The 57,671-nt window shown below is 72.1% G+C and carries 45 protein-coding genes, 10 tRNA genes and 1 pseudogene (2 of these 56 only partly in view); 32 read left to right on the top strand and 24 right to left on the bottom strand.

The window, feature by feature from the left end; all coding sequences use genetic code 11:
• Window positions 1-567: the 3' portion of a phosphoribosylaminoimidazolesuccinocarboxamide synthase gene (locus R4Z63_RS14835; RefSeq protein WP_384445675.1), read on the top strand. 339 nt of this gene lie to the left of the window's left edge; the window shows 567 of its 906 coding nt (coding positions 340-906); the start codon falls outside the window, past its left edge; it ends in the stop codon at window positions 565-567.
• Window positions 568-613: 46 nt separating this feature from the next.
• On the opposite strand, the gene R4Z63_RS14830 is transcribed toward R4Z63_RS14835, so the two are convergent.
• From R4Z63_RS14830 to R4Z63_RS14795, 8 genes are all read right to left on the bottom strand, one after another.
• Window positions 614-686 (bottom strand) — tRNA-Gly (locus R4Z63_RS14830).
• A gap of 22 nt (window positions 687-708) precedes the next feature.
• On the bottom strand, window positions 709-1,320 hold the full coding sequence (locus R4Z63_RS14825) for a response regulator transcription factor (RefSeq protein ID WP_037920116.1): 612 nt from the start codon (window positions 1,318-1,320) through the stop codon (window positions 709-711).
• On the bottom strand, window positions 1,317-2,555 hold the full coding sequence (locus R4Z63_RS14820) for a sensor histidine kinase (protein ID WP_384445673.1): 1,239 nt from the start codon (window positions 2,553-2,555) through the stop codon (window positions 1,317-1,319). The genes R4Z63_RS14825 and R4Z63_RS14820 overlap by 4 nt, the downstream gene beginning before the upstream one ends.
• Before the next feature lie 22 nt (window positions 2,556-2,577).
• Window positions 2,578-3,342 (bottom strand): ABC transporter permease, encoded by a 765-nt coding sequence (locus R4Z63_RS14815; RefSeq protein ID WP_384445671.1) that lies wholly within the window; start codon window positions 3,340-3,342, stop codon window positions 2,578-2,580.
• A complete protein-coding gene (locus tag R4Z63_RS14810) occupies window positions 3,339-4,316 on the bottom strand; it encodes an ABC transporter ATP-binding protein (protein ID WP_384445668.1) in 978 nt (325 codons plus the stop codon). Before R4Z63_RS14810 ends, R4Z63_RS14815 begins: the two co-directional genes overlap by 4 nt.
• 150 nt (window positions 4,317-4,466) lie before the next feature.
• Window positions 4,467-4,539, bottom strand: a tRNA-Gly gene (locus R4Z63_RS14805).
• A gap of 72 nt (window positions 4,540-4,611) precedes the next feature.
• Window positions 4,612-4,683: transfer RNA gene (locus R4Z63_RS14800), tRNA-Gly, on the bottom strand.
• Between the two features lie 89 nt (window positions 4,684-4,772).
• Complete coding sequence (locus tag R4Z63_RS14795) at window positions 4,773-5,090, bottom strand: histone-like nucleoid-structuring protein Lsr2 (RefSeq protein WP_037920109.1); 318 nt, start codon at window positions 5,088-5,090, stop codon at window positions 4,773-4,775.
• Between the two features lie 326 nt (window positions 5,091-5,416).
• On the opposite strand from R4Z63_RS14795, the gene purS reads away from it, so the two are divergent.
• The 8 genes from purS to purM all read left to right on the top strand — a co-directional run bounded on the left by purS (window position 5,417) and on the right by purM (window position 14,780).
• On the top strand, window positions 5,417-5,662 hold the full coding sequence (gene purS / locus R4Z63_RS14790; protein ID WP_037920107.1) for a phosphoribosylformylglycinamidine synthase subunit PurS: 246 nt from the start codon (window positions 5,417-5,419) through the stop codon (window positions 5,660-5,662).
• Between the two features lie 2 nt (window positions 5,663-5,664).
• Window positions 5,665-6,345, top strand: a complete 681-nt coding sequence (gene purQ, locus R4Z63_RS14785; protein ID WP_037920105.1) for a phosphoribosylformylglycinamidine synthase subunit PurQ — start codon at window positions 5,665-5,667, stop codon at window positions 6,343-6,345.
• Window positions 6,342-8,591, top strand: a complete 2,250-nt coding sequence (gene purL, locus R4Z63_RS14780) for a phosphoribosylformylglycinamidine synthase subunit PurL (protein WP_384445665.1) — start codon at window positions 6,342-6,344, stop codon at window positions 8,589-8,591. Before purQ ends, purL begins: the two co-directional genes overlap by 4 nt.
• A gap of 135 nt (window positions 8,592-8,726) precedes the next feature.
• Window positions 8,727-10,001 carry a hypothetical protein gene (locus tag R4Z63_RS14775; protein WP_384445663.1) on the top strand — a complete coding sequence of 425 codons (1,275 nt, stop codon included), beginning with the start codon at window positions 8,727-8,729 and terminating at the stop codon, window positions 9,999-10,001.
• A 17-nt stretch (window positions 10,002-10,018) separates the two neighbouring features.
• The gene (locus R4Z63_RS14770) at window positions 10,019-10,801 is read left to right on the top strand and encodes a maleylpyruvate isomerase family mycothiol-dependent enzyme (protein WP_384445661.1); all 783 of its coding nucleotides are present in this window, start codon (window positions 10,019-10,021) and stop codon (window positions 10,799-10,801) included.
• 53 nt (window positions 10,802-10,854) lie between these two features.
• The gene (locus R4Z63_RS14765; protein ID WP_037920101.1) at window positions 10,855-11,664 is read left to right on the top strand and encodes an META domain-containing protein; all 810 of its coding nucleotides are present in this window, start codon (window positions 10,855-10,857) and stop codon (window positions 11,662-11,664) included.
• A 434-nt stretch (window positions 11,665-12,098) separates the two neighbouring features.
• The gene (purF, locus tag R4Z63_RS14760; protein WP_037920099.1) at window positions 12,099-13,616 is read left to right on the top strand and encodes an amidophosphoribosyltransferase; all 1,518 of its coding nucleotides are present in this window, start codon (window positions 12,099-12,101) and stop codon (window positions 13,614-13,616) included.
• 93 nt (window positions 13,617-13,709) lie between these two features.
• On the top strand, window positions 13,710-14,780 hold the full coding sequence (gene purM, locus R4Z63_RS14755; protein ID WP_384445658.1) for a phosphoribosylformylglycinamidine cyclo-ligase: 1,071 nt from the start codon (window positions 13,710-13,712) through the stop codon (window positions 14,778-14,780).
• Window positions 14,781-14,859: 79 nt separating this feature from the next.
• Here the strand turns inward: purM and R4Z63_RS14750 are convergent, their stop codons facing one another.
• Together R4Z63_RS14750 and R4Z63_RS14745 are read right to left on the bottom strand one after the other, a co-directional pair.
• Window positions 14,860-15,123 carry a DUF3073 domain-containing protein gene (locus tag R4Z63_RS14750; RefSeq protein ID WP_030957046.1) on the bottom strand — a complete coding sequence of 88 codons (264 nt, stop codon included), beginning with the start codon at window positions 15,121-15,123 and terminating at the stop codon, window positions 14,860-14,862.
• A gap of 280 nt (window positions 15,124-15,403) precedes the next feature.
• Entirely contained in the window at window positions 15,404-16,522 is a 1,119-nt protein-coding gene (locus R4Z63_RS14745) for a Leu/Phe/Val dehydrogenase (protein WP_078556234.1), read from the bottom strand.
• 191 nt (window positions 16,523-16,713) lie between these two features.
• Here R4Z63_RS14745 and R4Z63_RS14740 point away from each other — a divergent pair, with 191 nt between their 5' ends.
• Entirely contained in the window at window positions 16,714-17,568 is an 855-nt protein-coding gene (locus tag R4Z63_RS14740) for a DUF8083 family protein (protein WP_236647588.1), read from the top strand.
• A 568-nt stretch (window positions 17,569-18,136) separates the two neighbouring features.
• Window positions 18,137-18,343: a developmental transcriptional regulator BldC gene (bldC, locus tag R4Z63_RS14735; RefSeq protein WP_003949541.1), complete on the top strand. Its 207-nt coding sequence runs from the start codon at window positions 18,137-18,139 to the stop codon at window positions 18,341-18,343.
• A 679-nt stretch (window positions 18,344-19,022) separates the two neighbouring features.
• Here the strand turns inward: bldC and R4Z63_RS14730 are convergent.
• A tRNA-Asp gene (locus R4Z63_RS14730) sits at window positions 19,023-19,096 on the bottom strand.
• Between the two features lie 68 nt (window positions 19,097-19,164).
• Window positions 19,165-23,103 carry an ATP-dependent RNA helicase HrpA gene (hrpA, locus tag R4Z63_RS14725; RefSeq protein WP_384445656.1) on the bottom strand — a complete coding sequence of 1,313 codons (3,939 nt, stop codon included), beginning with the start codon at window positions 23,101-23,103 and terminating at the stop codon, window positions 19,165-19,167.
• 111 nt (window positions 23,104-23,214) lie between these two features.
• On the opposite strand from hrpA, the gene R4Z63_RS14720 reads away from it, so the two are divergent.
• The 3 genes from R4Z63_RS14720 to R4Z63_RS14710 are packed head-to-tail and all read left to right on the top strand — an operon-like array spanning window position 23,215 to window position 25,250.
• The gene (locus R4Z63_RS14720) at window positions 23,215-23,631 is read left to right on the top strand and encodes a hypothetical protein (protein WP_037920095.1); all 417 of its coding nucleotides are present in this window, start codon (window positions 23,215-23,217) and stop codon (window positions 23,629-23,631) included.
• A gap of 54 nt (window positions 23,632-23,685) precedes the next feature.
• Window positions 23,686-24,417, top strand: coding sequence for a DsbA family protein (locus R4Z63_RS14715; protein ID WP_384445653.1), 732 nt, complete (start codon window positions 23,686-23,688; stop codon window positions 24,415-24,417).
• Entirely contained in the window at window positions 24,414-25,250 is an 837-nt protein-coding gene (locus R4Z63_RS14710) for a cytochrome c biogenesis CcdA family protein (protein WP_037920092.1), read from the top strand. The genes R4Z63_RS14715 and R4Z63_RS14710 overlap by 4 nt, the downstream gene beginning before the upstream one ends.
• A gap of 38 nt (window positions 25,251-25,288) precedes the next feature.
• Here R4Z63_RS14710 and R4Z63_RS14705 read toward each other — a convergent pair.
• From R4Z63_RS14705 to R4Z63_RS14695, 3 genes are all read right to left on the bottom strand, one after another.
• Window positions 25,289-25,365, bottom strand: a tRNA-Phe gene (locus tag R4Z63_RS14705).
• A gap of 22 nt (window positions 25,366-25,387) precedes the next feature.
• Window positions 25,388-25,461: transfer RNA gene (locus R4Z63_RS14700), tRNA-Asp, on the bottom strand.
• Window positions 25,462-25,500: 39 nt separating this feature from the next.
• A tRNA-Glu gene (locus tag R4Z63_RS14695) sits at window positions 25,501-25,573 on the bottom strand.
• Window positions 25,574-25,677: 104 nt separating this feature from the next.
• On the opposite strand from R4Z63_RS14695, the gene R4Z63_RS14690 reads away from it, so the two are divergent.
• From R4Z63_RS14690 to R4Z63_RS14645, 10 genes are all read left to right on the top strand, one after another.
• Window positions 25,678-26,028 (top strand): metallopeptidase family protein, encoded by a 351-nt coding sequence (locus R4Z63_RS14690; RefSeq protein WP_037920091.1) that lies wholly within the window; start codon window positions 25,678-25,680, stop codon window positions 26,026-26,028.
• Window positions 26,025-26,564, top strand: a complete 540-nt coding sequence (locus R4Z63_RS14685; RefSeq protein ID WP_052030338.1) for a FluC/FEX family fluoride channel — start codon at window positions 26,025-26,027, stop codon at window positions 26,562-26,564. Before R4Z63_RS14690 ends, R4Z63_RS14685 begins: the two co-directional genes overlap by 4 nt.
• Window positions 26,561-26,935, top strand: coding sequence for a fluoride efflux transporter FluC (locus tag R4Z63_RS14680; RefSeq protein WP_037920090.1), 375 nt, complete (start codon window positions 26,561-26,563; stop codon window positions 26,933-26,935). Before R4Z63_RS14685 ends, R4Z63_RS14680 begins: the two co-directional genes overlap by 4 nt.
• 95 nt (window positions 26,936-27,030) lie before the next feature.
• Window positions 27,031-27,579, top strand: coding sequence for a hypothetical protein (locus tag R4Z63_RS14675; RefSeq protein WP_063890574.1), 549 nt, complete (start codon window positions 27,031-27,033; stop codon window positions 27,577-27,579).
• Window positions 27,580-27,887: 308 nt separating this feature from the next.
• Window positions 27,888-30,173 carry a DEAD/DEAH box helicase gene (locus R4Z63_RS14670; RefSeq protein WP_491522552.1) on the top strand — a complete coding sequence of 762 codons (2,286 nt, stop codon included), beginning with the start codon at window positions 27,888-27,890 and terminating at the stop codon, window positions 30,171-30,173.
• 208 nt (window positions 30,174-30,381) lie between these two features.
• Window positions 30,382-30,454, top strand: a tRNA-Lys gene (locus tag R4Z63_RS14665).
• A 540-nt stretch (window positions 30,455-30,994) separates the two neighbouring features.
• A tRNA-Ala gene (locus tag R4Z63_RS14660) sits at window positions 30,995-31,069 on the top strand.
• Between the two features lie 128 nt (window positions 31,070-31,197).
• Window positions 31,198-31,680, top strand: coding sequence for a hypothetical protein (locus R4Z63_RS14655; protein ID WP_384445648.1), 483 nt, complete (start codon window positions 31,198-31,200; stop codon window positions 31,678-31,680).
• A 45-nt stretch (window positions 31,681-31,725) separates the two neighbouring features.
• Entirely contained in the window at window positions 31,726-31,941 is a 216-nt protein-coding gene (locus R4Z63_RS14650; RefSeq protein WP_384445646.1) for a hypothetical protein, read from the top strand.
• A gap of 40 nt (window positions 31,942-31,981) precedes the next feature.
• Window positions 31,982-32,497, top strand: a complete 516-nt coding sequence (locus R4Z63_RS14645; RefSeq protein ID WP_037921283.1) for a GNAT family N-acetyltransferase — start codon at window positions 31,982-31,984, stop codon at window positions 32,495-32,497.
• 74 nt (window positions 32,498-32,571) lie between these two features.
• Here the strand turns inward: R4Z63_RS14645 and R4Z63_RS14640 are convergent, their stop codons facing one another.
• Entirely contained in the window at window positions 32,572-33,831 is a 1,260-nt protein-coding gene (locus tag R4Z63_RS14640; protein WP_384445644.1) for a hypothetical protein, read from the bottom strand.
• A gap of 301 nt (window positions 33,832-34,132) precedes the next feature.
• Here R4Z63_RS14640 and R4Z63_RS14635 point away from each other — a divergent pair.
• Both R4Z63_RS14635 and R4Z63_RS14630 read left to right on the top strand, forming a co-directional pair.
• Window positions 34,133-34,206 (top strand) — tRNA-Met (locus tag R4Z63_RS14635).
• A 458-nt stretch (window positions 34,207-34,664) separates the two neighbouring features.
• On the top strand, window positions 34,665-35,684 hold the full coding sequence (locus R4Z63_RS14630) for a M23 family metallopeptidase (RefSeq protein WP_037920083.1): 1,020 nt from the start codon (window positions 34,665-34,667) through the stop codon (window positions 35,682-35,684).
• On the opposite strand, the gene R4Z63_RS14625 is transcribed toward R4Z63_RS14630, so the two are convergent.
• The 4 genes from R4Z63_RS14625 to R4Z63_RS14610 form a co-directional block, all read right to left on the bottom strand.
• Complete coding sequence (locus tag R4Z63_RS14625; RefSeq protein WP_384445641.1) at window positions 35,593-36,930, bottom strand: PrsW family intramembrane metalloprotease; 1,338 nt, start codon at window positions 36,928-36,930, stop codon at window positions 35,593-35,595. The genes R4Z63_RS14630 and R4Z63_RS14625 overlap by 92 nt on opposite strands.
• A gap of 43 nt (window positions 36,931-36,973) precedes the next feature.
• Window positions 36,974-37,813 carry a tRNA (guanosine(46)-N7)-methyltransferase TrmB gene (gene trmB / locus R4Z63_RS14620; RefSeq protein WP_037920080.1) on the bottom strand — a complete coding sequence of 280 codons (840 nt, stop codon included), beginning with the start codon at window positions 37,811-37,813 and terminating at the stop codon, window positions 36,974-36,976.
• 101 nt (window positions 37,814-37,914) lie between these two features.
• Window positions 37,915-39,117 (bottom strand): L-2-hydroxyglutarate oxidase, encoded by a 1,203-nt coding sequence (gene lhgO / locus R4Z63_RS14615; RefSeq protein WP_384445639.1) that lies wholly within the window; start codon window positions 39,115-39,117, stop codon window positions 37,915-37,917.
• Between the two features lie 59 nt (window positions 39,118-39,176).
• Entirely contained in the window at window positions 39,177-40,877 is a 1,701-nt protein-coding gene (locus R4Z63_RS14610) for an NsdA family TPR-like regulatory protein (protein ID WP_384445637.1), read from the bottom strand.
• Window positions 40,878-41,518: 641 nt separating this feature from the next.
• On the opposite strand from R4Z63_RS14610, the pseudogene R4Z63_RS14605 reads away from it, so the two are divergent.
• Window positions 41,519-43,709: pseudogene (locus R4Z63_RS14605) on the top strand (asparagine synthase-related protein).
• Window positions 43,710-43,734: 25 nt separating this feature from the next.
• On the opposite strand, the gene R4Z63_RS14600 reads toward R4Z63_RS14605, so the two are convergent.
• Window positions 43,735-45,003: an MFS transporter gene (locus R4Z63_RS14600; RefSeq protein WP_384445635.1), complete on the bottom strand. Its 1,269-nt coding sequence runs from the start codon at window positions 45,001-45,003 to the stop codon at window positions 43,735-43,737.
• A 152-nt stretch (window positions 45,004-45,155) separates the two neighbouring features.
• Between R4Z63_RS14600 and R4Z63_RS14595 the strand changes: the two genes are divergently transcribed.
• The gene (locus R4Z63_RS14595) at window positions 45,156-45,662 is read left to right on the top strand and encodes a MarR family winged helix-turn-helix transcriptional regulator (RefSeq protein WP_037920073.1); all 507 of its coding nucleotides are present in this window, start codon (window positions 45,156-45,158) and stop codon (window positions 45,660-45,662) included.
• Window positions 45,663-45,769: 107 nt separating this feature from the next.
• Entirely contained in the window at window positions 45,770-49,234 is a 3,465-nt protein-coding gene (locus tag R4Z63_RS14590; RefSeq protein WP_384445633.1) for an AfsR/SARP family transcriptional regulator, read from the top strand.
• Between the two features lie 28 nt (window positions 49,235-49,262).
• Here R4Z63_RS14590 and R4Z63_RS14585 read toward each other — a convergent pair whose 3' ends face one another.
• Both R4Z63_RS14585 and R4Z63_RS14580 read right to left on the bottom strand, forming a co-directional pair.
• Window positions 49,263-51,272, bottom strand: a complete 2,010-nt coding sequence (locus R4Z63_RS14585) for a sigma-70 family RNA polymerase sigma factor (RefSeq protein WP_384445631.1) — start codon at window positions 51,270-51,272, stop codon at window positions 49,263-49,265.
• A 233-nt stretch (window positions 51,273-51,505) separates the two neighbouring features.
• Window positions 51,506-52,282 (bottom strand): TetR/AcrR family transcriptional regulator, encoded by a 777-nt coding sequence (locus R4Z63_RS14580; RefSeq protein WP_037920070.1) that lies wholly within the window; start codon window positions 52,280-52,282, stop codon window positions 51,506-51,508.
• Between the two features lie 333 nt (window positions 52,283-52,615).
• On the opposite strand from R4Z63_RS14580, the gene R4Z63_RS14575 reads away from it, so the two are divergent.
• Window positions 52,616-54,175 carry an NAD(P)/FAD-dependent oxidoreductase gene (locus R4Z63_RS14575; protein ID WP_491522551.1) on the top strand — a complete coding sequence of 520 codons (1,560 nt, stop codon included), beginning with the start codon at window positions 52,616-52,618 and terminating at the stop codon, window positions 54,173-54,175.
• A 5-nt stretch (window positions 54,176-54,180) separates the two neighbouring features.
• Window positions 54,181-56,001 carry an ATP-binding SpoIIE family protein phosphatase gene (locus tag R4Z63_RS14570; RefSeq protein WP_384445854.1) on the top strand — a complete coding sequence of 607 codons (1,821 nt, stop codon included), beginning with the start codon at window positions 54,181-54,183 and terminating at the stop codon, window positions 55,999-56,001.
• Window positions 56,002-56,064: 63 nt separating this feature from the next.
• Here R4Z63_RS14570 and R4Z63_RS14565 read toward each other — a convergent pair whose 3' ends face one another.
• Window positions 56,065-57,369 (bottom strand): MFS transporter, encoded by a 1,305-nt coding sequence (locus R4Z63_RS14565; protein ID WP_384445852.1) that lies wholly within the window; start codon window positions 57,367-57,369, stop codon window positions 56,065-56,067.
• A 124-nt stretch (window positions 57,370-57,493) separates the two neighbouring features.
• On the opposite strand from R4Z63_RS14565, the gene R4Z63_RS14560 reads away from it, so the two are divergent.
• A protein-coding gene (locus tag R4Z63_RS14560) for a MarR family winged helix-turn-helix transcriptional regulator (RefSeq protein ID WP_384445628.1) crosses the window boundary here: on the top strand, window positions 57,494-57,671 show its start. 359 nt of this gene lie beyond the right edge of the window; the window shows 178 of its 537 coding nt (coding positions 1-178); it begins with the start codon at window positions 57,494-57,496; its stop codon lies off the right edge, out of view.

The following is a 57,671-nucleotide window of genomic DNA, read 5'->3' as shown; positions in this document are numbered from 1 at the left end:
GGCTATCTCACCGGCTCGGGCCTCGCCGAGTACAACAAGACCCGCACCGTCTGCGGCCTCGGTCTTCCCGAAGGCCTCGTGGACGGCTCCGAGCTGCCCGGCCCGATCTTCACCCCGGCTGCCAAGGCCGAGGTGGGCGAGCACGACGAGAACGTCTCCTACGAGGAGGTCGCGCGCACCACCGGAGCCGAGACGGCCGCGCTGCTGCGCCAGACCACCCTCGCCGTGTACAGCCGCGCCCGGGACATCGCCCGTGAGCGCGGGATCATCCTGGCCGACACCAAGTTCGAGTTCGGCTTCGACCCGAAGGACCACGCGCTGGTCGCCGCGGACGAGGTGCTGACCCCGGACTCCTCCCGCTTCTGGCCCGCCGACCAGTGGGAGCCGGGGCGTTCCCAGCCCTCCTTCGACAAGCAGTACGTCCGTGACTGGCTGGCCTCCGCGGCCTCCGGCTGGGACCCGAAGGGCGAACTGCCGCCGCCGGCCCTCCCGACGCAGGTCGTCGCGCAGACCCGCGCGAAGTACATCGAAGCGTACGAGCGTCTGACCGGCCTGGACTGGTCGTAGGGAACGAAGAAGCCCCGGTCCGAGGACCGGGGCTTCTTCCTTACAGAGCGGACAACGCGACTCGAACGCGCGACATCCACCTTGGCAAGGTGGTGCTCTACCAACTGAGCTATGTCCGCAGGCGCCGTAAGGCGAGACCTACTATACCCAACCTCGCTCCCTCGCGAGACGCACTGCCGCATGACGGTTCTCGGCGCCCAGCTTCGTGGCCGCCGAGGACAGGTAGTTGCGGACCGTCCCCTGCGACAGCGAGGCCCGCTCCGCGATCTCCGCGATCGGCGCCCCGTCCCCCGCCAGCTCCAGCACCTCGGCCTCCCGCGCGGTCAGCGGGGAGTCCCCGGCGCTGATCGCGTCGGCCGCCAACTCGGGGTCCACGTAACGGCCTCCGGCGTGCACGGTCCGGATCAGCTCGGCCAGCCGCTGCGCCGAGACCGTCTTCGGGGCGAAGGCGCGCACCCCCGCCGCCAGCGCCCGCTTCAGGTGTCCCGGACGCCCGTGACTGGTCACGATCATCGTCTTGCAGTCGGGGAGTTCGGCCCGCAGGGATGTGGCGACACTCACACCGTCCGCCCCCGGCATCTGCAGGTCCAGCACCGCCACGTCCGGGCGGTGCGCCCGTGCCATCGCCAGCGCCTCGGGGCCGGACGCCGCCTCCGCGACGACCAGCAGGTCGTCCTCCAGAGCGAGGAGCGCCGCCAGCGCCCCGCGGATCAAGTGCTCGTCGTCGGCGAGCAGTACGCGTACCGGGCTCACGCCCGCACCTCCAGTCCGTCGAGCCGTGGGCCCGGTATCTCCGCACGCAGCCGGAACCGGCCGTCACCGACCAGCCCCGCCTCCAGGGTTCCTTCCAGCGCGGCGAGCCGCTCCCGCAGCCCGGCCAGTCCCGAGCCGGGCGGCCCGGCAGGAGCCTCCGGCGCGCCGTCGTTCTCCACCACGAGCGTCACGGGGCCGCTCGCCGGAGCCGCCAGCCGGATTCGGCAGCGCTGCGCGTCCCCGTGCCGCAGCACGTTCGTCGTGGCTTCGCGGACCACCCAGCCGAGTGCCGACTGGACCTCCGAGGGGAGCTCCCGGTCCGGCCGGAAGTCGACCCGGCACTCCATCCCGGCCGCGCTCAGCACCCCGCGCGCTCCCTCCAGCTCCACCGCGAGGTCCGCCTCCCGGTAGCCGCGCACCACGTCCCGGACCTCCCGCTGGGACTCCCGGGCGATCCGCTGGACCTCGATCATCTGCTCCACCGCCTCGGGGCGTTCGCGCCGGGCCAGCTGGACGGCCAGCTCGCTCTTGAGGGCGATCACGGCCAGGTTGCGGCCCATCACGTCGTGCAGGTCGCGGCCGAAGCGCAGCCGTTCCTCGGCCACCGCCAGCCGTGCCTGGACCTCGCGGGAGCGGTCCAGCTCGTAGACGGTCCTCAGCAGCCAGCCGGAGAACCCGCTGGTGGCTCCGAAGAACAGGCCTCCCAGCAGCACGCCGACGGCGTACCCGAGCGCCTTCCCCACCGGCATGCCGAGGCTCAGGGCGGCCAGCCCGGTGGCGACGGCCGCCGCCGCGGCGACGTACCACATCCGCCGTACCGACTTCAGGCACAGGACGAGCGATCCGGAGGTGAACCAGGCCAGTCCGGCCACCATGGTCGGTGCCACGGTCGCTTGGGACTCCCCGGTGGTCCGCACGGTGAGGACGGCCAGGACGCATCCCGCCGTCACCAGGGCGGTGGCCACTGCCAGTCGGGTGGGGCGCTCACGCCGCCCCACCACCCAGTGCAGTGCCCGGGAGGTGAGCACCCCGCACAGGACCGCGTGCGCGCACATCATCAGGAAGAGCGAGAGGGGCACCACGAAGGAGGTCCCGTCGGCGGCCGCGGCGGCCAGCGGGGTCAGCGCGAAGGACAGGATCTCCAAGAGCACGAAGACGTAGAACGACCCCCGGGTGTAGAGCTCGACCTTCCCCGCGGTGCTGCGGTTCTTCCACCACCCGGTCAGCTTCGACACGGTTCCCGTCCCCCGACTCGTCCTAGCGACGCGGTTCCCAGCGGAACCACCGCTGGACAGCAAACACGCTGATCACGATCCAGGCCAGCACGTTCAGTCCGGCGCCCAGCAGGTCCCCGCCCTCCGCTCCGCCGCTCCAGCCGGCCCGTACGAGGACCATCACGCCGCTCAGCGGCAACAGTTCGCACAGCGAGGCCGCCAGGTCGGGCAGCGAGTCCGTCGGGGCGAACAGCCCCGAGCCGAGCACGGTCGCCAGGAACAGCGGCAGCGTGGTGAGGCCGGCGGTCTCCACGGTGCGGGTGAAGGAGCTGGTCACCGCGGACAGCGCGGCCAGTAGCAGGAGGCCGGCGAAGACGGCCGCCACGAGCAGCAGCGGGTTCTGCGGCATGCGCACGTCCAGGGCGAACGCCCCGGCGACCGCGAGGACGGCGATCTGGCCGAGCGCCAGGCAGGCGGCGGGCAGCGCCGTCCCGGCCAGGATCTCCAGGTCCCGGGCCTCGCCGGTGCGCAGCCGCTTCAGGACGAGCTCCTCGCGCCGGGCGACGTAGGCGGAGACCAGGTTCATGTAGACGACGAGGAGCAGCACCATGCCGATCCCGCCGGTCAGGGTGGCCTCGCCGACGGCCGCGGCGCCTTCGACGCCGGTGAGGGAGGAGCGCAGGACGAACACCATCAGCAGGGGCATCAGGAGGGCCACGCCGAGTGCGGCCCGGTTGCGCACCAGCAGGGTGAGCTCGGAGCGGCCGAGCGCGGTGATCCGGCCGGCGTTCAGGGTGAGCGTGCTCATCGGGTCCCCGCCATGGTGTCGTCGTGACTGTCGTGACTGCCGTGGCCGGTGCGACCGGTGCGGTCGCCGGTGTTGCGGCGGTTCCGGGCGATCTCCAGGAAGGCCTCCTCCAGGGAGGCGGACCGGGCGTCGAGCCCGCCCAGTTCCACGCCGTTCTCCCGGGCCCAGCCGAGCAGTTCGGCCAGGGTCTCCTGGAGCGCCTCGGTACGGATCTCCACGCGCTGCCCGAAGGCGGCCGCCCGCAACGACAGCGGCAGCCGGGCGGCGGGCGTCCCGGCGGGCAGGGCGAAGCGGATCCGGGCCGGCCGGGTGGCGGTCACCTCGGCCGGGGTCCCGGACAGGACCAGCTCGCCCTCGTGGAGGATCGCGAGGCGGTCCGCGAGCTCCTCTGCCTCCTCCAGGTAGTGCGTGGTCAGCAGCACCGTGGTGCCCTGCTCCCGCAGTGCGCGCACCAGGGCCCAGGTCTCCCGGCGCCCTTCGGGGTCCATGCCGGTGGTGGGCTCGTCCAGGAAGAGCACCTCGGGTCGGCCGAGCAGGGCCAGCGCCAGGTCCAGGCGCCGCCGTTCCCCGCCGGACAACTGCTTCACGCGTACGCCGGAGCGCGCGGTCAGGCCGACCAGCTCCAGCACCTCGGCCGCCGGGCGGGCGCCGGTGGTGACCCCGCCCCACATCCGCACGGTCTCGACGACCGATAGGTCCGAGGGGAAGCCGCCCTCCTGGAGCATGACCCCGGTGCGCGGCCGGACCTCGGCCCGCCGGGTGAGGGGGTCGAGGCCGAAGACGCGGACCTGCCCGCCGCTCGGCGCGGCGAGTCCCTCCAGCACTTCGACGGTGGAGGTCTTGCCCGCGCCGTTGGTGCCGAGCAGGGCGAAGACCTCACCCCGCGCCACGGAGAAGGAGACGCCTCGTACGGCCTCGAATCCTCCGGCGTAGCCCCGGCGCAGGTCCCGGGCTTGGATCACGGTGTCAGTCATGGATCAAGCGTCGCGGCGTCCGGAGCGGCCCGGCAGTGCGCGTTGTCACGACCGGCGATGACATTTGTCAGGGCGTTCCGCGGCCGTCGGCGGCGAAAGGGGAAATACGAAGAAGGCCCCGATCGGAATGATCGGGGCCTTCCTTCACAGAGCGGACGACGCGACTCGAACGCGCGACATCCACCTTGGCAAGGTGGTGCTCTACCAACTGAGCTACGTCCGCAAGCAGTGCACTGCCGGGGCAGTACGTGCATCACTCTACCCGATCCACCTGAGTGGTCGGAAAGTCATGCAGAGCGGGTGACAGGAATCGCACACTGCGCCTTCCCTCTGGAAGAGGGATGTTCTGCTACTGAACTACACCCGCACGACCTCGGAGGGTCTGACCTGCGGTCCGGCCCCTTCGGCGTGATCCACACACTAGCGGACGGGTGGGGGGCCTTGGCAAATCGGCCCTCAGTGGGCCGCGTTGTAGGCCTCGTAGATCTTCTTCGGGATGCGGCCCCGCGGCGGCACGTCGTGCTGGTTGGACCGGGCCCAGGCGCGGACGACCGCCGGGTCGGGCGCGACCGAGGTGTGCTTGAAGGTCTTCCCCGAGCGCGACCGGCGGCGTCCGGCGGCCACGAAGGGCGCGAGGCTCTTCCGCAGTTTCTTTGCGTTGGCCGCATTCAGGTCGATCTCGTACGACTTACCGTCCAGGGCGAACATGACCGTTTCCGCCGCTTCTCCGCCGTCGATGTCGTCGGAGAGCGTCACTACTACGCGCTGCGCCACGGATATCGGTCCCTTCGTGCGACACCGCCACCTGCTGACGTGCGGCGATGTCGCCTGTTCGGATGTTCTGGAGCAATGCAACTTTCGACCGGAATCCCGGTTGATTCCTTTGTACCTCGATTCCCATTGCATTGTGAAGCTCAGTTAATTCTCTCCGCGTGTCCCGTCGCAATGCCGGGTACGTGGTTTTCCTGGGGATTTTGCGAAGCGTTGGTGAAGCCGAAACGGCGCGGTGATCAAGCCGCTTCCATATCTACCCGCGTAGAAATTTCGGCCGGGTACGCTGATGGAACCGCCTTGCACCAACCACCTCATCGGGAGTGCCAGTGGCACGCGTCGTAGTCGACGTCATGCTCAAGCCGGAGATCCTCGACCCCCAGGGCCAGGCGGTGCAGCGTGCACTGCCGCGCCTGGGCTTCGAGGGCATCGCCGACGTCCGTCAGGGGAAGCGCTTCGAACTGGAAGTGGAGGGACCGGTCGACCAGGCCGCCCTCGACCGCATCCACACGATGGCCGAAACGTTCCTCGCCAACACCGTCATCGAAGACTTCACCGTGAAGGTCGAGGCCTGACGGTGACCACTCGCATCGGAGTCGTCACGTTCCCCGGAACGCTCGACGACCGTGACTCGCTGCGCGCCGTCCGCCTCGCGGGGGCCGAGCCGGTCTCGCTCTGGCACCGCGACAAGGACCTGCACCAGGTCGACGCGGTCGTCCTCGCGGGCGGCTTCTCCTACGGGGACTACCTGCGCGCCGGGGCCATCTCCCGCTTCTCGCCGGTGATGGAGACCATCATCGAGCAGGCCAGGGCCGGCATGCCGGTCCTCGGCATCTGCAACGGCTTCCAGGTCCTCACCGAGGCCCACCTGCTGCCGGGGGCGATGCTCCGCAACAACCACCTGCACTTCATCTGCCGCGACCAGAAGCTGCGGGTGGAGAACGCGGAGACCGCGTGGACCGGCGACTACAGCGCCGGCCAGGAGATCTCCGTACCGCTCAAGAACATGGACGGCCGGTACGTCGCCGACGAGCGCACGCTCGACGAACTGGAGGCCGAAGGCCGAGTGGCCTTCCGGTACCTGGACGTGAACCCGAACGGGTCGCTCCGCGACATCGCCGGCATCACCAACGCCGAGGGCAACGTCGTCGGCCTGATGCCGCACCCCGAGCACGCGGTCGAACCGCTGATCGGGACCGGCCGCACCGACGGCCTCCCGTTCTTCACGTCGGTCCTGAAGAAGCTGGTCAGCGCATGAGCCTCGACACCGTCAAGAACGCCACCGAAACCCCGGACGCCTCCCAGCCGTGGAAGGAGCTCGGCCTCAAGGAGGACGAGTACGCCCGGATCCGGGAGATCCTCGGCCGCCGCCCGACCGGCGCCGAGCTCGCCATGTACTCGGTCATGTGGTCCGAGCACTGCTCGTACAAGAGCAGCAAGGTCCACCTGAAGCAGTTCGGCGAGAAGGTCCCCCAGAACGACGCGATGCTCGTCGGCATCGGCGAGAACGCCGGCGTCGTCGACGTCGGCCAGGGCTACGCGGTCACCTTCAAGGTCGAGTCGCACAACCACCCGAGCTACATCGAGCCCTACCAGGGCGCGGCCACGGGCATCGGCGGCATCGTCCGCGACATCCTCGCCATGGGCGCCCGCCCGGTCGCCGTCGTCGACCCGCTGCGCTTCGGCGCGGCCGACCACCCCGACACCAAGCGCGTCCTGCCGGGCGTCGTCGCGGGCATCGGCGGCTACGGCAACTGCCTGGGCCTGCCCAACATCGGCGGCGAGGTCGTCTTCGACGCCTGCTACCAGGGCAACCCGCTCGTCAACGCCGGCTGCATCGGCGTCATGAAGCACGAGGACATCCACCTCGCCCAGGCCTCCGGCCCCGGCAACAAGGTCATCCTCTACGGCGCCCGCACCGGCGGCGACGGCATCGGCGGCGTCTCGGTCCTCGCGTCCGAGACCTTCGACGACACCAAGCCCACCAAGCGCCCCGCCGTCCAGGTCGGCGACCCGTTCCAGGAGAAGCTCCTCATCGAGTGCACCCTGGAGATCTTCAAGGAGAAGCTGGTCGCGGGCATCCAGGACCTCGGCGGCGCCGGCCTGTCCTGCGCCACCTCCGAGCTGGCCTCGGCCGGCTCCGGCGGCATGCGCGTCGAGCTCGACACCGTCCCGCTGCGTGACGCGACGCTCTCGCCCGAGGAGATCCTCATGAGCGAGTCGCAGGAGCGCATGTGCGCGATCGTCGAGCCGCGGCACGTCGACCGCTTCCTGGAGATCTGCGAGAAGTGGGACGTCATCGCCACCGTGATCGGTGAGGTGACCGACGGCGAGCGCCTGGAGATCTTCTGGCACGGTGAGCAGATCGTGGACGTCCCCCCGGGTACCGTCGCCCACGAGGGCCCGGTCTACCACCGCCCCTACGCCCGCCCCGAGTGGCAGGACGCCCTCCAGGCGGACGACGCGGGCAAGCTGCCCCGCCCGCAGACCTCCGAGGAGCTGCGCGCGCAGGTCCTGGCCCTGGTCGCGTCCCCGAACCAGGCCTCGAAGTCCTGGGTCACCGACCAGTACGACCGCTTCGTGCAGGGCAACACCGTGCTGGCGCACCCCGAGGACGCGGGCATGGTCCGCATCGACGAGGAGTCCAACCTCGGCGTGGCCATGGCGACGGACGGCAACGGCCGCTACGCCAAGCTCGACCCGTACACGGGCGCGCAGCTGGCCCTGGCCGAGGCATACCGCAACGTCGCCGCGACCGGAGCCAAGCCGCTGGCGATCTCCGACTGCCTGAACTTCGGCTCCCCCGAGGACCCGGGCGTCATGTGGCAGTTCGCCGAGGCCACCCGCGGTCTCGCGGACGGTTGCCTGGAGCTGGGCACCCCGGTGACCGGCGGCAACGTCTCCCTCTACAACCAGACCGGCGACGTCGCGATCCACCCGACCCCGGTCGTGGCCGTCCTCGGCGTGATCGACGACGTCAACCGCCGTACGCCGATGGCGTTCGCGGAGGCGGGCCAGCTGCTCTACCTGCTCGGCGACACCGCCGCCGAGTTCGGTGGCTCGGCCTGGTCCCAGGTCGTCCACGACCACCTCGGAGGCCTGCCGCCGAAGGTGGACCTGGGCCGGGAGAAGCTGCTCGCCGAGATCCTCATCTCCGCCTCGCGCGACGGCATGATCGACGCCGCGCACGACCTGTCCGACGGGGGCGTCATCCAGGCGCTCGCCGAGTCCTGCCTCAAGGGCGGCAACGGCGCGCGCGTCGTGGTCCCCGAGGGCCTGGACGCCTTCACGTTCCTCTTCTCCGAGTCCGCGGGCCGCGCCATCGTGGCCGTCCCGCGTAGCGAGGAGCTCCGCTTCACCGACATGTGCGGTGCGCGCGGCCTGCCGGTCACCCGCATCGGCGTGGTGGACGGCGACGAGATCGAGGTCCAGGGCGAGTTCAGCCTGCCCCTGGCCGAGCTTCGCGAGGCCCACGAGGCGACGATCCCCGCCCTGCTGGCCTGATCACCGGCGGGAACACGGCCGGGGCCCCGCACAGAGGACCGTGCGGGGCCCCGACCCGTCACCACCGCGCGACTGTTGCGCTTCCGTGGCCCGGCGGCCCTTCTGGCCCGCCGGGCCGCTCCGCATACTGACCGCGTGAGCATCGTCAAACACCTGCCGGACGCCGCGATACCCACGGGCGGCGCCCCGGCCTGGCGGGTGGCGGACGCCCAGCGCTGGTTCGAAGCGCGCGTACCCGCCGCCTTCGCCCCGATCGCCGTCGGCCGGGTCCTCGCGCCGCTGGTGCTCCTCTCGGTCCTCCTCGTCGCCTGGAACCCCTCCGCCGTCCCGGAACCCGGCACCACCTGGGCCGGGTACGTGCCGGCGGTCCTCCTGCTGTGCCTGCCCGCCTGGTACCGGTTCCTGCCGGCCGCCACCCTCGTGTCCACCCCACTGATCGCCGCGGACACGCTGTGGAACGACCGCGTCCTCGATCCCGCCGACGCCGCGGCCCGGGCCGGCGGGGTGCTGGCGCTCGTCCTGTGCCTCTGGGCCTTCGTCGGGTCCGCGCTCAGGCTGCGCGCGCGGCGGCGTCAGCGGGAGCTCTTCCTCGCCGCCGTCGGGGACAGCCGGGTGCCGATCCCCGAGAACCTGCCGGAGGGCCACCGCGGCCGCGGCCGACGGCTGCTCGCCGCCGGGGCCGCGCTGTGCCTGGCCGCCGCCGCGCTGCTGGTGTGGGGTCTCGCGCAGGACCGCGGAGCCGGCCCGGAGCACCCGTACGACGCGACGGTCCAGCAGGTCCTGGCCGTACTGCTGCTCGCCCCGGGCGTCCCGCTGCTCGGCCGCGGCCTCACGGCGCGGCGCGCCGCCCGGCGGCTGCACGACGGGCCCCAGCCGGTGGTGCGCGTGGGCGTCCGGGAGCAGCCCGGCCGGCTCTCCTGGCTGGTCGCGGATGCCGACACCACGACCGCTCGGCCGCTGATCGCCTTCCGGGACCGCTTCGCGGACGGATACAGCAGCCACCTGCCGGAGACCCTCCTCGGAGCCGCGGAGAGCCGGCTGCGGGTCGAACACCACGACATCGACAGCTACGCCGAGCCCTACGAGGCGCTCCTGTACGGGGTGCCCTGCGAGGGGGCCGAGGTGATCCTGAGGTACGCCGTCTACCGCGGGGACGGCCGGATCACCGACGCCGTCAGGGCGGTGCCGCTGCTGCCCTTCCGCCGGCACCCCCTGCTCTCGCCCTGGCAGCCGGCGGGCACCTCGTACGCCCTCGGGCTGCGGGCGGAGGCGGAGAAGCGCAAGCAGCGCGCGGCGGACCGGTCGAGCGGCTCGGGGAGCTCCTGCGGTTCCTCCGGCGGCTGTGGCTCCAGCAGTTGCTCCAGCAGTTGCTCCAGCAGCTGCGGTGGCGGCTGCGGAGGCGGCGACTGATCGGGCAGACTCCCGGCATGGCACCCAGGACCCGCAGGTACGACCCCGTGAAGATCCGTGCGGCCGTGACCGCACAGTTCGCCCATGTCGCAAGAGCCGTGGGGGAGTTGGGCCCCGATCAGCTGGAGCGGCCCAGCGGGCTCGGGGACTGGAGCGTCGCCGAACTCGCCGCCCACGTCGCGTGGATCGCGGACTCGCTGGCCGCCGGCCTCGCACGGCCGCCCGCAGCCGTCCCCGAACTGACCGCGACCGAATGGCCCTTCGCCACCGCGTCCCTCGCCGGGAAGATTTCCGAGGCGGCCCGGGAGACGCTCACCGGCGCCCCCCTGCCCGAGCTGTTCGAGCGGGCGGCCGCAGCCATGGCGGAGGCGCTCGCGGCGAACCCCGGCGGGCGGGTGCTCCAGCTGTGGATCGGCGACATGACCCTGGCCGACTTCCTGGTCACCCGGACCGTGGAGCTGGTGGTCCACACCGACGACCTGAACCGGGCCGCGGGACTGGACATCCCGATCGAGCGGCAGGCGCTGGCCGCCTGCACGCGGCTCCTCGCCGACTCCCTCGCGCTGAAGGCGCCGGGCGGTTCGGTCGAGGTACGGATCCCGCCCTTCGCGGTGGTCCAGTGCGTCGAGGGCCCCCGCCACACCCGGGGCACCCCGCCGAACGTGGTGGAGACCGATCCGCTGACCTGGATCCGGCTCGCGACCGGCCGTACCGCATGGGCCGAGGCGCTCGGTACGGCTCAGGTGCGGGCCGGCGGCGAGCGGGCCGACCTGTCGGCGCTGCTGCCGCTGATGGGCTGATCGGGGGCGCGGCCGGGGTGGAACCTCCCGGAGACAGCGTTCGTCCCAAGGGCATGCGTACCTTCCGGCACGTCCCCATCCCCGCGGGGCTGGCCCTCGTACTCGCGCTCGCCGCGGCCGGCTGCGGCCGGGCCGAGGACCATGGCGCGGGCACGGTGCTCCCCGATCCCGTGGGCCGCTGGGCCGTCGAGTCCCTGACCACGGGCGGCCGCACCCTGCACGCACCCGAATCGGCCCGCCTCGACTTCGGCGCGGACCAGGTCAAGGGCAACTACGGCTGCAACGGCTTCACGGCCGCCGTCTCCTTCTCGGGCACCTCCGCGGTGACCGTGACCCCCGGCGCCACGACCACCATGGCCTGCGAGGACATGGAGTTCGAGACGGCCTTCGCCACGCTGTTCACCGGGCGCCTGACCATCGACCGGGGGCCCGACCGGCTCACCCTGAAGACCCCCGACGGGAGCACCATCGCCATGACCTCGGCGCCCGCGGACCCGGACGCACCGCTCACCGCGGTCGAATGGACCGTTCAGTCCCTGATCAGCGGCACATCGGTGTCCTCGCTGCCCGCCGGGGCGGCCGGTACGGCGCGGTTCACGATCGCCGCCGACCTGTCCGTGAGCGGGACCCTGGGCTGCAACCGGTTCAGCGCACGGGTCACCCGCGACGGCGACCGGCTCACCTTTGGGCCGCTCACCACCACGCGGATGGCGTGCGACGGCCCGGCGGGCGAGGTCGAGGCGCAGCTGACCGACCTGTTCGCGAGCGGTCCCCTCGCCACCCGGATCGAGGGCCGACGGCTGACCCTCACCGCCGCCGACGGCACGGGCCTGATCGCCGAGGCGCCCTCCGACGCCGAGTAGTCCGCCGGCCGGTGCGATGGCGCCAGGGGCGGCCGGTTCTCGTACGAAGACACAGGCTCCCCGGGTTCGGTCCGCCGGGCGGCTCCGCCCCGCTCCGGGCGGGCTGCCGGGCGGCGCGCGGTACGGCGGGGCGCGGCGGGGCGGGGGCGGAATCGGGCAACGTCGCGGCGGAGTTGCGGCGGAGTTGCGGCGCCGCGGAATGGCGGCGGGCGCCGCTCGCGCCGCGGACCGGGGTCCGGTCGCCGGCCCCGGCCGGGGGTGACGGCGCTTTCACCGAGGGGCGGCGCGGTCGAGCATCCGTGCGCATGTCTTCGTAGGTGTCGACAAGGTGATCTGAATACCGGGACGGAGGCGTCCGGTCACCCTCTGTGCTGTGACATTTCCCGGCCATCCCCAATTCGGACCAGTGGTCGATCTCGCCTACACTCGGGAGCGTGCCTCGTGGTGATGGACGACTCAACCACGACCTGCTCCCCGGCGAAAAGGGCCCCCAGGACGCTTGCGGCGTCTTCGGTGTCTGGGCTCCGGGTGAAGAGGTCGCCAAGCTCACCTACTTCGGACTGTATGCGCTGCAGCACCGTGGACAAGAGTCCGCGGGAATCGCTGTGAGCAACGGTTCCCAGATCCTCGTCTTCAAGGACATGGGCCTCGTTTCCCAGGTCTTCGACGAAACCTCCCTCGGTTCGCTCCAAGGTCATATCGCGGTCGGTCACGCCCGCTATTCGACCACCGGCGCGTCCGTGTGGGAGAACGCGCAGCCCACTTTCCGCGCGACCGCCCACGGCTCCCTGGCCCTGGGACACAACGGCAACCTGGTGAACACCGCCGAGCTCGCCGAGCTGGTCGCCGATCTCCCCCGTCAGGACGGCCGTGCCACCCAGGTGGCCGCCACCAACGACACCGACCTGGTCACGGCCCTGCTGGCCGGCCAGGTGGACGCGGACGGCAAGCCGCTGACCATCGAGGAGTCCGCCCGTGCGGTGCTCCCGAAGGTCAAGGGTGCCTTCTCGCTGGTGTTCATGGACGAGGGGACCCTCTACACCGCCCGTGACCCGCAGGGCATCCGCCCGCTGGTCCTCGGCCGCCTGGAGCGCGGCTGGGTGGTCGCGAGCGAGACCGCCGCCCTCGACATCGTGGGCGCCAGCTTTGTCCGCGAGGTCGAGCCGGGCGAACTCGTCGCCATCGACGAGAACGGTCTGCGCACCTCCCGATTCGCAGAAGCGAAGCCCAAGGGCTGTGTCTTCGAGTACGTCTACCTGGCGCGCCCGGACACCGACATCGCCGGCCGGAACGTCTACCTCTCGCGTGTCGAGATGGGCCGGCGCCTGGCCAAGGAAGCCCCGGTCGACGCCGACCTGGTGATAGCAACGCCGGAATCCGGCACGCCCGCCGCGGTCGGATACGCGGAGGCCAGCGGGATCCCCTACGGCTCGGGCCTGGTCAAGAACGCCTACGTGGGCCGGACCTTCATCCAGCCCTCGCAGACGATCCGCCAGCTCGGCATCCGCCTGAAGCTCAACCCCCTCAAGGAAGTCATCCGGGGCAAGCGTCTGGTGGTCGTGGACGACTCGATCGTCCGCGGCAACACCCAGCGCGCCCTGGTCAAGATGCTCCGCGAGGCCGGCGCGGCCGAGGTCCACATCCGGATCTCCTCGCCGCCGGTGAAGTGGCCGTGCTTCTTCGGCATCGACTTCGCCACCCGGGCCGAGCTCATCGCCAACGGCATGACGGTCGACGAGATCGCCACGTCGCTGGGCGCGGACTCCCTCTCGTACATCTCGATCGACTCGATGATCGAGGCGACGACGATCCAGAAGCCCAACCTCTGCCGTGCCTGCTTCGACGGCGAGTACCCGATGGAGCTCCCGGACCCGCAGCTCCTCGGCAAGCAGCTCCTGGAGACCGAGCTGGCCGGCGGCGCGGACGCCGCCGACGCGCTCCGTCGCCCGTAAGTCCCCGGCTCCACCTGCGCGGGGCCCCGTCTTTCAGGCTTTTCCCGGGGCCCCGCACCAACCGCAGTAACGACACGAAAGCTCTCTCCTGTCATGACAGAGAAGACCACCGGTGCCAGCTACGCAGCCGCGGGCGTCGACATCGAAGCGGGGGACCGCGCCGTCGAGCTGATGAAGGAGTGGGTGAAGAAGACGCAGCGCCCCGAGGTCCTCGGCGGCCTCGGCGGTTTCGCCGGCCTCTTCGACGCCTCCGCCCTCAAGCGGTACGAACGCCCCCTGCTCGCCTCGGCCACCGACGGGGTCGGCACCAAGGTGGACATCGCCCGCCAGATGGGCGTGTACGACACCATCGGCCACGACCTGGTCGCGATGGTCATGGACGACATCGTCGTCTGCGGTGCCGAGCCGCTCTTCATGACCGACTACATCTGCGTCGGCAAGGTGCACCCCGAGCGTGTCGCCGCCATCGTCAAGGGCATCGCCGAGGGCTGTGTCCTCGCCGGCTGCGCCCTGGTGGGCGGCGAGACCGCCGAGCACCCCGGCCTGCTGGGCCCGGACGACTTCGACGTGGCGGGCGCCGGCACCGGCGTCGTCGAGTACGACCGCCTCCTCGGTGCGGATCGCATCCGTACGGGGGACGCCGTCATCGCGATGGCTTCGTCCGGCCTTCACTCGAACGGGTACTCGCTGGTCCGGCACGTGCTCTTCGACCGCGCCGGGATGTCCCTCGACAGCCATGTGGAGGAGCTCGGCCGGACCCTCGGCGAGGAGCTGCTCGAACCCACCAAGATCTACTCGCTGGACTGCCTGGCGCTCACTCGGACCGCCGAGGTGCACGCGTATTCGCACATCACCGGCGGTGGCCTCGCGGCCAACCTGGCCCGGGTGATCCCGGACCACCTGCACGCCACGGTCGACCGTTCGACCTGGACCCCCGGCGCGGTCTTCGACCTGGTCGGCAAGGCCGGTCAGGTGGAGCAGCTGGAGCTGGAGAAGACCCTGAACATGGGCGTCGGCATGATGGCCGTGGTGCCCGCCGAGTCGGTGGACGTGGCGCTGACCGCACTGGCCGACCGGGGCGTCGACGCCTGGGTGGCGGGCGAGATCCTGGACCGCGGCGACCACGCCGAGGGTGCCACCCTCACCGGTTCCTACGCGAGCTGAGCAGCACTGAAACCCGGCCCGGGGCTACGCCCTGGACCGGGTTTCAGTTTTTGTCGTGTCGTGCAGACGCCTCGGGGCGTCAAGCGCCGCGACGCTGTGCCGACGGACCGGACTCGTCGTCCTCGTCGTCGTCATCGCTGTTGTAGAGGTCCGCGTACCGAGCGTACGGGTCGTCCTCGTCCAGCTCATCGTCGTCTACCTCGACCGGCTCGCTGACAGACAGCGGTTCCGCGGTCGATGCGCCCAGCTCGTTGGCCAGACGCGACAAGTCAGTCCCGCCGCTGCTGTACTTCAGCTGGCGGGCGACCTTGGTCTGCTTGGCCTTTGCCCGGCCGCGCCCCATGGCTCGACCCCCTCGGTGACGGGGCTCGACGGCCCCAGAGTCTGACACGCGTTCATGGTTCGGAGCGGGCTCTCCGTGGAGAGACCGTCCGTAGGGGTTTAACGGTACCTGCTTCCGCGGCCATACGGTACGCCGCCCGCATGACGCGCCCCGGTGCAGAACCAACGAGGCGCCCCGTCCTCGCTGGTCAGCTGCGATTTTAACCCTTTCCCGACGAGCGACCCGCCGAAGTGCAGTGAGTTCCGTCTCCCCGCACCCCGGCGAGCCCCCCGACGGGCCCCTAGGAGGCCGTCACCGGCAGGGTCCGGCGGCCGTCCGCCATGCGCTGCTCGGCGATCCGGTCGGCCGCGGCGGCCGGCGGGATACCGTCCGACTTCGCACGAGCGAAGATCTCCAGCGTGGTGTCGAAGATCTTCGTGGCCTGCACCTTGCACCGGTCGAAGTCGAAGCCGTGCAGCTCGTCCGCGACCTGGATGACACCGCCCGCGTTGACCACGTAGTCCGGGGCGTAGAGGATGCCGCGGTCCGCGAGGTCCTTCTCGATGCCCGGGTGGGCCAGCTGGTTGTTGGCTGCGCCGCACACGATCGCGGCGTTGAGGGCCGGGACCGTCTCGTCGTTCAGTGCGCCGCCGAGCGCGCACGGGGCGTAGATGTCGAGGCCCTCGACACGGATCAGTGCGTCCGTGTCGGCGACCGCGGTGACCTTGCCCGGGTGTTTGTCGAGGATGCGCTGCACCGACTCCTGGCGGACGTCGGTGATCACGACCTCGGCGCCGTCCTCGATCAGGTGCTCCACCAGGTAGTGGCCGACCTTGCCGACACCCGCGACGCCGACCTTGCGGCCGCGCAGGGTCGGGTCGCCCCACAGGTGCTGGGCGGAGGCGCGCATGCCCTGGAAGACGCCGTAGGCGGTGAGCACCGAGGAGTCGCCGGCGCCGCCGTTCTCGGGGGAGCGGCCGGTGGCCCAGCGGGTCTCACGGGCGACGACGTCCATGTCGGCGACGAACGTGCCGACGTCGCAGGCGGTGACGTAGCGGCCGCCGAGGGACTCCACGAATCGGCCGTAGGCCTCCAGGAGTTCCTCGGTCTTGATGACGTCGGGGTCACCGATGATCACGGCCTTGCCGCCGCCGAGGCCGAGACCGGCCATGGCGTTCTTGTAGGACATACCGCGCGAGAGGTTGAGGGCGTCGCGCACGGCCTCCTCGTCGGAGGCATAGGCGTGGAAACGCGTGCCACCCAGGGCGGGGCCCAGGGCGGTGGAGTGGATCGCGATGACGGCTTTCAGGCCGGTGGCTCGGTCCTGGCACAGCACGACTTGCTCGTGGCCGCCCTGCTCCGTGCGGAACAGGGTGTGCAGGACGCCGTCGGTCATTTCGGTCACGGTGGTGACTCCCATGGAAGAGATGCGGCGGGAAGACGCCCCCCTGCGGGTGGGGGAGGGCGTGCTGTGAGCAGAGTAAGACCTGTGGGCCGGATGGGGGTCTGCTGTCCGGGGATCGAAACACTCTCGGAGTACGGGAGCCGGTCCGGGCCCGGTGGGGGCGGGCCGGAGGTGAACCGGACCCCGGAAGCGGGGAGGACGAGAGGGTGACCGAATCGACCGATCCCCTGCTGCCCTCGGCGCGCTCGGCGCCGGCCGTCCCGTACGCCTCCTACCTGCGCGTCTACGAACCCCTGGCCGCCTTCGCGGAGCCGGAACGCACCCACTGGACGCGGTACGCCCGGCGTGCGACGGCTCCGACCGCCCAGGACGAACTGCGCGGCTCGCTGGCGGACTTGGTGCGGGTGCCCCTGGTGGGGGTGCCGGCGCACGAGAGTGCCGACGCCTTCACCGCGGAGGTCGACGGAGTGCTCCTGGTCTGCCCGTGGCGGACCCGGCTGCGCGGCTGGCTGGCACTGGAGGAACTGGTCGACCAGTTCCCGCGCCCGGTGCTGGACGCGGCGCTCCCGCCCGCGGTCCGCCGCCGGGCCGCCGAGGAGTACGAGCGCTGGCGCGAGCGGAACCCGGACGCCCGCCCGTGGATCCGTACCGGGGTGTGGCAGATCCCACTGCGCTGGTTCGTGCTGGTCGCGGACGAGGAGCGGGAGTACGTGCCGGGAGAGCGGTTGCGCTACCGGACTCCGATGGTGCAGGCGCGCCGGCGCCTCGCGCGGGCCCTGCGGACGCTGCGCGCCGCGGAGGGGTACGGGATGCTCGCCGAGGGGCTGGTCGAGGTGGGGAGCTGGCTGGAGGAGTTCCATCCCCGCTCGATGGTCGAGCTGGACTACGGAGGGCTGGTGCACGCCCTTCCGGCGGACCGGCTCGCCGCCGACCGCTCGGCGGGGGACCTCGCGGCGGGTATCGCCGCCCTGCGGGCGGGGGACGCCGAGGCCGCGGCGGAGAGGTACGGGGAGCTTGCGCAGCGTTGGCGGGCCGTCCGGGAGCGGCTTTTCGCGAATTAGGCCGAAAGCCGACGGTGTGGCTGGTTTCACCTTTCGGAGGTCCGTACGTACCGGAGCGTATCGGTCGTTCAGTTGAAACTGGCTGATCAGAGCCCTGATCGTGGCATTTGGGACGTAGTGCCAGGACCTACGTCCCGATACGGGCCATTGGCCCAAGCGTGACGGACCGCACTAACCACACCCTTGCGCCCTTCCCCTACCCTCGTGCCAAAATAGGACAAGGAGTCCGGGGAGGGTTCCTTCCGCCCAACTAAGGGCGGAATGCTCGGCATTGCACTCTACGGGGGGTCTGACGACTCCTGATCGCTCTGTGACTGATCGTCACAGTGGGGTGACTGTCCGTTATGGGGCGGTCCATCGGGCTTCCGCCGCTGATGAACACCTCGGAGGGCAATTCCGTCGGTTTGGCCGTCGAGGCTGGACGGATGGTGTAGTTGTAGTGCCGAGGACAAGCCGTTCGTCCTATAACCGACTCGGCCCGCGTATGTCCATTTCGGGCAACGCGGGCCAAGGTGCAGAATTTAGAGGAAAGAACCGAGATGGTTCGGTTCTCCCGAGGAGGCCGCTCATGACCGCTCGCACCCCTGATGCCGAGCCGCTGCTGACCCCGGCTGAGGTTGCCACGATGTTCCGCGTGGACCCTAAGACGGTCACCCGCTGGGCCAAGGCTGGCAAGCTCACGTCCATCCGCACCCTGGGTGGGCACCGCCGGTACCGCGAGGCCGAGGTCCGCGCACTGCTGGCGGGAATTCCGCAGCAGCGCAGCGAGGCCTGAGGTCGCGTAAACACCCCGCTTTGAACGGGTCGCCATCGGGTCCCCCAATCCGATCAAACCCATATTGCTTCATACGACCCGGCCTGCCCCAACAGGTTCTCGGGTCGTTCGATCGCGCTGGACTCCGCCGGGTCCAGCGCGATCTTTTTATGCCCAGGTCAGGGGAGTGTCGGAAGCTCGCCGGGGCGCCTGACAGGTAGGTGCCATTGCACATATTAAATCGAGCAGGCGTATGGATGCGATAAAAGTGTGAGTCCCAAAAACTCATGCGGTGACACCCGTCACAGATGATCACTCTTGTATATCCGGCAATGCACCCCGTAATGGGGAGGGCTCTCGCGGTGACCATCATGCGAACGGGGGATTCTCGCCCGGAGGGGCAATGCGGGAGGCGCGAGCGCCTGGCGGGGTTCACGGGCCGTCGTCACGGGCCGCGGTCCAGGGGCAGGAGTCCGGGAGGTCCGAAGGGGCCGAAGGGGCGGCGCCGAGCCCGCTACGGGAGCCGGGAGAGGCAGTGTCGGGCCGCGGAGGGCCCGGTCCGTGGCGGGTGAACCGGGGGCATCGCCGCGGGAGGCCCTGCGGCTGCCGGGCGGCCGCCCCCCAACCCGGCCCGGATGGAGGCGTCCGTCAACGCGTCAGGGCCCGCATCCCCGAAGGGATGCGGGCCCTGACTTCACTGCGATCCTGACGGGACTTGAACCCGCGACCTCCACCTTGACAGGGTGGCGAGCTAACCAACTGCTCCACAGGACCTGGAATCGCAGCCGCTCGGCGGCTGCGAATCAGACTGTACAGCAGCTCAGGGGGTGCGGTCGAACCGATCAGGGGGCGGCCGCGTCCACCGCCTTCACGATCCGCTTGTCGGAGATCGGGTACGCCGTGCCGAGCGCGTGCGCGAAGTAGCTGACACGCAGCTCCTCGATCATCCAGCGGATGTCCGTCACGGCGGCGGGGACCGGCCGTCCCTTCGGCAGCTGCTCCAACAGCCAGGCGTACTCGTCCTGCATCTCGTGGACCTTCTCCATGCGCGTGGTGTCGCGCTGGACGCCCGTGGGCATCTGCTGGAGCCGCCGGTCCGCCGCCACCAGGTAGCGCATCAGGTCCGGCAGCCTGCGCAGCCCGGTGAGCGTCACGAAGCCGGCCGGCACCAGGGCCGCCAGCTGCGTCCTGACGTCCTGGATGTTCGCGACCAGCGCGAGGCTGGAGGTGGCCTTCAGGCGCCGCTCACAGGCCTGCCAGGCGGCCAGGACCTGTTGCACCTGGTTCACCGCCCGCACGGTCGTGTCCACCAGGTCCGCGCGGACGGCCTCGTAGAGCTTGCGGAAGCCCGCCTCGTCCCAGGCCGGGCCGCCGTGGTCGGCGATGAGCCGGTCGGTCGCCGCCGTGGCGCAGTCGTCGAACAGCGCCTGGACGGAGCCGTGCGGGTTCCTGGAGAGGGCCAGCTTCTGCTGGTTGCCGAGGTGGTCCGAGGCGAACTTCGCCGGGTTCACCGGGATGTTCAGCAGGATGAGCCGGCGGGTGCCCAGCCACATCGCCTGCTGCTGCTCGGCCTCGGTGTCGAAGAGCCGTACGGAGACGCTCGTGCCCTCGTCCACCAGCGCCGGGTAGGCCTTCACCGGTTGGCCCGCCCGCCGGGTTTCGAAGACCTTGCTCAGGGTGCCGATGGTCCAGTCGGTCAGGCCGGTGCGTTCCACCGACTCCCCGCCCGCCCGTTCGGCGGTGGCCGCGGCGGCCTTGGAGAGGGCCTGGCGGGCCTTCGGCTTCAGCTTGAGCCGCAGCGCCTCCAGGTCCTTGTCCTCGGCGATCTTGCGACGCCGCTCGTCGACGATCCGGAAGGTGATCTTCAGGTGGTCGGGGATCCGCGTCAGGTCGAAGTCCTCGGCCGTGACCGGCACCCCGACCATCCGCTGGAGCTCGCGGGCGAGGGTCACCGGCAGCGGCTCCCGCAGCGGCACGGCCGTGTCCAGGAAACGGCCCGCGTAGTTCGGTGCGGGCACGTAGTGCCGGCGGATCGGCTTGGGCAGCGAGCGGATCAGTTCGGTGACGACCTCCTCGCGCAGGCCCGGGATCTGCCAGTCGAAGCCCTCGCCGGTGACCTGGTTCAGCACCTGGAGCGGGATGTGGACGGTCACGCCGTCCGCGTCCGCGCCCGGCTCGAACTGGTAGGTCACCCGGAACGTCAACCGACCCTGCTGCCAGGAGTCCGGATAGTCGGCCTTGGTGACCCCGGCCGCCTTCTCCGTGAGCAGCATCTCCCGCTCGAAGTCGAGCAGTTCCGGCTCGTCGCGCTTCTTGTGCTTCCACCACGAGTCGAAGTGCGCCCCCGACACCACGTGCTCGGGGATCCGCTGGTCGTAGAAGTCGAAGAGGGTCTCGTCGTCCACCACGATGTCGCGGCGCCGGGCCCGGTTCTCCAGCTCCTCCACCTCGGTGAGGAGCTTGCGGTTGTCGGCGTAGAACTTGTGGTGGGTCCGCCAGTCGCCCTCCACCAGCGCGTTGCGGATGAACAGCTCCCGCGAGACCTCGGGGTCGATCCGGCCGTAGTTGATCTTCCGTTGGGCGACGATCGGCACGCCGTAGAGCGTCACCTTCTCGTAGGCCATCACGGCCGCCTGGTCCTTCTCCCAGTGCGGCTCGCTGTAGGTGCGCTTGACGAGGTGCTGCGCCAGCGGCTCCACCCACTCGGGCTCGACCTTGGCGTTCACCCGGGCCCACAGCCGCGAGGTCTCCACCAGCTCGGCCGACATCACGAACTTCGGCTGCTTCTTGAACAGCGACGAGCCTGGGAAGATCGCGAACTTCGCGCTGCGGGCACCGAGGTACTCGTTCTTGTCGGTGTCCTTGAGCCCGATGTGGGAGAGCAGACCGGCCAGCAGCGAGACGTGCACGACCTGCTCGGGGGCGTCCGCCTCGTTGACGTGGATGCCCATGCTCTTGGCGACCGTGCGCAGCTGCGAGTAGATGTCCTGCCACTCGCGGATCCGCAGGAAGTTCAGGTACTCCTGCTTGCACATCCGGCGGAAGGAGGAGGAGCCGCGCTCCTTCTGCTGCTCCCGGACGTAGCGCCACATGTTCAGGAACGAGAGGAAGTCGCTGGTCTCGTCCTTGAAACGGGCGTGGTTCTGGTCGGCCTGGGTCTGCTTGTCCGAGGGCCGCTCGCGCGGGTCCTGGATGGACAGGGCCGCCGCGATGACCATGACCTCGCGGACGCAGTTGTTCTTGTCCGCCTCGATGACCATGCGGGCCAGCCGAGGGTCGACGGGCAGCTGGGACAGCTTGCGGCCCAGCTGCGTCAGACGCTGCCCCTTCTTCCCCTCCGGGGAGGACTTCCCGCCCGTCTCCAGGGCCCCGAGCTCCTGCAGGAGCTGCACGCCGTCGCGGATGTTGCGGTGGTCCGGCGGGTCGATGAAGGGGAACTTCTCGATCTCTCCGAGGCCGGCGGCGGTCATCTGGAGGATGACGGAGGCCAGGTTCGTCCGCAGGATCTCGGCATCGGTGAACTCGGGCCGGGCGCTGAAGTCGTCCTCGGAGTACAGCCGGATGCAGATGCCGTCGCTGGTACGGCCGCAGCGGCCCTTGCGCTGGTTGGCGCTGGCCTGCGAGATCCGCTCGATCGGCAGGCGCTGCACCTTGGTGCGGTGGCTGTAGCGGGAGATCCGGGCGTTGCCCGGGTCGATCACGTACTTGATGCCGGGGACGGTGAGCGAAGTCTCGGCGACGTTCGTGGCCAGGACGATCCGGCGGCCCGTGTGCTGCTGGAAGACACGGTGCTGCTCGGCGTGCGAGAGGCGGGCGTAGAGGGGGAGCACTTCCGTGAAGCGCAGCTTCTTCTTGATGAGGGCGTCCGCCGTGTCACGGATCTCGCGCTCGCCGGAGAGGAAGACCAGGATGTCGCCCGGCCCCTCGGCCTGGAGCTCGTCGACGGCGTCGCAGATCGCGGTGATCTGGTCGCGGTCGCTCTCCTCGCCGTCCTCCTCCAGGAGCGGGCGGTAGCGCACCTCCACCGGGAACGTCCGGCCGCTGACCTCGACGATCGGGGCGTCCCCGAAGTGCCGGGAGAAGCGCTCCGGGTCGATGGTCGCCGAGGTGATCACGACCTTGAGGTCGGGGCGCTTCGGCAGCAGCTGGGACAGGTAGCCCAGCAGGAAGTCGATGTTCAGGGACCGCTCGTGCGCCTCGTCGATGATGATCGTGTCGTAGGCGCGCAGCTCGCGGTCGGTCTGGATCTCGGCGAGCAGGATGCCGTCCGTCATCAGCTTCACGAAGGTCGCGTCCTGGTCCACCTGGTCGGTGAACCGGACCTTCCAGCCGACGGTCTGCCCGATCTCGGACTTCAGCTCCTCGGCGATGCGTTCCGCGACGGTGCGGGCGGCGATCCGGCGGGGCTGGGTGTGCCCGATCATCCCCCGGACGCCGCGGCCGAGCTCCATGCAGATCTTGGGGATCTGCGTGGTCTTGCCGGAACCGGTCTCGCCCGCGACGATCACGACCTGGTGGTCGCGTATCGCCTCGGCGATCTCGTCCTTCTTCTGGCTGACGGGCAGGTTCTCGGGATACGTGACCTCCGGCATCCGCGAGGCACGGCCGGCCAGTCGCTCGGCGGCCTTCGCGGCCTCCGCGGCGATCTCGTCGAGCACGGCCTGCTTGGCCTCGGGCTTGCGGATGCGGCGGGCGCCTTCGAGGCGGCGGCCGAGGCGGTGCGCGTCACGGAGGGAGATCTCACCGAGAAGCGTCTGCAGGGCGGCGAAGGAAGTAGACATACCTGATCGAGGATCTCACCTGGGCCCTCCGGGTGGCGAACGCATTTGTCGGGCGGACCCGTACCATTTCGGGACGAGTCCCTCGGCCGTACGAGTGAGAGGCAGCCCACCTTGTCCCGCCCCCGCCTGTTCGGCTGCGCCGTGCTCGCGGTCCTGGCGGTGCTGCTGGGCGGGGCGGCCCACGCTGCCGCCGGACCGCTCCCGGCGGATTCCGCGCAGACCGGCCGCGCCGCGGCCCCGGCGGTGTCCGGCGACCCGCGTGCGGAACCGGCGCCCGGCTTCCCGGACCGGCCCCACGCGGAAGAGGCCCTGCCCGGCGGCGGCCCCTCCTGCGCCCCCGCGTTCCCCGGGCACGGCGGTACCCCCGTCGCCCCCGCGCGCGCCGGCGGCGACCACGCACAGGTCCCGCCCGCCCGGCCGGTGCCGGCGGAGCACCGGCCCCACGCCTCGCCACGCGCCCAGGTCCTCGTACGCGGTCCGGACCGGCCGGCGCCCGGCCCGCTGGAGCTCTCCGTGATGCGGCTCTAGACGGATCGGCCCCACACCGGTCCGTCTCACCACCCGTATCACTGGAGCACCCGCATGCCCTCTTCCACATCCGCCGTGAAGCCCCTGCTGATCTCCGCGGGGGTCGCCCTCGCCGCCGTCACCCTCGGCCTCGTCTCCTGGCAGGCCACCACCCCCGGGGACCGGGACCGGGACCCGGGCACCGCAGGCTCCGCGCCCGCCGCCACCGCGCCGCGCACCGACACGTCCGCCGAGCTCCAGGCCCTGGCCCGCCGGGAGGACGGCGACAAGCTCGCCGTCGGCCGCGCGGACGCGCCCGTCGTGCTCATCGAGTACTCCGACTTCAAGTGCGGCTACTGCGGCAAGTTCGCCCGGGACACCGAGCCCGAGCTGGTGAAGAAGTACGTCGACAACGGCACGCTGCGCATCGAGTGGCGCAACTTCCCGATCTTCGGCGCGGAATCGGAGGCCGCGGCCAGGGCAGCCTGGGCCGCTGGGCAGCAGGACCGGTTCGCCGCCTTCCACGCGGCCGCGTACGCCCACGGTTCCAAGGAGAAGGGCTTCGCCGAGCCGCGGCTGCTGGAGCTGGCCCGCGAGGCCGGGGTCCCCGACCTCGACCGCTTCGCGGCCGACATGGCCGGTGAGCAGGCCGCAGCGGCCCTGAAGAAGGACCAGGAGGAGGGCTACCGCATCGGCGTCACCTCCACCCCGTCCTTCCTGGTCAACGGTCAGCCGATCGCCGGAGCGCAGCCGCTCGGCGCCTTCGCCGCCGCCATCGCGCAGGCCGAGGCGGCGGCGAAGCAGTGACCGACATCGGATACCTGGCCGCCCTGCTGGGCGGCCTCCTCGCGCTGCTCAGCCCGTGCAGCGCGCTGCTCCTGCCCGCCTTCTTCGCGTACTCGATCGACTCCGCCTCACGCCTGCTGGCACGCACCGGCATCTTCTACGCGGGCCTCGCGAGCACCCTCGTACCGCTGGGGGCGGCCGGCTCGTACGCCGGGAGGTTCTTCCACGGCCACCGCGACGAGCTGGTCCTGGCGGGCGGCTGGCTGATCATCGCGCTCGGGGCCGCGCAGATCCTGGGCCTCGGCTTCGCCCCGAAGCGGATCTCCGAGCTGTCCGGGCGGATCCGGCCGACCACTGCCCTGTCCGTGTACGCGCTCGGCGCGGTCTACGGGCTGGCCGGCTTCTGTGCCGGCCCGATTCTGGGCAGTGTCCTGACGGTCGCGGCGGTCAGCGGCAGCCCGGTCTACGGCGGCCTGCTGCTGGCGGTCTACGCGCTGGGGATGGCCGTGCCGCTCTTCGTGATGGCCCTGCTGTGGGAGCGCTTCGACCTGGGCCGGCGGCGCTGGCTGCGGGGCCGTACCTTCCGCGCGGGCGGCCGGGAGCTGCACACCACCTCGCTGCTGTCCGGGTTGTTCTTCATCACCCTGGGCGTGCTGTTCCTCGCCTACGACGGGGCGAGCGCGCTCCCGGGGCTGCTGGACGTGGACGACTCGTTCGCGGTGGAGCAGTGGGTGCGGACGCTGGCGGACGCCGTACCGGACTGGGCTCTGCTCGGGCCGGTCGCCGTCGGCGCGGCGGTCTTCGGCGTGGTGCAGTGGCGCCGCCGGGCGCGGGCGGAGGAGGCGCGGGAGTGACCACAGAAGGCCCCGTCCGTCGGACGGGGCCTTCTTGGTGGTGGCTGGGGCCGGGGTCGAACCGGCGACCTATCGCTTTTCAGGCGATCGCTCGTACCAACTGAGCTACCCAGCCACGAGACCGTTTCCGGCCTCAGCGATCCTGACGGGACTTGAACCCGCGACCTCCACCTTGACAGGGTGGCGAGCTAACCAACTGCTCCACAGGACCTTGCGGTGTGCGAGACAAAGTCTTGCACACGGTAATGCGTACCCCCAACGGGATTCGAACCCGTGCTACCGCCTTGAAAGGGCGGCGTCCTGGGCCACTAGACGATGAGGGCTTATGGCCCGCCTGGGCGCTTTCCAGCGCGTCGGGGACGTGAGAAGCATATGGGATCCGGGGAGCTATCGCCAAAACGGTTTCCCCCGGAGGGACAATGGCCCGGTGCTGGAGATGACGCGCGAGGAGTTCGAGGAGCTCGTCGCAGAGGCCCTGGACCGGATCCCGCCGGAGCTGACGCGGCTGATGGACAACGTGGCGGTCTTCGTCGAGGACGAGCCGCCGGCCGGCGATCCGGAGCTGCTGGGGCTCTACGAGGGGACGCCGCTGACGGATCGCGGCGAGTGGTACGCCGGGGTGCTCCCGGACCGGATCACGATCTACCGCAACCCCACGTTGCGGATGTGCGAGGACCGGGAGAGCGTGGTCGCGGAGACGGAGGTCACCGTGGTGCACGAGATCGCCCACCACTTCGGGATCGACGACGAACGACTGCACGCGCTGGGGTACGGGTGAGCCGAAGAGGACTCCGGCCCGCCCCCGTCCCCGCCCGCGGCGCCGAGGCGATCGACCCGGACGTCGACCTGCACGTGCCCGCGCAGCGGGCCGAGCCGCAGGGCCGGGTGCTCGCGGCGGTGGCCGCCGGCGCCGCGGTCGGGGCCTCGGCCCGGTACGGCATCTCGCTGCTCTGGCCCGCCGTGCCCGGAGCGTTCCCGTGGGCGACCCTGTGGATCAACGCCTCCGGGTGCGGGCTGATCGGCGTACTCATGGTGCTGATCAGCGAAGGCGGGCGGTCGGCGCCGCATCCGCTGCTGCGGCCCTTCGCCGGGGTCGGCGTGCTCGGCGGCTTCACCACCTTCTCGACGTACGCGATGGACTTCTCGCGTCTGCTGGACGAGGGGGCGGCGCGCTCCGCGCTGGCCTATGCCGGGCTCACGGTGGTCGCCGCGCTGGGCGCGGTCTGGGCCGGGGCCTCGGCGACCCGGCTCGCCGTCCGGGGCCGGGGCGCGGGCCGGGAGGCGGGTCCCGGGCCGGACCGGGTGGTCCGGTGAACTGGCTCTTCGTGGTGGCGGGCGCGGTCGTCGGGGCGCCGCTGCGCTATCTGACGGACCGTGCGGTGCAGCAGCGACACGATTCCGTCTTCCCGTGGGGGACCTTCGTCGTCAACGCGGCCGCCTGCCTGATGCTGGGGGTGCTGGCCGGTGCGGCGCTGGCCGGCGCGGCCTCCTCGGGGGTGGTGCTGCTGCTGGGGCCCGGGCTGTGCGGGGCGCTGAGCACGTACTCGACCTTCTCGTACGAGACGCTGCGGCTGGCCGAACGCGGGTGGGGCTTCCTGGCCGCGGCGAACGTCGCGATGTCGGTGCTGGTCGGGTTGGGCGCGGTGCACCTCGGTTCGCAGGTGGCGCGACAACTGTTCGCCTGAGGGCGTGTCCCTCATGGGGGAAAGGGAGTTGGGCACGTCGACCCGCTGCTGCGGGCCTCATGTCCCCAGGCTCCCCAGGCTCCGGAGGTCCCCCCGTGCGCCAGTTGTCCGCTTCCCTCAGGCTGGCCGTCACCGCTCTCGCGGTCGCGGCGACGGCCGGCTGCATGAGCGTCGGCGAGGACGTGGCCACTCCGGGGCCCTCCGCCGCGGCGGACCGGCGTACCGGGTCGGAGGCGGATGTCGGGGCTGCCTCCGGCCGGGGCTCCGGGATCCGCGGCAACGGGCACGGTGCGAAGGACGGCCTGGAGGGCCAGGCCGGCGGGCAGCAGGAGGACGGCAAGGCCTCCGGTGCGACCGGCGCCTCCCCGAGCCCGGACGCGCCGAGTGCGACGCCGGGAGCGCCCGCTCCGTCGGCGGGACCGGGCGCCGGCGCGGGCGGGCAGAGCCCCCAGCAGCCGTCGACGGGCGGTTCCAGCGGTTCGGGTTCCGGTGGTCCGAGCAGGTCGGGCGGTCCGGGCGGAGGTCACCAGTCGGCGAGCCCGACGCCGGAGCCGCCGCTTCCGACGCCGCCTGTGACGGAACCCACTCCGCTGCCGTCGACCCCGCAGCCGGAGCCCAGCACCCAGCCCGGGCCCCAGGCCTAGGGCGGAGGCCGAACCCGTCTGGATGTCCGGAGGCGCGACCGAGCCCTTCCGATGGGGCGTCTGTGCAGGTCGGGGACGATTCTGCCGGAGCGACTTGCCAGACCCGGGGGAGGGTGCGTATGGTTATAGATCGTTTGATCCCATTGCCCGGCGCCGAATCCGAAGAGCGCCGCGTGGCGCGTACTCTCCCTAGCCGTGGCTGACCGCATTGAGGCGGTCGATTTGCGATTCACGGAGTTTGGGCGCGTGCCGAGACTCCGGAAGGTTTCGCATTTCGCATGTCCATTTCCAGTTCTGACCGTTCCGTCATGCCCGAGAACGACTCCAACGAGCTCATCGACGCCGAGGCCCTCGTGGTCACCGAGGCGATCGAGGCCGCTGAGGCCGAGGGAATCATCGAGGCTCTCGAGGCCGACGTGAGCGGCGGGTCCTTCGAGGACTCCACCGACGACTTCGCCGCCGATGCAGACGCTGACGCCGAGCCCACGGTCACCTTCGGCGACCTGGGTCTGCCCGAGGGCATCGTGCGCAAGCTCGCCCAGAACGGTGTCACCACGCCCTTCCCGATCCAGGCCGCGACCATCCCGGACGCCCTGTCCGGCAAGGACATCCTCGGCCGCGGTCGCACCGGTTCCGGCAAGACCCTCTCCTTCGGTCTGCCGACCCTGGCCACCCTGGCCGGCGGCCACACCGAGAAGAAGAAGCCCCGCGCGATCATCCTGACGCCGACCCGTGAGCTCGCGATGCAGGTCGCGGACGCCCTCCAGCCCTACGGCGACGTCCTCGGCCTGAAGATGAAGGTCGTCTGCGGCGGTACCTCCATGAGCAACCAGATCTACGCCCTGGAGCGCGGTGTCGACATCCTCGTCGCCACCCCGGGCCGACTGCGCGACATCATCAACCGCGGCGCCTGCTCCCTGGAGAACGTCCAGGTCGCGGTCCTCGACGAGGCCGACCAGATGGCCGACCTGGGCTTCCTGCCCGAGGTCACCGAGCTGCTCGACCAGATCCCCGAGGGCGGCCAGCGCATGCTCTTCTCCGCCACCATGGAGAACGAGATCGGCACCCTGGTCAAGCGCTACCTGTCCAGCCCGGTCACGCACGAGGTCGACAGCGCCCAGGGCAACGTCACGACCATGACGCACCACGTGCTCGTCGTGAAGCCGAAGGACAAGGCGCCGGTCACGGCCGCGATCGCCGCCCGCAAGGGCCGCACCATCATCTTCGTCCGCACCCAGCTGGGCGCCGACCGCATCGCCGAGCAGCTCGTCGAGGCCGGCGTCAAGGCCGACGCACTGCACGGCGGCATGACGCAGGGCGCCCGTACCCGTGTTCTCGCGGACTTCAAGGACGGCTACGTCAACGCGCTCGTCGCCACCGACGTCGCCGCCCGAGGCATCCACGTCGACGGCATCGACCTGGTCCTGAACGTGGACCCGGCCGGTGACCACAAGGACTACCTGCACCGTTCCGGCCGTACCGCCCGTGCCGGCAAGTCCGGCGTCGTCGTCTCCCTCGCGCTGCCGCACCAGCGCCGCCAGATCTTCCGCCTGATGGAGGACGCGGGTGTCGACGCCTCGCGCCACATCGTCCAGGGCGCCGGCGCCTTCGAGCCGGAGGTCGCCGAGATCACCGGTGCGCGATCGCTGACCGAGGTCCAGGCGGACTCCGCGAACAACGCCGCCAAGCAGGCCGAGCGCGAGGTCGCCGAGCTCACCAAGCAGCTTGAGCGCCTGACCCGCCGGGCCGCCGAGCTCCGCGAGGAGGCCGACCGTCTGGTCGCCCGTTCCGCGCGTGAGCGGGGCGAGGACCCGGAGGCCGCCGTTGCCGAGGTGGCCGAGGCCGCCGAGGCCGAGGTCGCGGCTGCCGCCGCGGCCGCCGCGGCCGAGATCGCCGCGCAGGAGCGCCGCGAGGAGAACCGCGCCCAGCGTGACGACCGCGGCAACTTCGAGCGCCGTGACAACCGCGGTGGCGACCGTGGCGGCTACCGCCGTGATGACCGTGGTGACCGCGGTGGTGACCGTGGTGGTTTCCGTCGTGATGACCGTCCGTCGGGTGGTTTCCGTCGTGACGACCGTCCCTCTGGTGGCTTCAACCGTGATGACCGTGGTGACCGCGGTGGCGACCGTGGCGGTTTCCGTCGTGATGACCGTCCGTCGGGTGGTTTCCGTCGTGACGAACGCCGTGATGACCGTGGTGACCGCGGTGGTGACCGTGGTGGTTTCCGTCGTGATGACCGTCCGTCGGGTGGTTTCCGTCGTGACGACCGTCCCTCTGGTGGCTTCAACCGTGATGACCGTGGTGACCGCGGTGGCGACCGTGGCGGTTTCCGTCGTGATGACCGTCCGTCGGGTGGTTTCCGTCGTGACGAACGCCGTGATGACCGTGGTGACCGCGGTGGTGACCGTGGTGGTTTCCGTCGTGATGACCGTCCGTCGGGTGGTTTCCGTCGTGACGACCGTCCCTCTGGTGGCTTCAACCGTGATGACCGCGGTGACCGCGGTGGCGACCGTGGCGGTTTCCGCCGCGACGACCGCCCCTCCGGCGGCTTCGGCCGCCGCGACGACAAGCCGCGCTGGAAGCGCAACGGCTGACCTCGGCCGCTGAGCTGACCTCCTGACAGGGCCCCCACGACTCCGGTCGGCGGGGGCCCCGTCGCGTGGTGGGGCGCTGCCAGGAGCCATCGCGGCCGCCCGGGCGCCTTGCGTCGGCGCGCCGTGAACTGACGCCGACAGGCCGGTCGGTCGATACCCGATCGGCTGACCGGCGCTGTCCGGCTATGCTCTGGGGTGAGCACCCGGAGGGCCATTAGCTCAATTGGCAGAGCAGCGGACTTTTAATCCGTTGGTTGTCGGTTCGAGTCCGACATGGCCTACTGCTCGCGAGGCGGAGGAACCTTCCTCTGACCTGCGCCTTGGCGCCCCACCCGATCGCTTCGGGTGGGGCGCTTCGCCGTACCCGGGGCGTCCGCCGGCCTGATGTGAGCCCGAGGTGAGCCCGGCGGCACGAACGGCCCGCCGCGGGACCAGCCCTACGGCGTCCTCGGCAGCCGGCCGCCGCAACTGCGCGGTGACCCCTGCCTGGTGGAGCCACCTGCCGTTTTCCTGCGTGCACACGCAGCCGGTGTCGACGTACGCCTCACCCCACGCGAGGCGCTCCCGCATCTGCCGCTTGCGGTGCCTCACACGCACCTTCACCGTCTCGGAGTCGAGGGCGACGACGTCGACCCCGCCCGGCGCGGCAGCAACGGCGTCGTGGCGTTCAGCGGCCGCCCGTACTGCTGCCCCGATGCCGCGACCGCCGAGCGGTGCATCGAGCATGTGCGCGCCGGCGACGAGCGGATGGGGAGTGAGGCGCGTGGCCCTGGGAAAATCGTTGGCCCCGCGGTGGGGCGGGCTGCCTATGATCGCCGCAAGCGGGGTCGTAGCACAGAGGTAGTGCGCCTACACAGCATGGAGGAGGACGCCGGTTCGAATCCGGCCGCCCCGCCCTTCAGCCTTGAGGAGCACGGTCAGCGGGCCGCGCAGCGTCATGGCCGTAGCGGCACGGACTCGCACACCCGCACGATAGGCTGCGCTGAATTGCCTGGTCAGCAGGTGCGTGGGTGCGGGAGTGGCTGTGTCTGAACACGATTCGGAGAAGCTTGCGGCGCGGTGGTGGAAGTGGGCGATGTCGGCCCCGTCCGGACGCAGCCCTGTGGAGGACACCACGGGTGAGCACGCGCATTGGCGCCAACCGGCCGACGTCTGGTTCCTCGCAGGCACCTACGGCGGGAGGGTGGTGCGTCGCTGCACGGTCCCGGTCGACCGGCCGCTGTTCCTTCCCGTCTTCAACACGCGGCGCCTGGCCCTCGGCTTCTCTGCCGATCCCTGGCGCATGCCGGCATCGCGCGCCGAGGCAGACCTGAACGGCATCCCGCTGCCCCTCCACGAGGCGGCCTCGAAGCGATTCTTCGCCTCTGGCCTGCCCTGGGTTGCCTGGGGTCTTTGGAGCGCGATCGACCCCCTCGCACCGGGGGAGTACGTGTTGTCCATCAAGGCTCAGTCGGGCGATTTCTGGGTGGACACGACCTACCACCTGGAAGCCGTACCGTGCGGCTAGAACGGACGGACGCGCAGGTCAGGCCATAGGCGAAGGGAGCCCGCTGTGAGCTCGGACGCCTCGTACGACGTTTCGTACGGCGGTTCCCGGGGCCGCGGGCGCTGCGGGGATGCTGCGGTGGTGCTGGTGCAACGGATCGCTGAGGTGGCGGACGAGCCCCTGGTGCTGGAGCCGGATGACCGTCGGGTGGAGCGGGAGACCAACACCTGGTGGCCCAAGGTGGCGACGTTCTCCGTGTGGCATGACGCGCAGGCCGGTTAACGGGGTGAACGTCCTGGGTGGCGGCGGTAGCGTCGCCACCGTGACTCCGGTTCTGCGTACCGAACGCCTGCTGCTCGACCCGTACACCCCCGAGGACGAGGAGGCCTTCGTGGCCCTCTTCCAGGACACCCGGGTCTCCCGTTGGATGGGGGACGGCCCCGCCGCCGAATCCGAGGACCGTGCCCTGTTCGGGCGGGTCTTCACGAAGGTCTATGCCGAGGGCCTCTTCGACGTCTGGGCCGTGCGCAGGGACGGGCGGTTGGTCGGGCACGCCGAGATCAAGCGGACCGACGAGGTCGACGGCCACGAGATCATCTACGCCCTGGCCCCCGAGGCATGGGGATCCGGTCTCGGCACCGAGATCGCGGAGGCGGTCGTCGCGTACGCGTTCGCCCGGCTCGGGCTGACCGAGGTGCATGCCACGGTGGCCGCGCCCAACACCGCCTCCCTGGCCCTGCTGACCCGCATCGGCTTTGAGCACGTCCGCGACGTACGCGAGGACGACGGCTCCACCACCCGTGTCCTGACCCGCAGGCGCGAACGGGCCACCGCCTGACGGCACGCGCGCCCAACGTGAAGCGCCCCGCCCGAGGGATCGGGCGGGGCGCTTCGGGGTGTGGGGAAGTGCGATCAGACGTTGGTGCGGCGGCGACGGCCGAGCCAGACGGTGGCCGCGCCGAGCGCGACCAGGGCCGCGGCGAGGCCGGCGTACAGGCCGGTGGACGAGCCGGCGCCGGTGGCGGCCAGGGAGCCCGTGGAGGAGCCCGTGGCGGCCAGGTTGGAGTTGCCTGTGGTGGTGGCGACGGCCTGCCGGACGTCGGTGGTGGAGGACGGGTTGGGGGTCGGGGACGGGGTGGTGGTCGGGTTGGCGGTCGGGTTGGCGGTCGGCTCGGTCGGCGCCGGCTCCGTGATCGGGGTCAGCGGGAACTGCACCGGGACGGTCACGAGCGGCCAGGTGTTGCCCTCGGCCTGGCGGACCTCGGCCTCCATCGTGATCGTGGTGCGCCCGGTCAGCTTGGTGTGCTTGCCCAGGCTGAGGCGCAGCGGCTGGGTGTGGACGCCGGAGGCGGCGCCGAAGCCCTTGGCGATGAGCGGGAGCTCGTAGCGGCTGTCCTTGGGGCTCAGGTCCTGCCAGCGGCCGTCGATCAGGGCCTGGAGCCGGAAGTCGGCGTCCTGCTGGCCCGGGTGCGACAGGGTCAGGCTGGTGGCGAGGGCGGTGCCGAAGGTGCCGTCACCGGTGGCCTGGTAGTTCAGGTCCAGGTAGGCGCGCTGCTCCTGGCCGTCCTTGCCCGAACTGACCTGCTTGAACCACGTCTTCAGCTCGCCCGTCTTGATCCGGGGGTCGACCGTGAAGAGGTGGGAGTCGGCGCCGCCGGGAGCGACCGAGTTGTTGGAACTGGTGGCGGTGAGTCCGAAGTCGCCGTTGTTGGTGGGGTAGTCCGCGCCGAGGCCGATGGTGACCTTCCAGGTCATCGCGCCGTTCGCGGGGATGTCGAAGCCCGCGCCGGGCCGGCCGGCGGACGGGGAGAACTCACCCTGCCACTCGCCGTCCTGCTGGCCGACGTGGGACGTGGTCGCCGGGGCGTCCACCGCCTCGACCTTGAAGACGATGTCGTTCTCGGCGAGCCTGCTCGGCCCCTTCGGGTCCAGCAGCAGCCACGGCTTGTACTCGACGGCCTTGCCGGTCGGGTTCTTCACCGTGAGGTCGAAGGTCTCGGCGGCGCCGCCGCGGGTCAGCGGGCCGCTGGGGACGGGAGCGCCCATCTCCGTGCGCAGCACGGCATGGCCGTCGGTGGCGGGTGCGGCGGACGCGGCAGTGGCCGAGAGCGGCAGCAGAGTGGTGACGACGCCGGCGACGACTGCGATGGCTGCTGTGGTGCGAACGGACATGGTGGACTCCCCCCAGGAATCGCGAGAGCATCGGCGGAGCGCCGAGGCGGTTGGTGTGGTCTGTGTCGTCCGGCCGGTTCGTGGTCCCCCTGGCCGCGGCGACAGATGAATCTTCACCCGGATCCGATCGCGGAATCATCCCCGCAGTGTCACCGCCGTGCAACAGAGATGATCTTGGTTCTCGGGTGCCGGCTTCAGGTCGGTTTTAGGTCTTTGAGCTGCGGCGATGTCGGCTTCGAGGCGGTCCGGCGAAGAATTGGCGAAGAGGCGCTCAGGGATGGCGTAGAGTTGTGTTCATCGACGCGGGGTGGAGCAGCTCGGTAGCTCGCTGGGCTCATAACCCAGAGGTCGCAGGTTCAAATCCTGTCCCCGCTACTCATAGCCGAAGGCCCGGCCCTCTTGGGGGTCGGGCCTTCGGCGCGTTCCCGGCCGCCGAAGGCTCGGCCCCTCCGCGTGTCCCACCGTCCTGACGGCCGCCGTAGGGCCGCCGCCATGCCGCTGCCGGGGGCGTGGCGGGCGGGCGGAGCAAAGATCCAATGTGACAGCGGGTAATGGAATCGCCGCTCTGTGCAAGCTGATTGACGGCCCATCATGGCGCTTTGGTGGCCGACGAGATGGCGTACTCGGCTGATTTTTGCCCGACTTGGCCGCTTTTTGAGCGAAAGGAGATGGCCAAAGCAAGCCAGGGCGTGGTCGATTGCCAGGAACGATCAAGCGCAACGGCTTGGAATCACTCCCCCACTTCTATTACCTTTCGATAACGCAGCGCGGTCGTCCCGGCCGTCGCAAGAGACGGCACCGTGCGCGTGCGTGTCCATGAGGAGTGTGCCCCGGTGGCCTCCAACTCGCCCGCTCCTGAAGGCATCGAGATCCAGGATCCGCCCACCGCGGGTGCCTGGGGCGAGTGGAACCCCACCGAGGACTCGGTCCGCCCGGTGAAGGGCAAGCACCGTGTCGCCAAGCAGCGCGGGGGACTCGCCCGCAGCTCCACCGTGCTCGGTGTCGGTGTCATCGCGGCCGTCGGTGCCAGCGGCATCGCCACCGCTCAGGACCGGCCTCAGGTCGCCATATCCGTGCCCTCCCTCCCCGACCTGCTGACCGGCGACGACGAGCGCCAGAGCGGCGGAGATTCCGGCGAGGACACCGCACGCGGTGGGACGGCGGGGGTCACCACCCAGCAGGCCGACCGCGGCGCGGACGCCGGCGAGGTACTGCGCAACCGCATCCTCCAGCAGGCCGAGTCGCAGTACGAGGCCGCCGAGGCCGAGGCGCGCGCGGAAGCCGAGCGCGTCGCCCGGGAAGCGGCGGCCCAGGAGGCCAAGGACAAGCTGGAGGCGGCCCGTCAGGCGGCCGAGGAGGCCAGGGCCGAGGCGGAGGCGAAGGCCGCGGAGGAGGCCGAGTCCGCGAGGAAGGCCGCCGAGGCGAAGGCCGCGCAGGAGCGCCGCGAGGCCTCGGCCGGGAGCTGGTCCCTGCCCACCTCCGCCTACACCCTCACCTCGCACTACGGAGTCTCCGGCTCCATGTGGTCCTCCGGCCACCACACCGGCCTCGACTTCGCGGCTCCCACCGGTACGCCCGTCAAGGCGGTCGGTGCCGGGAAGATCACCTCGGCCGGCTGGTCCGGGGCGTACGGATACCGGATCGTGCTGGAGCTCGAAGACGGTACGGAGGTCTGGTACTGCCATCTCTCCTCGATGTCGGTGACCTCGGGCCCGGTCGGCGCCGGAGACACCATCGGCCGGGTCGGGGCCACCGGAAACGTCACCGGACCCCATCTCCACCTGGAAGTACGCAAGGGCGGATCGACGACGGACCCGCTGGCCTGGCTGGAGTCCAAGGGCCTGAACGTCTGACGGACGGCTCCGCGCGCCGCGGCCCGGGCAACTGCTGCGGCCCGCACGGACCGGAGCGCGGCGGAAGCAGCTCCTCCATCGCCGCCGCCCGTGCCAGCGCGGGTCCCGCGGTCGCGCGGCTCCGCCACAGCCGCCGAAGCAGCTCTCCTTCCCGGCCCGCGAAGTCCGCCTCGCGCAGCGGCCCCCCGCGGCGCGCCCGGTGCCGCAGCAGCGCCAGGGCGAGAGCGTCCGCCTCGTACCGGGCCACCGCACGTCCGGCAGCCCGGCCCCCGCCGCGCCGTGCCAGCTCGCGGGCGAGCGACCGGGCCGGCACCGAGGCCAGGGCGGGCACTTCGGCGGGAGCCAGCCAGCCCGCGGCCGCGTACAGCGCGAGCTCCCCGGCCACGGCCCGCAGCCGGCTGCGCCGCATCCGCACGGCCAGCCACACCAGCAGCCCGAACAGCGGGACCATCACACAGCCGTAGACGACGTAGAAGCCGTGGTCGCCGAACTGCGAGGAGCCGTTCCACAGGGCGTGCGTCCCCATGGCGAGCGCCAGCCCGATCAGCGGCAGGCAGATCCTGCGCCAACGCTGCGCGCTGACCGCGGCCATGCCGAAACCCAGCCCGGTGAGCACCGTGAACAGCGGGTGTGCGAACGGCGACAGCAGGATCCGTACGAAGAAGGTCGCCGCGGTCACCGAGTCCAGGACGCCCGTCCCGTCGGCGAGGTCCTGCACGTAGGCGTTGCCGAGGTAGAGGATGTTCTCGGTGAAGGCGAAGCCGATGGCGGCGAAGCCGGCCACCACGAAACCATCGGCAGGGCCGGTGAAATGGCGTCTGCAGAACACGAACACCAGCACCACGGCAGCCGCCTTGGCGCTCTCCTCCACCACCGGGGCGATGGCGACCGAGCCGAGCCGGTCCGCTCCCGAGGGGTCGGCGGTCGCGGCGGCTATCCACCGGGTGGCGAAGTTGTTCGCCAGTATGGCGATCAGGGCGGCGGTGCAGGCGCCCCAGCCGAAGCAGAACAGCAGCTGGGACCAGGGCGCCGGCGCGGCCCGGCCCAGCCACCGGAAGGCCGCCATGAGCGCCGGCACCGGCAGCAGGGCCAGACCGAGGCCGACGAAGAAGCCCGGCGTGCCGGTCTGCTCCCGCACGAGTTCGAGGATGGCGACGCCGGTGGCGGCGAGCAGGACGAGGAGCACGCACGTGCGGAACGTGCCGGACGGACGACGCGCGAGAACGGGGCGGAGCGCTCGGAACACATCATGACCCTAGCGATCTGCTCGGACACGTGCGGTGACGTTGTCAGTTCTCCGTGCGACGGAAGAGCAAGTCGTGTACGACGTGCCCCTTGTCGAGGCCCTGCCCCTCGAAGCGGGTGAGCGGTCGGAAGTCGGGCCGCGGCGCGTAGCCGCCGTCGGGCTGGGTGTTCTCGAAGTCGGGGTGGGCCGTGAGGACTTCGAGCATCTGCTCGGCGTAGGGCTCCCAGTCGGTCGCGCAGTGCAGGACGCCCCCGGGTGCCAGGCGGGTGGCGGCCAGCGTGAGGAACTCGGGCTGGATCAGCCGCCGCTTGTGGTGGCGGGCCTTGGGCCACGGGTCCGGGAAGTACACGCGGATCCCGGCGAGCGCGTCGGGCGCCAGCATCTCGCGGAGCAGGATGATCGCGTCCCCGTTGGCGACGCGGACGTTGTCGAGGCCGCCCCGCTCGGCGAGGGCGAGGAGGTTGCCCTGGCCGGGGGTGTGCACGTCGGCGGCGAGGATGCCGGTGGCGGGGTCGGCCGCGGCCATCTGCGCCGTGGCCTCACCCATGCCGAAGCCGATCTCCAGGACGACCGGAAGGTCGCCGAAGAGCGTCGTGAGGTCGATGACCGAGTGGCCGTCGATGTCCAGGCCCCAGGTGCCCCAGAGCCGCTTGAGCGCCTCGCCCTGTCCGGTGGTGACCCGGCTGCGGCGGGGCTGGAAGCTCCGGATGCGCCGCTCGTGGTGCGAGCCGGCCGGGTCCGGCGCGGGGCCGTCGGGGAAGCGGGGCTCGGTGCGCCACTTCGGGGGCACGTACGAGTTCGCCTCCGGCGCGGCGTCGGCGGAGTAGTCGGCGACGGGGGCGTCCGGGACGGCGGGCGGCGTGGGGTTCAGGGACTCAGACACAATGCGCTGATTCTACGACGGGGGGTCGTGCCGGCGCCGCGCGAGCGGCGGGTGGGTCGGCTCCGGCGGCGGGGTGCCCCCGGCGGCGGGGTGCGCTCCGATCAGGCCGCTGAGAGGGTGCGGAGGGCTCGGGTGGCGATTTCGCGGCCGATCGGGAGGGAGGCCGTTGCGGCGGGTGAGGGGGCGTTGAGAACGTGGATCGTGCGCGGGGCGTCGCGGATCAGGAAGTCGTCCACCAGGGTGCCGTCCCGCAGGACGGCCTGTGCACGGACGCCGGCCGCGGCCGGGTGGAGATCCGCCGCGGTGACGGCCGGCAGGAGGCGCCGTACCGCCCGGGTGAAGGCCTGCTTCGACAGTGAGCGGTGGATCTCGCCCGTCCCGTACCGCCAGTGCCGGGAGGCCATCCGCCAGGCGCCCGGCCAGGCCAGCTCGTCGGCGACGTCCCGCGGGCGCACCGTCGACCAGTCGTAGCCCTCCCGGGCCAGCGCGGGGACCGCGTTGGGGCCGACGTGGACGCCTCCGCCGATGCCGCGGGTGAGGTGCACCCCGAGGAAGGGGAACGCCGGGTCGGGCACCGGGTAGACCAGGCCCCGGACCAGGCCGGGGCGGGCCAGGTCGTAGTACTCGCCCCGGAAGGGGATGATCCGCATGCCCGGGTCGTCGCCGGCCAGGCGGGCGATCCGGTCGCAGTGCAGGCCCGCGCAGTTCACCAGCATCCGGGCCCGGAAGACCAACCCGGACCTGGTGCGCACGGCGACCGCCGACGCGCGGCGCGAAACGAGGTCCACTTCGGCGCCGTAGACGATCTCCGCGCCGGAGGACTCCGCCAGCTGGGCGCTCACCCGGCCGTAGTCCACGATGCCGGTGCTGCCGACGTGGATCGCGGCCAGTCCCTGCACCTGCGGCTCGTACTCGGTGATCTGGGCCGGGCCCAGCTCGCGCACCGCAATGCCGTTCTCCCGGCCGCGCTGGACCAGGGCGTGCAGCCGGGGCAGTTCCTCGCGCTCGGTGGCGACGATCAGCTTCCCCGTCACCTCGTGCGGGATCCCGTGCTCCGCGCAGAACTTCACCATCTCGGCGGCGCCGCTCACCGCGAAGCGCGCCTTCAGCGAGCCCGGACGGTAGTAGATCCCACTGTGGATCACACCGCTGTTGCGTCCCGTCTGGTGCCGGGCCGGGCCCGGCTCCTTCTCCAGGACGACCACCCTCGTCCCCGGAGCCAGGCGCGACAAGGCATGCGCCGTCGACAGGCCGACGATTCCGCCGCCGATCACCAGCACATCGCAGTCCACGCCACCACCCATGCCGACACCTCCCACCCCTGCATACTGCACCCCCGCACCGACAGCGGGGCCACGCGGGTCTACGCCGGAGCCACCAGGAGGGGCCGGGCCCGCTCGCGCAGCTCCGCGACGCGCGGCTCGTCACCGTAGGGTTCCAGGCGGTGCAGCAGGTCCCGCACGTATTCGGTCGTGCGGGCCGAGGAGATCCGGCCCGCCACCTCCACCGCCTGGGTGCCCGCCGCGCACGCCGCGTCCAGATTGCCCGATTCCAGCTCCGCGACCGCGCTGACGACCAGCCGCAGTCCGTGGGATCGCACGTACTCCTCCGTGGGCCGGGACAGCGCCTGCTCGGTGAAGCGCCGGACCTGCCGGGGGAGTTTGAGGTCCCGATAGCATTCCGCCGCATCCGCGGCGAAACGGTCGTATGAGTAGAAGCCGAGCCAGATCGGATCGGGGTCGCCCTCGCGGGACCGCTCCAGCCAGCCCTCCGCGGCCCGCAGCGCCGCTCCGGCGGCCGTCGAATCGCCCGCTTTCGCGTGCGCCCGGGCCTCGACCAGCCGGAAGAAGCTCATCGTGCGCGCCGTGGCCAGGCCGCGGTTGCGCTCGACGGCGGCCTGCGCGAGGTCCACGCCCTCGTCCGGGAAGTCGCGGTAGGTCGCCTGGAGGGACATCGAGGCCAGTACGTATCCGCCGAGCGGTACGTCCGCGGCCGCGCGGGCCAGGCGCAGCGCCTGGATGTAGTACCGCTGGGCCGCTTCCTGCTGGCCGGTGTCGAAGGCCATCCACCCGGCCAGCCGGGTCAGTTCGGCGGTCGCGCCGAAGAGGGCGCGACCCACCTCGTCGGTGTACGAGCCCAGCAGCAGCGGGGTCGCGTCCACCCGTAGGCACTCGGGGACCATCGACGAACGCCAGTCGCCGCCGCCGTACTTGGAGTCCCAGCGGCGGGCGTCCTCGGCGGCCTCGCGCAGCTTGGCCACATCGCTGTGACCCACGCGCTGCACGTGGTCGCGCGGCGTTTCGGTTCCGGACTGCGCGGGCACAACGGTGGACGGCGGGCCTGCCGTCCGGCCTGCCGGAGCTGCCATCCGGCCCGTCGCCGGACCGGTCGTACGGCCTTCCGGGGAGGGTCGGGGAGCTGGCGCCGGTGCGTCCTGGGCCGGAGCGTCGTGAGTCGAGGAGGTCGCAGCCGCGGACGGGTGGCGTACCGGAGCCGCCGATCCGGCCGGACCCGCCGATCCGGCCTGGGTCGCCGGAGGTACCGGGGTCGCCGGACCTGTCGAGCCGGCCGGACCGGTCGAGGCCGCCGGCTCCCTCGCCACCGAGCTGTCGGCGGGAGATATCAGCCACCGCGACGCGGGCGTCGCATAGGCCGCCACGGAGAACGAGCCCGCGAGCGACTGCCAGATCCCGCCCCCGCCGCGCCGCCCTGCGAGGTCGAGCCGGTAGAGGTCGGTGGCCGAGCGCACGGCCGCTCCGACGTCGCGGGGGAAGGCCAGCCCCACTTCGGGCGCGGGGTCCGCGTCCGCCAGGCCGATCTCGTGCAGCGGCACCGGCCGCCCCAGTTTCGCGCCGATGGCGGCGGCGATCAGGTGCGGGGCCGCGCCCTGCGGCACCATGCCCTTCGACACCCACCGGGCCACCGAGGTCTTGTCGTACCGAAGCGTCAGGCCGCGCTGCGCGCCGAGGTCGTTGACGCGCCGGGCCAGCCCGGCGTTGCTGATGCCCGCGAGGGCGAGGACGGCGCCGAGCTTCTCATTGGGCTCGCGGAGCTCCCTGGACATGCGCCACCCCTCGTCACACGCGGAACGCACACAACGCATACGCCGCCGGGGCATAGGCGCCCGGCATTTCGTAAACCCAGCGTAGTTCCCCGCCTCCCAAGCGTTAAGGCCCTTACTTCCGTATGGCGGGATTGTTGTCCGTTTGCGCGGTCCGGCCCGGGGCAGGCGGCAGGGGCGCACGTTTCCCCGCGTGCTCCGCCTGTGTGGCCGTGCGCCCGCCCGTGCGCTCTGGCCGGTCCGCGGGCCCGGCGATTCGATGTGCGGTGCGTGGGTCGGTCCGCCGGGTGAACCGGGGTGGGCCGGGGGACGCCGCTACCTCAATCCCCGCGGGTGGCGGAACGGTCCGGGGGGCGGATCACGTCTCCCGGGCCGCGCCCGGGTGCCGGGCGCCGACCGCGCGCAACGACTCTCCGGGCGGCCCAAGAATGGCCGAAAGTGACCTATAGGGCGGTGGGAACGGAACGTCAAATACCGTGTGGCCGGGGCGTATTCGTTTGCTTGTGCGCCCCCTATAACCCCCTCTCGCACGCCTGTCCCGTGGCAGCATGGACCCGAGCCACCGGGGTCCCGCAGGCTGCGCGCTCAGCGCTGTCCGTGCTGCCCGTGCCCCGGTCATGTGCCCACAGGCTGGGGAGGCGGCGGTGCGCTGGTTGGTGGGGTGGAGCAGTATCGCCGCGAGCTTCGGCACGGCCGGCCGCGTCTCCGGCCAGGTTCCCGGCCACGGACCGGGCGGACACGGCGGCGCGCCCCTGGACGGCGGCATCGCCGACGCCGCCCACGCGGCCGACCCCGGTGCGGACGCGGAGCGCACCGTCCAGCCCGTCGGTGCCCAGCTGCTCTGGGGCGACCCCGACCCGCTCTGGGCCGTCGGCGACTGGCGCCCCGACGAGATCCGCATGGTCACCGCGGACCCCTCGGACCCCTTCACCCGGCTCGCCGTGCTCGGCTGCTGTGGCGCGACCGACGCCGAGCTGCGCAGGGCCCTCTACGCGGCCCGCGGCGGTGCGCTGCGCCACCTCACCCAGTGGTCCGGCAGCTACACCGCCGTGGTCCAGGCCGGCCGCCGCATCACCGTCGTCGGCGACCTCGCGGGCGCCCGGCCCGTCTTCTACACGCCCCTGGGCGAGCGGGACGGCCTACGCCACCGCCGCGCTCCCGCTCGCCGACCTCATCGAGGCCCAGCTCGACATCGGCCATCTCGCCGCCCTGCTGGCCTGTCCGGACAGCCCGGAGGCACTGGGCGACGGCACCCCGTACGCGGGCGTCCGCCGCATCCCGCCCGGGCACGCCCTCATCCTGCGCGAGGGCTCCCGCGAGATCACCGGCTACGAGCAGGTGGCCTCGCTCGCCGTGGCCGCGCCCGAGGCCGACGCCGACCGGGCGGTGGAGGGCGTACGGGAAGCGTTGGTGGATGCGGTGCGCGCCCGGCTCACGGCTCCGCGGCATGCTCCCGACACCCGGCCACCGTACGATCCCGGCCCCGTGCCCGGCATGGGACCGGCCGACCGGCGTGCTGCCCGCGGTGCCCCGGCCCCCGGGGTGGGCGCCGACCTGTCCGGCGGCAGCGCCTCCGCGACGCTCGCTCTCCTGGCGGCCGGTCTGCCGGGTGCCCCCGGCAGTCTCACCAGCCCTGCCGGGGCCCGGCTGCTCGCGGTCACCTTCAACGACCTGGCCACCCCACAGGGGCGCGAGGACGAACTGGAACGCGCCAGGGCCGTGGCGGCAGACCCGCGCCTGCACCACGTCGTGGTCGCCGCCGCGGCCGAGGCCCTGCCGTACACCGACCTGGACGGCCCGCTCACCGACGAACCCGGCCCCTCGCTGGTCTTCGCCGCCCGCGAGCGGCGCAGACTCGCCGCGGGAGCGGCCGACCACTTCACCGGCCACGGCGCCCGGCAGGTCCTCGACGCCCATCCGGCCCGCATGGCCGACCTCCTGATGGACCGCCGTCGGCGCCACCTGCTGCGCCCGGTGGCGGCGCTGGCCCGCTCCGCCTCGGCCGCCGGAGCGGCCGGGGAGTCCCTGCTGGTGCCGCTCACCGTGTACTCGGCGGCCCGCAGACTGGCCCGTACGACGTACCGCGCGGGCATGGAGGCCGCCGCGGCCAGGCTCCGCGAAGGCGGGGTCACCGAACGAGCCTCCGGCCCGGTGGACGCTTCCCTCGCGGCCCTGACCTGGTCCCGGCCGGGTCCGGCGGCGGGCTGGCTCACCGGGGAGGCGCTGGCGGAAGTATCGATCCGGCTGTCGGCCGCGGCCGGGCGGCCGCCGCTGTCGCTGCGGCCGGGAGAGGCGCGGGCGCGTTCCGCACTGGCCCGCCAGGCCGCCGACCACCGGGTCTTCGAGCAGGCCGTGGAGGTGCGCAGCCAGCGCCTGCACGCCCCCTTCCTCGACAACCAGGTCGTACGGGCTGCGCGTGCCCTGCCCGAATCCCTGCGCGTGCAGCCCGGCGCCCGGGCGGAGATCCTGCGCAGCGTCCTGTACTCGGCCGGCGTGCGCGAACTCCCGCCGGGCTGGGGCGCCACCGCGCACGCGCCGAACGAGACGGCGACCAGGCTGGGGCTGCGCGCCGCCCTGGGTGACCTGCTGGACCTCTTCGCCGCCCCGCTGCTCGCGGACGCCGGGCTGATCGAGGCCCGGGTCGTGCGCCAGGCCCTGCTCGACGCGGCCGACGGACGGCCGGTCCCGCTGGACGGGCTCGCGGAACTCGTTTCGATGGAGCTGTGGCTGCACCGGCTGCTGGCCCGGCGCGGCACCTGCTGGACGGGTACCTCGGCGGCCCGACGGAGGGCCGTGCCCGAGGGGGTTCCGGTGCACCGCCCGGCGCTCTCCTGACCGGGCCCTACCGGCTGACCGGACCCTACCGGCCCAGGACCAGGGCGGTCGCGATCGCCGGGCCGAAGGCGCCGCCCAGCTGGTAGCAGAGGGTGAACAGGCCGATGGCCGTGGGGCGCTGGGCGTCGGGGGCGCTCGACGCGGCCTGCACCGACAGCACGGCACTGGCGCCGGCCGCACCGAACACGCCGCCGAGGGTGGCCGCCAGGAGCAGCGGGCCCGAGCTCCCGAACACCGCGAGCACCACGGCCAGCGTGCCGACCGAGACCAGTACGGCGCGTACGGCCGTCCGGCCCATGCGCGCCGAGCCCGCCGCCAGCAGCCAGGAGAGCGCGGATCCGGTGAGCAGCGTCACGAGCTGACCGGTGCCGGCCGCGGTGACGTCCCAGCCCGCGCGGTCGGTGAGCAGCCGGGGCACGGCGAACAGCAGGGTGAAGTACGAGGTCGACAGCGCGCACGCGAGCAGAGCCGAGCCGAGGAAGAGGCGGCTGCGGACCAGGGCGGCCGGGACGAATCCGTCGGGCCGGCGCCGCATGTGGAGCGTGAGGAGCCCGGCGGCGATGGCCGCGGAGCCCAGGGCGGCGGCCGGCGCGTGGGGGAGCAGGACGAGGGCGGTGGCCAGCACGGCCAGCAGTGCGGCGCCGCGCGTGTCGAACCGACCCTGCGGGGCGGCGGCCGGGGCCTGCGCGTACCGACTCACCGCGGGCACCGCCAGGAGCGAGACCAGGGACACCGAGAGCGAGAGCCGCCACGACACGGTGTGGGAGAGCTGCGCGCCGAGCAGCGGGCCGGACGCGCCCAGCATGCCGAAGCCGGCGCTGATGACGCCCATGCGGCGGGCCGAGCCGGCCAGGCTCATCGCGGCCGCCACCAGGCCGGCGCCGCCCACGGCCTGGGCGGCTCGGCCGAGGAGGACCGCCGCCAGCCAGGGGGATGCGGCGACGAGGAGTGTGCCGCCGAGGAGGAGGGCGGTGGACAGCCGGAGGACCGGGGTGAGGCCCCGGCGGCGCAGCAGCCCGGCCAGCAGCGGGACGGAGACGGCCATGGCCCAGGCGAAGGCGGCGACGAGCCGGGCCGCGGTCGAGGTGTCCACCCCGAGGGAGGCGGCCATGTCCGGAAGGATCAGCACGGGGGCGTTGGCCGTGGCGGCCACGGGGGTGGCGAGCAGGGCGAGCCACAGCACGGGGACCGGGGCGGTGCCGGGGGCGGGCTTCGTGGCGGTGGCGGCGGTCGTGGCCGTAGTGGCGGTCGCTGCTGTGGTGGCCGTGGTGGCGTTGACGGGTTTGGGGGTCATGTGGCGCCGGCTCCGATCCGTCTCAAGGTTCAGAATCTCAACGTTGAGATATAAGCAGGGCCATCCTCTCAACGTCAAGTGTCTCAACGTTGAGATATTCTGGAGGTCGACAGACACGTCGACGGGCGCACGTCGACGGAAGAGGAGGCGGCATGAGCGACGCGGTGGACGCGATCATCGGCCAGTGGGCGCGGGAGCGTCCCGAGCTGGTACCGGGCCTGTGGCCGGTCGAGGTCCTGGCCCGGATCCAGCGGATGAACCGGATCCTCGACAAGCACCTCAAGGCCTTCGCGGCAGAACACGACCTGGAGGCGGGTGAGCTCGACATCCTCTTCACCCTCCGCCGCAGCGGCCCTCCGTACGCGCTCACCGCCGGAGCCCTCATCCCGGCCGCCATGGTGACCTCCGGGGCGATCACCAACCGCATCGACCGCATGGAGGCCAAGGGGCTGGTGGAACGGGTGCGGGACGGCCAGGACCGCCGTACCGTCCGGATCCGGCTGACCGAGCACAGCGTCGGCCTCACCGAGTCGCTGCTCGAAGACCACCTGCGCCGGTACGCCGAACTGCTCGCCCCCCTCGACGCCGCCACCTGCGCCACGGTCGCCGAGGCCCTGCGCACCCTCCTGGAGGCCGGCGGCGACACCTCGATCACCTGAGGCCGGGCCGCGCCGACGGTCACCACGCTCCCGGCGGCGCGACCGCCGGCGCGGGCCCGTCCCCGAATGGCGCCGCCACCCACCGCCCGGCCGGGCAGAATTGGCGGGTGCGGTACCTCATCCTCGGCGTCACCGAGGCACACGACGAGACCGGTGCCCCCCTTCCGATCGGCGGCGCCCGGCTGCGCGCACTCCTCGCCGCGCTCGCCCTACGCGCCGGCCGGACGGCCGCCGTCTCCGCACTCGTCGACGACGTCTGGGGCGAGGCCCCGCCCCTGGACGCCCCCGCCGCCCTCCAAGCGCTCGTCGCCCGCCTGCGCCGGGCCCTCGGCGGCCGGGACGCCGTCCACGCCGCCCCCACCGGCGGATACCGCCTCGCCGCCGCCCCCGACGACGTCGACCTCCACCGTTTCACCCGCCTTGCCGCCGAGGGCGACCGGGAGCTGGCCGCCGACCCGGAGGCCGCCGCCCGCACCCTGCGCACGGCCCTCTCCCTCTGGCGCGGCCCGGCCCTCGCAGACCTGGCCGAGCCCGCCCGTACCGCACACGCAGCCGCCCCCGAAGCCCGCCGCTCGGCCGCCCTGCGCCGCCGCATCGAGGCGGACCTGCGCAGCGGCGCCACCGCCCCGGAGCTGCTCCTGCCGGAGATCGAGGCGCTGGTCCACGAGAGCCCGTACGACGAACCGCTGCGCGCCCAGCAGCTGCGCGCCCTGCGAGCCGCCGGCCGCAACGCCGACGCCCTCGCCGCGTACGAACGCACGCGCCGCGCCCTCGCCGACGGCCTCGGTACCGACCCCGGACCCGAACTCACCGCCCTGCACGCGGAACTGCTCCGGCCCCAGCCGCCGCAGACGTCCCTGCCGTCACGGACTCCGCGACCGCCGGGGACCGCACCGGCACCGCTGAAAGCCCAGAGCTCCCAGAGCTCCCAGAGCTCCCAGAGCTCCCAGAGCTCCCAGAGCTCCCAGAGCTCCCAGAGCTCCCAGAGCTCCCAGAGCTCCCAGCACACCGAGAACGTCCAGCCCCCGCCCGGCCGGCCGCCGCAGCCGGCCGGCCCGCCGGCCCCGTCCACCCGCCCGGAGGCCCCGGGCCCGGCCTCGGTGCCGGCCTCGGTGCCGGCGCCGCGCGGCAATCTCCGTCCCCGTCTGAACTCCTTCGTCGGCCGCGAGCCCGAACTGGCCGCCCTCCGCGACGACCTGGCCCGGCTGCGCCTCATCACCCTCACCGGCCCCGGTGGTTCGGGAAAGACCCGCCTCGCCGAACACGCCGCCGCATCCCACCCCGAGCCCGGCTGGCTCGTCGAACTCGCCCGCCTCGACCACCCCGACGCCGTCCCCGGCGCCGTCCTGAGCGCCCTCGGTCTGCGCGAGAACTCCCTGGTCGCCCGCGAGACCCCGGCCCCGACGGCCGCCGCCGACCCCACGACCCGGCTCGTCGAGCACTGTGCGCACCGCCGTCTGCTGCTGGTGTTGGACAACTGTGAGCACGTTGTCGAAGCTGCTGCGGCGCTTGCTGAACGCCTCCTTACGCAGTGCCCTGGTGTTCAGGTCTTGGCCACCAGTCGCGAACCCCTCGGTGTGCCCGGGGAGATGGTCCGTCCGGTCGAACCGCTGCCCGACCCGATTGCGCTGCGGCTGCTGGGCGACCGTGGGGCGGCGGCCCGTGCCGGGTTTGCGGTGGAGGAGGATCCGGTCGCCGCTGCGGAGATCTGCCGTCGTCTCGATGGGCTGCCGTTGGCGATTGAGTTGGCGGCGGCGCGGCTGCGGCTGTTGACCCCGCGGCAGATCGCGGATCGGTTGGACGATCGGTTCCGGCTGTTGACTGGTGGTTCCCGTACGGTCCTGCCGCGTCAGCAGACCCTGCGTGCGGTCGTCGACTGGTCTTGGGACCTGCTGGACGAGGCCGAGCGCACGGTCCTGCGCCGGCTGTCGGTCTTCGCGGGCGGCTGTGACCTCGCTGCCGCCGAGGCCGTCTGCTCCGATCCGGCCGGGGACGGCGTCGCGGACGTCGCCGACACCCTCGGCTCCCTCGTCGACAAGTCCCTCGTGGTCGCCGCCCCCGCCCCCGACGGCACCGCCATGCGCTACCGCATGCTCGAAACCATCCACGAGTACGCCGCCGAACGCGCCGCCGCCCACCCGGCCGAGGCCCGAGCCACCGCCCGCCGCCACGCCGCCCACTTCCTCGCCTTCGCCGAGCGGGCCGAACCCCTGATCCGCACCGCCGCCCAGCTCCCGTGGATCCGGCTCGTGGAGACCGAACTCGACAACCTCCGTGCCGCCCTGCACACCACGACCGCCCACGAGGCCGACGCCGAAACCGCACAGCGGCTCGCCTGCGCCCTCGGCTGGTTCTGGTGGCTGCGCAACTACCGCGTCGAGGGAGCCGAGTGGACGACCCGGGTCCTCACCCTCACCCCGGGCCGAGCGCCCGAGGGAACGCCCGCGTACTGGCGCCGCATGCACCTCCAGGTCCTCGGCATGTTCCTGCTCGCGGACAGCGACTCCGCCAGGAAGTTCCGCACGCCCGAATACCGGGAGCTCGCCGTCCGAATCAGGACGGCCTTCCGCCGGGACTCCCCCGAGACCGCGGTCTTCCCGGGGATCCTCTGGCCCGCCACGTCCTTCCTCGTCGGCGACGCCGTCGACATCGGGACCGACCTCGACCGGTCCGTGGAGAACTGCCGCCGGCATGCGAGCGAATGGGAACTCGGCATCGTCCTCATGCTGCGCGCCCGAACCGCCATCGACATCACCGGAGGGCTGTCCACCGTCGACGCCGACCTCGCCGAACTCCACGGCATCGCCCGGCGCGTCGGGGACCGCTGGACCCGCGCCCAGGTCGCCGGCGCCGCTGGGGAGATCGCCTTCTCGCGCGGCCGGTACGCCGAGGCCCGCACCGAGTTCGAGGAGTGCCTGCGCCTCGCCCGCGAGGTCGGGGACCACGGCGAGGTGCCTTTCGCCATCGCCCGGATCGCCGAGGCCGCCTACAGCGCGGGCGACCTCGACGACGCCGAGCGGCTCCTGGCCGAGGCCGGGGAGGAGACCGACCGGCACGGCGGCGCGCAGGATGTCAGTGCCTACGCCCGGTTCCTCGCGGCCCACCTCGCCCTCCAGCGGGGGGACGCCGTCCGAGCCAGAACGGAGTGCGAGCTCGCCCGCGTCCAGACCGAACGGATCACCGTGCCGGCCCAGCTCACCGCCGGGCTGGACACCGTCGACGCCCTCCTCACCGCACGCGAACACGGGCCGGAGGCCGCACTGGCTCTGATCGGACCCGCTCTGCACGCCGCCGTCACAGGGCGCTGCGCCGAGCGCGTCCTGGCCGGCGTCGCGGAGGCGGCTGCCCGGTTCCTGGCCGACGCCGACCGTCCCGCCGAGGCCGTACGGGCCCTCGCGGCGGCCACCGCCTGGCGCGCGGGCCTGCCCCGCTCGGTCCCCGAGGAAACCGTCGTGGACGGCCTCCCGGAGCGCACCCGGGCGCTGCTCGGCCCCGACCGCTGGGCGCGGGAGGAGGCGGCGGGCGCCGTGCTCACCCCGGCCGGGCTCGTCACCGCGCTCACCGCCGGCTGATCACCTGCCGCTGATCACGGACAGGCGTTCAGCGGCAGGTGATCACCGCGTCGGCCCAGCTCGCCAGCGTCGGCAGCCGGCCCGGGCCGGCCCGCTCCACCACCAGCCGCAGCGACGTGCGCCCTTCGAGGGAGACCTGGACGGCCGCGGGCGGATCCTCGTACCCGAGGGCCCCGGACTGCCACAGCCGCTGCCCGTCGGCGTAGACGGAGAAGCGCAGCGACCCGTCGGTGAGCAGCGACAGGCCGTCCACTCCGGCCCAGGCCGAGAGGCCGGTGCACTGCCGGTTGAGGGCGATCTCCACAGAGGAACGCGAGTTCACGGTGATGCCCTGCGCGAACCGCCGGTCGCCCACCCGCAGCCCCCACCGCTGCCACACCCAGCTGCTGTGCCAGGTCTGCAGCTCCGGGCCGCTGTGGTCGCCCCGCACCGAGTAGGGGAGGGCCGCCAGCCGGAACGACTGCGGCGGCTTCGGGACCGGCGCCGGGGTCGTCGGCGTCGGCGCGGGCGTGCTCGGGGACGGCGCGGGCGCGGGCTTCTCCCGGCTGGGGGAGGGCGACGGAGACACCGAGGGCGCCGCCGGGGACGGGGAGGCCGAGGCCGATGGTGCCAGCTTGCGAGACGGGGGTACGGAGGCCCGCGCGGGCTGCGGCTCCGGCTCCGGCGGGCTCGGCTCCGCCGAGGGCGACGGGGAGGCGGGTGCCCTGGGGACGGCGGGTGCCGCCACGCTCGGCGCCGGCTTCACCCGTGCCTGGGGCTCGGGCTCATCCCCGGCCAGCGCGAACACCACCCCTGCTGCAGTGGCGACCGCGATACCGGCGGCGAGGGCGGCCTTGGCCGGCAGCCCGAGTCCCTCGGCCGCCAGCGCACCCCCGGCCGCGGATCCGGAACCACCGGCTCCGGCCCCGCCGGCAGCGCCCCCTGCGGCCCCCGCCCCGGAACCGGCCGTACCTCCCGCAGCCCCGCCGGCCCCGGCCGCCGTACTGCCCGCGGCGGCCGCCGCGGCCCCGGCCCCGCCCGCGGCGACGGCCCCACCGGCCATCACCCCGGCCGCCTTGGCCGCGTACCCGGCGGCGAACCAACCGATGACCGCAACCGGAAGCAGCGCCGGAATCCCCGCGTTGACGTCCTTGAGCTCCCCGGCGGCCAGCCGGCACTTCACGCACTGCTCCAGGTGCTTGCGCAGCCCCCGCTCCGCCCGCATCCGCAGCCCACCCCGCGCGTAGGCGCCCAGCCGGTCCGCGTACCGCGCGCAGTCGCCGCCTTCGCTCAGCGCCGAGCTCACATGGGCCTGCAGGTAGGCCTGCTTGAGGCCTTCGCGGGCGCGACTGGCCAGCACCGCCGTCGCGTTGGCGCTCAGCCCGAACAGCGGGGCGATCGCACTCGGCGACGCCTCTTCGACGGTGGTGTGCCACAGCACGGCCTGCCACCGCTCGGGCAGGCTCCGGAAGGCCTGCATGGCCAGCGACTGATCGGCCACCCGCATGGCCCGCACGTCGGCGCCCAGTTCGAGGGTGTCGTCCCCCGAGAGCCCGGACATCCCGGCGCCGCTCTCGGTACGCGTGGCCGCCTGCTCCGCGAAGACGGCGAAGTCCTCGACGAGGTGCTCCCGCTTGGCCGTCTTGGCCCAGGTCGCCGCGACCCTGCGTACGGTGGTGAGCAGATAGGCCCGCACCGACTGGTCCGGCCCGGCCCCGCCCCGTACCGCCTGCAGGGTTCGTGCGAACACCTCGGCGGTCAGGTCGTCCGCGGTGTGCTGGTCCCGGCAGCAGGACCGCGCGTAGCGGCGTACGGCGTCGGCGTGGCGGCGGAACAGCTCCGCGTACGCGCCGTCGTCACCGGCTCGCATCCGGGCGATCAAGTCCCCGTCGGACGGCGGCAGCTCACCCCCGGAGCCGACCGGACCCGAGGGACCCGACGAACGTGCGCGCCGCCCGCCCGGTTCGCGCTGCGCAGGCACCTGCCGGGCGGGGAGGCTGCCCAGCTCGGTCTCGCCGCCGGCGCCACCGGACGACTCTTCACGCCCGTCAATGCTCATCGCGGAAGCCCCCGCACGACACGCTCAACCGGTACACCGATTAAGCGTGTCACATGGCGGACACGCGTCGAACCCCTCCGGGCGCCATCCACCCGTCCGGGAAGGTTTCGACACATCACCGAACACGCCGCCGCGCGTGCCGACGAACCATCGGCACCCGGATGTCCGTCCGGCACCGACCCCGTACCGGCCCGGCACCGACCCGTCACCGGCCCGGCGCCGGCCCACCGGGATCACGCAGTCCGGGAACGCAGCCCTTCGAGCAGGATGTCGAGCAGCCGGGTCGAAGCCGCCGCCTGCTGCGCCGGGTCGGGCAGCGCGGGCGCCGCCGTCGCTATCACCAGCAGCACATCGGCCACCGTGACGTCACCACGCAGCTCACCGGCCTCCCGCGCCCGGTGCACCAGCCGGCCGACGACCTCCAGCAGCGCACCCGCACCCGCGTCGTCCGAAGGCTCGTCGTCAGAGGCGCTCCGCGCCGCTCCCACGACCCGCAGGCCGGGAGTCCCGGCCGCCTCTGCCGCCTGGCGCTGGTGCGGAACCCGCACCTCCTCCGCCTCCCCGGCCGCCTCCTCGGCGGTCGAGCCGACGCGCAGCACCTGAGGCGGCAGCAGCCGCCCGGCGCCCGAGGCCACGGAGGTGCGCAGGAAACGCGACAGCGCCTGCCACGGCTCCTCCTCCTGGCCCAGTGCCGTCTTGGCCTGCTCGGTCAGCCGGGCGGTCTCCTCCTCGGCTATCCGCCGCACCAGGACGTCCTTGCTCGGGAACCGCCGGTACACGGTTCCGACACCGACCCGCGCACGGCGTGCCACGTCCTCCATCGGAGCTCCGTAGCCGAGCTCGCCGAAGACTTCGCGGGCCGCGCGCAGCACGTGCTCCAAGTTGCGCTGGGCGTCGACGCGCAGCGGCGTGGACCTGCCCACACCGTGCGTGGTCGCGCTGGTCAGTGCGCGACCGCCGCCCTCGACCGAGAGAGCGGTCGCAGAACCATGGAAATCGGAAATGTTCATATGTATCCCCCGGTAATCATTTGTCTCCCCCCGGAGACACTCCCCGCCTTCACGCCGAGGGGGGCCACGGTCTCAGGCCCGGTCCTCGACGAGATACGAACATAGTTGAGCCAGAGTCAATTCAGAAGAGGCAGCCCCGGACGGACCACCGCCCGATCGGAGCATTCACCCCCACTTTTCCCTTCCATGCCCTCGGAACCTCCCTCTCCGCCCGCCCTGACCTGCGAAGTTCCGCCACCTCCAGAGGTCCTCCTCCGCCCCGCCCCAGGACCACCACCGGTCACACAATGTGCCGGGCCTGTGGACAAACTCCCGGCCACGTTGCGTCATGGGATGGTGAAGGCTGCTAACTCCCGGGGCGCGGCCCCCGGTACCCCGCCCCGCACGCGCATCCTGATCGTCGGCGGCGGCTACGTCGGCATGTACACGGCGCTTCGGCTCCAGCGAAAGCTCAGAGCGGGAGAAGCCGAGGTCACGGTGGTCACGCCCGAGCCGTACATGACCTATCAGCCCTTCCTCCCGGAAGCGGCAGCGGGCGCGATCTCCCCGCGTCACGTCGTGGTCCCCCTGCGCCGCGTCCTCGGCAAGTGCCGCATCGTCATTGGACAGGCCACGAGCATCGACCACGCCAAACGGACCGCGACCGTCAACACCCTCGCCACCGCCGACGAGGGCGTCGGCCCCATCGAGATCGAGTACGACGAGCTCGTCCTCGCCCCCGGCTCCGTCTCCCGCACCCTCCCCGTGCCCGGCCTCGCCGACTACGGCATCGGCTTCAAGACCGTGGAAGAGGCCATCGGCCTGCGCAATCACGTCATCGAGCAAATGGACATCGCCTCCTCCACCCGAGACCCCGCCATCCGCGACGCCGCCCTCACCTTCGTCTTCGTCGGCGGCGGCTTCGCGGGCGTCGAAGCCCTCGGCGAGCTGGAGGACATGGCCCGGTACGCGGCGCGGTACTACCACAACATCAAGCCCGAGGACATGAAGTGGGTCCTCGTCGAGGCCAGCGACCGCATCCTCCCCGAGGTCGGCCTCGAGATGGGCGTCTACACGGTCCGCGAACTGCGCAGCCGCAACATCGACGTCCGTCTGGAGACCCGGCTCGAATCCTGCGAGGGCCGCGTCGCCGTCCTCAGCGACGGCGCCCGCTTCCCCACCCGCACCATCGTCTGGACCGCCGGCGTCAAACCCCACCCGGTCCTGGCCGCGACCGACCTCCCCAAGAACGAACGCGGCCGTCTCGTCTGCACCTCCTTCCTCACCGTCGAAGGAGTCGAGCACGCCTGGGCCGCGGGCGACGCCGCCGCCGTCCCCGACATCACCGCCCCGCCGGACGCCGAGGGCCCCCGCCGCGAGTGCGCCCCCAACGCCCAGCACGCCGTCCGCCAGGCCAAGGTCCTCGCCGACAACCTCCTCGCCGCCTTGCGCGGCGAGGTCCTGACCGAATACGCCCACAAATACGCCGGCTCGGTCGCCTCCCTCGGCCTCCACAAGGGCGTCGCCCACATCTACGGACGCAAGCTGAAGCGCTACCCGGCCTGGTTCATGCACCGCGCATACCACCTCAGCCGCGTCCCGAGCTTCAACCGGAAAATGCGCGTACTTGCCGAATGGACCCTCTCCGGCCTCTTCAAGCGTGAGATCGTCTCCCTTGGCTCACTCGAACACCCCAGGGCAGAATTCGAACTGGCCGCAGGCGGCGGCCCCAAGTCACCTCCCCGCCCCTCGCCCCCAACCCCCCGAAGAACGGCCAGGGCTGACGTTGTCAGTGCGGTCGGCCACACTGGACGTGTGACCATAGGTGTGCTCACACCTGCACAGAGTGACAACGTCCCGTCAGCGACCGCCCACGAGCGACACAGCGACCACTCGCGACACCACGAGGCTTGAACGCAGTGAACTTCACGCGCTGGAGCGCCCGGTTCCCCGGAACACAGCGCCGCGCCGCCGCCCGGACCGAACACGCCGCAGCCCAGGCCAAGCGGGGCGAAGGCGCGGTCCCGGCAGCCCGCGGCGGCCGCCCCGACCCCGGAGCGGAGCGGTCCGCGCCCGCCACCGACGGCCACCCGGCGGACCCCACGGTCTCCGGCACAGGAACGGCGACCGGGACGGCCAAGGGCAGCACCGGACCGGGCACCGGCACGACCCCGGCCCGGCGGACCGGCGCCCTCACCGCCGTGCCCTCCCTCGACGAGCTCCCCGCCCGCGAGGTCCTCGCCCGGCTCCCCGCCCTGGTCGCCCTCGTCCACGGCCCCGAACACCGCGTCGCCTACGTCAACGACGCCTACACCGCGGGCTTCGGCACCCGCGTCCCCGGCGCCCCCGCCCACGAGGCCCTCCCCGAACTCGGAGAGCTCGGCCTCCTCCCGCTCCTCGACCAAGTCCAGCGCAGCGGCAAGCCCCGCACCGCCAAGAACCGCTCCGCACCGGGCGGCGGCAACTCGTACACCGTCACCTGCACGCCCGTCGAGTTCCCCCGCACCGGGACGGAGACCGGGAGCGTGCCCGAATCGGAAGCCCACGACAGCGGCGTCATGATCCACCTCGCCGACGTCACGGACCACGCCGAGGCCGTCGAGCGCCTGCGCGCCAGCGAACGCCGCCAGCGCGAAGCCGCCGTCACCCTCCAGCGCTCCCTGCTCCCGCAGGAGCTGGAACAGCCCGACGACCTGCGCATCGCCGCCACCTACCAGCCCGGCGGCACCGAGGCCGCCGTCGGCGGCGACTGGTACGACGTCATCACCCTCGGCGCCGGACGCACCGCCCTCGTCATCGGCGACGTCATGGGCCGCGGCGTCCGCGCCGCCGCCGTCATGGGCCAGCTGCGCACCGCCGTCCGCGCCTACGCCCGTCTCGACCTGCCCCCGCACGAGGTGCTCCAGCTCCTCGACGGACTCGCCGCCGAGATCGACGCGAGCCAGATCGCCACCTGCGTGTACGCCGTCCACGACCCCAGTGAGGGCCGGCTCGCGTATGCCTCCGCCGGACACCTCCCGATCCTCGTCCGCGACGAGCACGGCACCGTGCGCAGAGCCGCAGACCCCACCGGCCCGCCGCTCGGCACCGGCGGCTGGCTGCACACCTCCGGCACCATCCCGCTCGGCCCCGGCTCCACCGCGGTCCTCTACACCGACGGCCTGGTCGAACGCCGCGGAGAGGACATCGACGAGGGCGTCGCCGCGCTCGAACGCGCTCTCGCCGGAGCCCAGGGCACCCCCACCGTCATCTGCGACCGCCTCATGCGCGCCCTCGGGGTGGACGCCGACCACGACGACGACGTCGCCGTGATGGTGCTCCAGCAGCCCGCGCGCAACGGCGCGGACGCCGAGCTCTTCCACAACGCCGCCCTGGAACTCCTGGGTGGCATCGAGGCAGCCCCGCGCGCCCGGGCCTTCGCCCAAGGAGTCCTCGCCTCCTGGCGCTTCCCCGTCGAGCTGTGCGACCTCGGGGTCCTCGCGGCGAGCGAACTCGTCGCGAACTCCCTCCAGCACGGCACCCCGCCCATGCACCTCCGGCTGCGCCGTACCGACCGCCGGCTGATCATCGAGGTCACCGACGGCGACGACCACCTCCCGCGCCGCCGCCGCGCCGAACCAGCCGACGAGACCGGCCGCGGCATCTCGATCGTCGCGACCATCGCCTCCTCCTGGGGCTCCCGCCGCACCCCGGGCGGCGGCAAAGCCGTCTGGTGCGAGTTCGCCCTGCCGGACAAGTAGCCCGAGCACCCGGACACGCCGAAGGCCCGGGTCCGCGCAGACCCGGGCCTTTCGCCTGCGCACCTACCGCCGCGCCTCCGCGTGCACGGGCTGCGCGGACTCCTTGACCGCGGCGGCCGGACCGCCCTGCGCGACGATCCTGCTCGCCAGCACGGGGTTGTCCTGCATCGGCGTGAGGCCCTTGCCCAGTCGCAGCGCCAGGCCGGCGATCCCGAGCGACACGAGTACGAAGACCGCGATGTACAGCATCGGAACACCCGCACCCAGCGGCACCCCGAGCGGCCCCAAGGCCAGCGCCATCTGCTTGACCAGCGCGAACGCCGAGTTGTACTGCCCCACCGAGCCCTCGGGCGCCAAGTCGGCGACCAGCGGGGCCAGCGTCGGCGACAGCATGGCCTCACCGATACCGAAGAGCGCGTACGTGGTGATGAACGCGGCGGCGGCCATCATCGCGCTGCCATGTCCCAGCCCCGAGAACCCGGCGATCAGCCATGCCCCCGTCCAGATCAGCCCGACGAGCGCGATCACCCGCGACCGGCGGCGCTTCTCGACCAGCTTCAGCACGACGAACTGCGCGAGGACGATCGCACCGGTGTTGGCGGCCAGGGCGAAACCGAGTGTGGAGGGGGAGATCCCGGCTGCCTCCGTACCGAAGGCGGCGAGACCCGACTCGAACTGCCCGTAGCAGGCGAAGAACACCACGAAGCCCAGCACGCACAGCTGCACCATGGTCTTGTGGCGCAGCAGCCGCTTCCAACCACTGCCACCGGCCTGTGCCGGGTCCTTCGGCACGGCGTCCTTGATGGCCGGCACCTGCGGCAGCCGCACGGTGGCGACGACGCCCGCCAGCACCAGGAACATCACGGCCTCGATACCGAACAGCAGGGTGAAGCTCCCCGGCCGGCTCTCGTCGACGATCTGACCGCCGAGGAGACCGCCGATGCCGAGCCCCAGGTTCTGCATGAAGAACTGGAGGGCGAAGGCACGGGTACGGGTGGACGGCGTGGAACACCACACGATCATCGTGGCCAGGGCCGGCTGCATCACGGCCTGACCGGCGCCGAGGGCCAGCGCGGACAGCAGGATGGGCACGACTCCCGTGGCGAGGCCGAGCGCGAGCGCACCCGCCGAGGCGGCCACGGCCGCACCCATGACCACGGGCACCGGACCACGTCGGTCGATGATCCGACCGGTGAAGGGCAGCGCGACAAGGGCGCCCAGGGCGAAGGCCACGAACGCGCTCGTGGCAGCCATGGAGCCCAGACCTCGCACCTGCGCCACGTAGATGTAGAGGAACGGAACCGTGAAGCCGATGCCGAACGCCGTCAGCGCGTTCCCGGCCTGGATCCGCCGCATCGCGGCGCCCATCACCTTGGTCACTTCTCACCTGCCTTGATAACTGAAGACTGAAGACTTCATACCTAAAGTTCGATCCTTAACAGTACACACCGAAGGAGTTAGACGCCAACGCGTTCGTGCCATACTTCGATGCATGGGTGACACCCCCGACGGCACGACGTCCGTCCCCGAGCCGAGCCTCGACGAGCAGATCGCCGTCTACCAGCGCGAGTTCCAGGACCTCGACCCGCAGGTCGAGAAGGTCGTCTCGGCGCTGAGCCGCCTGAACCGCCGCATGAACGTCGCGTACGGGCGCCAGACCGCCGCCCTGG

The sequence above is a fragment of the Streptomyces sp. PL-29 genome (genome assembly GCF_058344425.1).
The sequence above is the reverse complement of the archived record's forward strand: the minus strand, read 5'-3'. Positions and strand labels throughout refer to the sequence as shown.

What these genes read in the sequence shown, in the direction of transcription:
- R4Z63_RS14750 (WP_030957046.1), bottom strand. Translation starts at nt 15,123, where the DNA reads ATGGGGCGCGGCCGGGCAAAGGCCAAGCAGACCAAGGTCGCCCGCCAG.
- R4Z63_RS14565 (WP_384445852.1), bottom strand. Translation starts at nt 57,369, where the DNA reads ATGGGCGCCGCGATGCGGCGGATCCAGGCCGGGAACGCGCTGACGGCG.
- R4Z63_RS14585 (WP_384445631.1), bottom strand. Translation starts at nt 51,272, where the DNA reads ATGAGCATTGACGGGCGTGAAGAGTCGTCCGGTGGCGCCGGCGGCGAG.
- R4Z63_RS14640 (WP_384445644.1), bottom strand. Translation starts at nt 33,831, where the DNA reads ATGTCCGTTCGCACCACAGCAGCCATCGCAGTCGTCGCCGGCGTCGTC.
- R4Z63_RS14670 (WP_491522552.1), top strand. Translation starts at nt 27,888, where the DNA reads ATGCCCGAGAACGACTCCAACGAGCTCATCGACGCCGAGGCCCTCGTG.
- hrpA (WP_384445656.1), bottom strand. Translation starts at nt 23,103, where the DNA reads ATGTCTACTTCCTTCGCCGCCCTGCAGACGCTTCTCGGTGAGATCTCC.
- R4Z63_RS14745 (WP_078556234.1), bottom strand. Translation starts at nt 16,522, where the DNA reads ATGGGAGTCACCACCGTGACCGAAATGACCGACGGCGTCCTGCACACC.
- bldC (WP_003949541.1), top strand. Translation starts at nt 18,137, where the DNA reads ATGACCGCTCGCACCCCTGATGCCGAGCCGCTGCTGACCCCGGCTGAG.
- R4Z63_RS14595 (WP_037920073.1), top strand. Translation starts at nt 45,156, where the DNA reads ATGAGCGACGCGGTGGACGCGATCATCGGCCAGTGGGCGCGGGAGCGT.
- R4Z63_RS14715 (WP_384445653.1), top strand. Translation starts at nt 23,686, where the DNA reads ATGCCCTCTTCCACATCCGCCGTGAAGCCCCTGCTGATCTCCGCGGGG.
- R4Z63_RS14765 (WP_037920101.1), top strand. Translation starts at nt 10,855, where the DNA reads ATGCGTACCTTCCGGCACGTCCCCATCCCCGCGGGGCTGGCCCTCGTA.
- purL (WP_384445665.1), top strand. Translation starts at nt 6,342, where the DNA reads ATGAGCCTCGACACCGTCAAGAACGCCACCGAAACCCCGGACGCCTCC.
- R4Z63_RS14810 (WP_384445668.1), bottom strand. Translation starts at nt 4,316, where the DNA reads ATGACTGACACCGTGATCCAAGCCCGGGACCTGCGCCGGGGCTACGCC.
- R4Z63_RS14580 (WP_037920070.1), bottom strand. Translation starts at nt 52,282, where the DNA reads ATGAACATTTCCGATTTCCATGGTTCTGCGACCGCTCTCTCGGTCGAG.
- R4Z63_RS14610 (WP_384445637.1), bottom strand. Translation starts at nt 40,877, where the DNA reads ATGTCCAGGGAGCTCCGCGAGCCCAATGAGAAGCTCGGCGCCGTCCTC.
- lhgO (WP_384445639.1), bottom strand. Translation starts at nt 39,117, where the DNA reads ATGGGTGGTGGCGTGGACTGCGATGTGCTGGTGATCGGCGGCGGAATC.
- R4Z63_RS14600 (WP_384445635.1), bottom strand. Translation starts at nt 45,003, where the DNA reads ATGACCCCCAAACCCGTCAACGCCACCACGGCCACCACAGCAGCGACC.
- R4Z63_RS14575 (WP_491522551.1), top strand. Translation starts at nt 52,616, where the DNA reads ATGGTGAAGGCTGCTAACTCCCGGGGCGCGGCCCCCGGTACCCCGCCC.
- R4Z63_RS14815 (WP_384445671.1), bottom strand. Translation starts at nt 3,342, where the DNA reads ATGAGCACGCTCACCCTGAACGCCGGCCGGATCACCGCGCTCGGCCGC.
- purM (WP_384445658.1), top strand. Translation starts at nt 13,710, where the DNA reads ATGACAGAGAAGACCACCGGTGCCAGCTACGCAGCCGCGGGCGTCGAC.
- R4Z63_RS14770 (WP_384445661.1), top strand. Translation starts at nt 10,019, where the DNA reads ATGGCACCCAGGACCCGCAGGTACGACCCCGTGAAGATCCGTGCGGCC.